This is a genomic window from Paractinoplanes ovalisporus, from assembly GCF_016834655.1.
GTDB lineage: Bacteria > Actinomycetota > Actinomycetes > Mycobacteriales > Micromonosporaceae > Actinoplanes > Actinoplanes ovalisporus.
The window spans coordinates 731,321-788,991 of the sequence record NZ_JAENHP010000003.1 but is presented as its reverse complement, the minus strand read 5'-3'; the positions used below and the strand labels follow the sequence as shown (position 1 = coordinate 788,991).

Below are 57,671 nucleotides of genomic sequence, written 5' to 3'. Positions count from 1 at the left end.
AGGGCAGCCAGACCCAGTACACCTGGGTCGTCACGGCCACCCTGCTCAGCGCCACCGCGACCACCCCGATCTGGGGCAAGCTGGCCGACCTGTTCAGCAAGAAGCTGCTCGTGCAGATCGCCATCGTCATCTTCGTGCTCGGGTCGGTGATCGCCGGGTTCAGCCAGAGCGCCGGGCAGCTGATCGCGGCCCGCGCGTTCCAGGGCATCGGCGTCGGCGGTCTGCAGGCCCTGGTGCAGGTCGTGATCGCCGCGATGATCCCGCCCCGCGAGCGCGGCCGTTACAACGGCTACCTGGGCGGCGTGATGGCCCTGGCCACGGTCGGCGGTCCGCTGCTGGGCGGCCTGATCGTCGACACGTCGTGGCTGGGCTGGCGCTGGTGCTTCTTCGTCGGCGTGCCGTTCGCGGTCGTCGCGCTCATCCTGCTGCAGCTCACCCTGCACGTGCACACCGAGCGCCGGGAGAACGTGAAGATCGACTATCTGGGCGCCTCGCTGATCGCGGCCGGGGTGAGCGTGCTGCTCATCTGGGTCTCGTTCGTGGACGGCTCGTTCGCCTGGCTGTCCTGGCCGACGTACACGATGGTCGGCGGCGCCCTCGTCCTGCTCGCGCTGGCCGTCGTGGTCGAGAAGCGGGCGGCCGAGCCGGTGGTGCCGCTCGACATCGTGCGCGAACGCACGACCGCCCTGTCGATCGTCGCCAGCCTGGCGGTCGGCATGGCCATGTTCGGCGGCGCCGTCTTCCTCGGCCAGTACTTCCAGATCGGCCGCGGTTACAGCCCGACCGAGGCCGGCCTGCTGACCATTCCGCTCATGGTGGGCGTGCTGCTCTCGTCGATCATCGTCGGGCGTATCATCACCCGGACCGGCCAGATCAAGCCGTACATCATCGGTGGTCTGATCGTGCTGTTCGCCGGTTTCGCCCTGCTGGGCACGATCGACCACGAGACCTCGCTGGTCTTCGTGAGCGCGGGCATGCTGCTGGTCGGCCTGGGCGTCGGCGCCAGCATGCAGAACCTGGTGCTCGCCGTGCAGAACACCGTGCCGCTGCGCAACATCGGCGCCGCCTCGTCCACGGTGGCCTTCTTCCGCTCGATGGGCGGCGCGATCGGGGTCTCGGTGCTCGGCGCGGTGCTGGCCCGCCGGGTCACCGACCAGATCACCCACGACCTGGCCGCGGCCGGCGTCCCCGCGTCCGGCGGCGACGGTGGCGGCAGCCTCAACATCGCGGCCCTGCCCGAGGCGGTCCAGCACATCGTCCGGGCCGCCTACGGCGACGCGACCGGCCACATCTTCCTGATCAGCGCCGCCATCGCCGTGCTGGGCCTGGTCGCCGCGGTCTTCCTGCCGCGCGCCACCCTGCGCACCAGCCTCGACCTGCCCGAGAAGACCCGCGAGACCCCGGCCGACATCGAAGCCTGACGGCCATTTCCCCCGTACGGAATGACGGCCGCTTCCCGCGTACGGGTTGACGGCCGCTTCCCCCGTACGAAACGTCGGGCGCCCCCCATCTCCGAGGGGCGCCCGATTGCTGTGGTGAAGTCGGCTCATTATGGTGCCGCGTCATTTGCCCTATCGCACCCGCAGCACCACGTATGACCCGTTCTCGAGCTGGACCCTCTCACCCTCCTCGAACCCGCAACGCCGGAGCAACGCGATCGAAGCCAGGTTGCCCGAGTCGACCGTGGCCCGCAGCGGCCGTACCGTCTCGACCTCGAGATAGAGGCGCAGGGCGCGCGTCCCGATGCCCCGCCCCCAGAAGGCCGAGCCCAGCCAGTAGCCGACCTCGCGCTCCCCGTCCTGCCACCACGACACGACGTTGCCGGCCACCGTGCCGTCCACCTCGACCGTTCGCACGCCCACCTCCGGGTCGCCCACGATCCGCTGCGTCCAGTGCAGAACGAACTCCGCGTGCGGGCGGGCCGCGAAGTTGGCCCGGCGCTGCGCCTCGGTCTCCTGCTCGTGCCGGAAGAAGACCTCGATGTCGTCCGGCATCACCGGCCGGAGCCGGACCTCAGGCGTCATCGACCCGCACCGCGTTCATCGCCCCGCACCGCGCTCGACCTGCGCCGCGCCGAAGACCCAGGGTGCGGTCTCGTTGATGAAGTCGTGCGGGAAGCCCAGCGAGAACTCCGTGACCGCCTCGAGCCGCGCACACTCGGAAGGCGTCAGCGTGACCTCGAGCGCCCCCAGGTTGTCCTTGAGCTGCACCGCCGAGCGGGCCCCGAGGATCGGCAGCACCGCCGACGACCGGGCCCGCGTCCACGCGAGCGCCACCTGAGCCGGCGTCACCCCACGATCGGCCGCCACCGTCTGCACTTCCCGGGCGACCCGATGTGACCGCTCGTCGACCGACGTCGGGTCGAGCCGGCTCCCCGAGACCGGCGCGCTGTACTTGCCCGACAGCACCCCGCCCGCGAGCGGACTCCACGCCGTGACGGCCAGGCCCAGCGAGACCGCCATCGGCAGCAGTTCCCGCTCGATGTCGCGCTGCAACAGGTTGTAAGGGACCTGCAGCCCCACGAACGGGCTCCAACCTCGCCACTCGGCCAGGGTGTTGGCCCGCGCCACCACCCACGCCGGCGCGTCCGAGATGCCGACGTAGAGAACCTTCCCGGCCCGTACGGCGTCGTCGAGCGCCCGCATCGTCTCCTCGATCGGGGTGGCGCTGTCCCACATGTGCACCCAGTAGATGTCGAGGTAGTCGGTGCGCAGCCGCCGCAGGCTGGTCTCCAGGGACGCCCGCAGGTTCTTGCGCGCGTTGCCGGCCGCGTTGGGGTCGGACGGCGAACGGGTCACCGTGTATTTGCTGCCCAGCACGAACGACTCCCGCCGCCCGTCGAGGAGTTCGCCCAGGATCTCCTCGCTGGCCCCGCCCCGATAGTTGATCGCTGTGTCGATCGCGTTGCCACCAGCCTCGGCGTACACGTCGAGGACCCGCCGGCACTCCTCGATCGGTGCCCCCACCCCGCCTTGCTCGCCGAAGGTCATCGCCCCGAGGATCGCCTCGGAGACGCGCAGCCCGCTTGTGCCGAAGGTCCGGTATCGCATCGGCCCAATCTATGGTCACGCGGCCGGGCTGTGGGGGCGGCCTTTCCAGGTGTCCAGCACGGACGTCGCCCACCAGCTGTCGACGGCCAGAGCGCAGCGCGCGCCGAACAGCACGTCGCCGGCCAGTCCGGGCTCGGCGCGGGCGAACGAGCCGCAGAGGTCGTGCGCCGCGATCTGTTCGTGCACCGCGTCCGCCTCGACGTGCTCGTCGTAGAAGGCGGTGGCCTCCGCGTCACCGCCGAGGCGGCGCAACCCGTTGGCGTACGCGCGGTTGGGCAGGGACGACGTCATCTCGTACGCGGCCAGGTGCCCGAGGACCGCACCCCGGCGCGCACGGTGCAGGCCGAACAGCGACATCAGGTTGTTCACGGCGAGCGTCGGCGCACCCACCGAGTCCACGTAGGCCCCGTAGGTGGTGTCGAGCCCGAACCACCGCATGGTCTGCTTGAACAGTTCCTGGTGCATCCGCGGCTCGTGCCCGCCGCCGTACTCGTCGGTCTGGATCTCGACCAGGGCCGCCTTGGCCCGCCCGGCCAGCCGGGGGATCGCCCACGTGTGCGGATCGGCCTCGCGCAGGTGGTACACCGAGCGGTGCATGACGAATTCCCGGAACTGCTCGTGGGTGGCCCGTCCCCGCAGATAACCGGACATGGCCGGGCCGTCGTCGGCCGCGACGATCTCGGTGAGCCGCTGCGGGACCGTCGCCGGGTCGACACCGGTCTCCGGCGGCCCGGCCAGCGCGTGCAGGAACTCCAGGAACCGTTTCTCGGCGGCGGCCCGGAGGCGGAGCATGCCGGGGTCCCACTCCCACCGGTCGTCCACGCCGTCCCAGCCTCGGTAGGCGAGCTCGTAGCAGACGAACAGGGTCAGATGCAGATCGTCGTCGCTGTCGAAACGCGCGAACGCCGGAAGTTTGCCGGCCCGGCCGCCGAGCACGTCGATCAGCGCGGCCGACACCCGTCCACGGGCCTCAGGTAGTTGCATGACCGCAAACTTCCCTGCGTAAGCGGGCGTAAACGACGGCTCAGCGGGCAATCGGGCGGCCATGACCTCCACCATCGTGCCCTACCCGGACGGCCCCCTCATCGTGCGTGGCGACTTCGAGATGCGGACGCCGGACGGCGAGCCGATCGATCCTGGACGCGGAACCATCGCTCTCTGCCGGTGCGGCAAGTCGGCCACCAAGCCGTTCTGCGACGGCACCCACAAGGTGGTGCGCTTCCACGCCGAGGCGGGCCGGGAGACTCCGCCGCCACGTTGATCAAGTCGCATGTTTGGCCCCGTCGCGAATGGGTAGGCCGCCGCGTCCTACTTGAGGGAGCTGAACTGGTGACGACGTACGAGACCGTGTCCGCGACGCAGGGTGATCTGCCCGCGGAACAGGCCTTCTGCGCCGAGAGTCTGAGCCGCACGTTGCTCGACGGCGTCTCGGGGGCGCCGGGCGACTGGGCCGGGCGGGTTCCGCTGCTGGGCCGGCACGGCCAGATGCCGTCCGAGCGCCGCAACTTCGAGCTCGCTCAGGAGGCGTACGCGGAGGCCGTGCCGCACGAGGCGGCGGCCGGTCTCGACGTGGAAGCCATCGCCGAGTGGATCGTCGGGCACTATCCGGCCTCCCTCTACCCGTCGGTGCTGCTCGGCTCGCCGCACGGCGCCGCCGCCCACCTGGCCGTGGCGCTGGGCGCGGCCTGGCTGCCGACCAGCATCCCGGTCACCATCACCTGGCCCGGCGGGTCGGCCGGGAACTGGCCCGGCGCGCTGGCCTTCGGCGCCGGCCTGGCCGCCTCGATCAACGACCGGAACCCGGACGTCACCGTGCGGCAGGTGCACGACCCGATGGCCGACGGCCCGCTCTGTGGCGCCACCGTGAAGCTGCACCTGCGCTGGCACAAGCTTCCCGCCGCGTACGAGAAATTCCTGCGCACCCGCATCGCGCCCGGCGGCGGCACCCTGCTGCTGCGCGACCTTCGGGCCTGGCCGGTGGTGTCGGTGACCCGCCGGTACGCGTTCCAGGTCGGCAGCCCGGTGTCGGGCGTGAAGCCGGAGGCCTACCGGGCCGACAACTGGGAGTTCCGGCACATGCTGGACGAGCTGGGCGCGCTGACCTGGGTGGCGCCCGACCCGGCGACCCCGCCGCGCTACGCCGAGCGCTCCGGCGAACCGGCCCTGGGCGTCGAGCTGAACCGGCTGGGCCGTACGTCGCACCGGGTGCTCTACTCGCGGCCCGACATGCTGAGCGCCTGCGTCGCCGACCTGCTGCGTCAGTGGCGTCCCCGCGACGGCAACCGGTGCGTCGTCGAGTGCGGCCGGCTGCTCGACCCGTGGCAGGCCCGGGCCGGTGGGCTGATCCCGTACTGGTGCGAGTCGGCGTCCAGCGCCGCGGTCGAGGCGGCCGAGTGGTGGCTGGCCGGCTGCGCTCCCTTCGACCGGGTCACCGTGCTGCCCGGCCCGCCCGGTTACGACGGCGACCGGGTCGCGTCGCTCGGGCAGTGGCGGTCGCTGGCCTCCTGCGGCCGGGAGCGGGTGCCGGTCGACCGGGTCGCGGCCAGCCGCTATCCCACGCTGCCGATGGCCACCCGCCACGCGACCCGCGTGCTGGCCGAGGCGGGGGAGCGCCCCGAGCCTCCGACGATGACGATGCCGTACGCCCTGAGCCGTCTCCAGCTTTCCGGCAGCCCCCTGGGCCTCCTGGTCAGCTAGCGTCAGTTACACGGCGGAGGCGGGACTGCGGCGAAGCGGAGCTAGCGGATCTGCTTGCCGGTGATCGCGCGCGAGATCACCAGGCGCTGGATCTCCGACGTCCCCTCGAAAATGGTGTAGATCTTGGCGTCGCGGAACATCCGCTCGACCGGGTGCTCGCGCAGGTAGCCGGCGCCGCCCAGGATCTGCACCGCCTTCTCGGTGACGGCCACCGCCACCTCGCCCGCCTTGAGCTTCGACATCGAGCCCTCACCGGCGGTGAACGGGCGGTCGTTGCGTCCCATCCAGGCCGCCCGCCACACCAGCAGCCGGGCCGCGTCGATCTCCATGCGCATGTCGGCCAGGGCGAACGCGATCGCCTGGTTCTCCACGATCGGGCGGCCGAACTGCACCCGGTTCTGCGCGTATTCGAGCGCGTATTCGTAAGCCGCCCGCGCGATGCCGAGCGCCTGCGCCCCGACCGCGGGCCGGGACAGCTCGAACGTCCGCATGGACGCCTGCTTCGACGAGCGCTGCCCGGCCCGCGCCCGGGCCAGCCGCTCCTCGAGGGCCTCCTTGCCGCCGAGCAGGCAGCTCCCGGGCACCCGCACGTCGTCCAGGAAGACGTCGGCGGTGTGGGAGGCGCGCAACCCGAGCTTCTTGAGCTTCTTCGTGCCCACGAGCCCGGGCGTGCCGGGCGGCACCACGAAGGCGGCCTGCCCGCGCGAGCCCAGCGCCGGGTCGACCGACGCGGTCACCACATGCACGTTCGCGATGCCGCCGTTGGTCGCGTACGCCTTCTGTCCGTTGAGGACCCACTCGTCCTTGGCCTCGTCGTAGACCGCCCGGGTGCGCATCGCGGCCACGTCGGAGCCGGCCTCGGGCTCGGTCGAGCAGAACGCGCCCACCTTCGGGTCGGCCTCGTCGCCGAAGCACTGCGGCACCCACTCGACGAGCTGGTCGGGTGTGCCCGAGCCATAGATCGCGGCCACCGCCAGGGCCGTGCCCGAGAGCGCCATGCCGATGCCGCCGTCGCCCCAGAACAGTTCCTCGTTGGCCACCGGCAGCGAAAGCCCGGTGCTGTCGGACCACGTGTTGATCAGGAACTCGAACCCGTAGAGGCCGATCTTGGCCGCCTCCTGGAGGACCGGCCAGGGCGTCTCCTCGCGCTCGTCCCACTCGGCCGCGGCGGGCCGGATCACGCTCTCGGCGAAGCCGTGCACCCAGTCGCGGAGCTCGGTCTGCTCCTCGTTGAGGTCGAGCCAGAACTCCATGCCGGTAACCCTCCGCGCCAAGTTAACTGGGCGGTAACGTTACGCAGGCGTAACTTGCCCCGCAAGATGCGGTCGTTTCCCGAAGATCTCGAACTGCCCATTGCCGTACGCGAAATTCACCGTCGCCGGAAGCACGATCGGCTGCTTGAACTGGACGTCCACCGTGTACGCCGCGGGCAGCCGCCCTTCCAGCGCCGCCAGACAGCGGGCCTTGCTCCACATGCCGTGCGCGATCGTGCGCGGGAAGCCGAACAGCCGCGCGCCGACGCGGGAGGTGTGGATCGGGTTGCGGTCGCCCGAGACCGCGGCGTAGTCGGTTCCGACCCGGGCCGGAACGCGCCACACGGCCGTCGCGGCGGGCGCTTCCCATTCCGTACGGTCGTGGCGGCCCCCGGCCTGCGCCGAGCGCGACAGATAGGTCGAGGTGCTGGCCCATACCTCCGCGCCGTCCACCCGCGCGCTCACGTGCAGGTCGAACTGCGTGCCCCGGGCGTGCGGACGCAGGTCCCGCGTGCCGAGCGAGAAGTCGAGGACCGCGCCGGCGTCGACCGGCCCGCGGACGGTGATCGAGTTGGCGATGTGCACCAGCCCGATCACCGGGAACGGGAACTGCGGCAAGGTCATGAACCGCATGGCCAGCGGGAACGCCAGCACGTGGGGATAGGTCGGCGGCAGCTCGTCGCGGAGACGGAAACCACAGACCTTCCCGTACGCGGCCAGGTGCTCGCGGTCGACCCGCACTCCCGCCTGCTCGAACCCCAGGGCGGGCAGTTGGGCCGGACGCTTGCGCGGGATCAGCCCGAGGACCGCACGCAGCGTGTTGCCCGAGGTGTCCCCAGGCCCCAGCTCCATGATCGGCACGGCGTCAGGCCCCCAGCAGACTCTGGCCGCACACCCGCACGACGTTGCCGGTGATCGTGCCCGACCCCGGCGACGCGAACCAGGCGATCGTCTCGGCCACGTCGACCGGCAGCCCGCCCTGGGCCATGCTGTTCATCCGCCGCCCGGCCTCGCGCAGCCCGACCGGCATCTTCGCGGTCATGGCGGTCTCGATGAACCCCGGCGCCACCGCGTTGATCGTGATGTCGCGGTCGAGCAGGCCGGGCGCGCTCGACTGCACCAGTCCGATCACACCCGCCTTGCTGGTCGCATAGTTGGTCTGGCCCCGGTTGCCCGCGATGCCGGCGATCGAGGCCACCCCGACGATCCGCCCACCGGCCCGGATCAAGTCCTTCGCCAGCAGCGCCTCGTTGACCCGCTGAGGCGCGACCAGGTTGACCGCCAGCACCGACTCCCAACCGGCCGGGTCCATCTTGGCGATCGTGCGGTCGCGGGTGATGCCGGCATTGTGCACGATCACGTCGAGCGGACCGCTCAGATAGGACGCCAGCCGCTCACCGGCCTCGGCCGCGGTCAGGTCGAGCTGCAGCGCCCGCCCGCGGACGTCGTTGGCCACGCCGGCCAGGGCGTCCCCGGCCTGCGGCACGTCGAGCGCGATCACGTCGGCGCCGTCGCGGGCGAGCACCCGGGCGATGGCGGCCCCGATCCCGCGCGCCGCCCCGGTGACCAGCGCGGTCTTGCCGGCCAGGGGCAGCTGCCAGTCGGCGGGTGCGGGCGGGTTCCCGGCGCCGATCCGCACGACCTGACCCGACACGTACGCGGACCGGCCGCTGAGCAGGAAGCGCAGTGTCGACTCGAGGGCGCCCTCACCGCCGCGCTCCACATAGACCAGTTGAGAGGTGGTGCCGCGGCCGAACTCCTTGCCAATGCTGCGGGTCAGGCCTTCGAGCGCGCGCTGGGCGGTGGCTTCGTGCGGGCTCGCGGCCGACTCGGGCGGCGTCCCGAGAACGATCACCCGGCCCGACCTGACCAGCGACCGCGCGCAGGGGTGGAAGAACGCATACAGCTCGTTCAGCGCGGTGGCATCGGTGATGCCGGTCGCGTCGAAGATCAGCGCGCCGTGCTTCGCGCCCTCCGCCGCTTCGTCCACGGCCTCGACACCCACGCTGCTCAGCAGCTTGCGGACGGGGTCTTCGAGGCGCCCGCCCGGGGCCGCGCCGACCAGCACCGGGCCCTCGGTCAGCGGGTCGCCCGGCCGGTAGCGCCGCAGCCGGGGCGGGTCGGGCAGACCCAGCCGCTTGACCAGGGACCGCCCCGGACCGGAGTTCGCGAAGCTCGCGTACCTGTCGCCCATGCGCCGCAGCCTACTCGGCTAGGCTACTGAGCGGTAATGAATGTCCGACCCCTGTGGGAGGCTGCCGTGCGCCGCGTCGCTGTGCTGGGTGGAAACCGGATCCCGTTCGCCCGCTCGAACGGCCGCTATGCGAGCGCGTCGAATCAGGACATGCTGACCGCCGCGCTCGACGGGCTGGTCGCGCGCTACGGGCTGGCCGGCCGCCGCCTCGGCGAGGTCGTCGCGGGCGCCGTCCTCAAACACTCCCGCGACTTCAACCTCACCCGCGAGACCGTGCTCGGTTCCCGCCTCGACCCGCGCACTCCCGCGTACGACGTGCAGCAGGCCTGTGGCACCGGTCTCGAGACCGCGATCGGAGTCGGCAACAAGATCGCCCTGGGCCAGATCGACGTCGGCGTGGCCGGCGGCGTGGACACCACGTCCGACGCCCCGCTGCAGCTCAACGACGACATGCGGAGGGCGCTGCTCGAGCTCAACCGCGCCCGTACGCTGCCCGCCCGTCTGCGCGCCGCGGCCAAGCTCAACCCGCTGCTCGCCTTCAAGCCCGACATCCCGCGCAACGCCGAACCGCGGACGGGGCTGTCGATGGGGGAGCACGCCGCGATCACCGCACTGCGCTGGAACGTCGGCCGCGACGCGCAGGACGAGCTGGCGCTGACCTCGCATCAGCGCTTGGCCGCGGCGTACGACCGGGGGTTCTTCGACGACCTGATCACGCCGTACCTGGGCCTGTCGGTCGACCAGAACCTGCGCGCCGACACCAGCCTGGAGAAGCTGGCCCGGCTCAAGCCGGTCTTCGGCCGCACCGACGCCACCATGACGGCCGGCAACTCGTCGCCGCTGACCGACGGCGCCTCCACCGTGCTGCTCTCGTCGGAGGAATGGGCGTCCGAGAACGGTCTGACCCCGCAGGCGTTCCTGGTCGACAGCGAGACCGCCGCCGTCGACTACGTGCACGGCGACGAGGGGCTGCTGATGGCGCCCGCGTACGCCGTGCCCCGCCTGCTGGCCCGCAACGGCCTGACGTTGCAGGACTTCGACTTCTACGAGATCCACGAGGCGTTCGCGTCGCAGGTGCTCTCGACCCTGGCCGCGTGGGAGTCGCCCGAGTTCGGTAAGGAGAAGCTCGGCCTGGAGGCACCGCTCGGCACCATCGACCGGGCCAAGCTCAACGTCAACGGCTCGTCCCTGGCCGCCGGCCACCCGTTCGCGGCGACCGGCGGGCGGATCGTCGCCACCCTGGCCAAGCTCCTCGCCGAGAAGGGCTCAGGCCGGGGCCTGATCTCCATCTGCGCCGCGGGCGGCCAGGGCGTGGTCGCGATCCTCGAGCGCTAGGCGGCCTGCTTCACGGCCCGGCGCAGCTTCGCGCCGAACTCGTCAGCCGGCGCCGGCTTGCCGAACAGGTAGCCCTGGGCGGACGGGCAGTCCAGCTCGCGCAGCGCCTCCCAGTCGGCCGGGTCCTCGACGCCCTCGGCCACCACCGACATGCCCAGCGAGCGGGCCAGCCAGAGCACGGCCTGGATGATCGAGGCCTTGCGCGGGTCGGCCGACAGCCCGGCCACGAACGAGCGGTCGAGCTTGACCACGTCCGCGGGCACCGACTGCAGCCAGGTCAGCGAGCTGTACCCGGTGCCGAAGTCGTCGAGCGCGATCCGTACGCCCAACGCCTTGATCATCTCGAGGCGCTCGCGGACGTCGACCGAGAAGCCGAGCAGAGCGGTCTCGGTGATCTCGACGACCAGGCGGGACGGGTCCAGCTCGGGGTGGGCCGCGAGCAGGTTGGCCAGCATCGGCACGAAGTCGACCTCGGCGAGCTGCCGCGGGCTGACGTTGACCGACACGTAGCCGAGCTGGTCACCCCACTCGAGGAGCCGGTGGACGGCCCGGCGCAGCACGTGCTCGCCGAGCGGCACGATCAGGCCGGTCTCCTCGGCGGCCGGGATGAATTGCCCCGGGCCCAGGATCTCGCCCGAGGGCGCGCGCATGCGCACCAGCGCCTCGGCCCCGGTGATCTCTCCGGTCGCGGCCGACACGATCGGCTGGAACCAGACGGGCAGGCTCTCGACCGGGTCGCCGGCCAGGGCCTCGCGCAGGCGGGCCTCGGCGTCGAGGCGCTCGAGCACCTTGACCCGCATGTCGTCGCTGAAGATGTGCAGGCGGTTGCCGCCGGCGCGCTTGGCCGCGTACATCGCGGTGTCCGCGGCCAGCACAGTGTCGTCGGCCTGCCCGGCGTTGCCCTGACTGGTGGCCAGGCCGACGCTGAGCGAGACCTGCAGGTGGCCGTCGTTGATCAGCAGCGGCTCGGAGAAGGCGGCCAGCATGCCGTAGCCGACGTGGGCGCCGGTCGTGGCCGAACCGGCCAGGGCGACCACGAACTCGTCGCCACCGAGGCGGGCCACGAGCGAGTCGCCCGGCACCGAGTCGCGCAGGCGGACGGCCAGCGCGCGCAGCAGCTCGTCGCCGACCGCGTGCCCGGAGCCGTCGTTGATCGACTTGAAGCGGTCGACGTCGAGGTAGAGGACGTTGACCGGCTCGCCGGTGTCGAGCAGCTGGGCCAGGTCGTGCTCGAAGGCCGACCGGGACAGCAGGCCGGTGAGGGCGTCGTGGCGTACCTGGTTCTGCAGCTCCTCCTGGTGGCGGCGGGCCTCGGTGACGTCGAGGCAGTGCACGAAGATCAGGCGCAGCTCGCCCTTGGTGTCGTACAGGTTGGTGCCGTGGACCTCGACCCAGATGGTCTCGCCGTCGTCCGTGCGGCGGTAGCTGCGCACGTGGATCGAGGAACCCTGCTCGCCCTTGAGGGTTTCCAGCATGCGCTCGGTCGAGTCCTCGAGGGGCTCCAGCGGCAGGTCGGACACGGCGAAGCCGGCGGGCAGTTCGTCGGGCAGGCGCAGCCAGGTGCGGTAGGCCGAGTTGGTACGCAGGATCCGGCCGTCCGGCGACAGCATGGCCATCGGCACCGGGGTCTCGTCGAACGCGACGGTCAGCTGGGCCCGGCTCTCGTCCAGGTTCTCCTGCGCGCGCTTCTCCTCGGCCTCGCTCAGGCGCCACGCGATCAGCTGGAAGGCGGCCGCGAAGAGCACGGCGACGCCGTGGAGGAGGGCCCAGAACAGCGGGTGGCTGTGGCCGGCCTCGTGGCCGTAGGTCAGGTCGGGGTCGACGAGCCCGAACACGGCGTGGTGCGCGGTCGTGGCGACCAGGAAGACGCCGAACGGTGCCCAGTCCCGATAGAGGGCGAGCGCGCCGACCACGATGAAGAAGGTGAAGTGGGCCTCGGTCTTGCCGTGGCACATGGCCACGAACGCCGTGCACGCCGAGACGAACCCGAACGACACGAAGATCGAGGGCAGGCGGCGGCCGCCGAGGCGGGCCGCGGCCACGATGCACGGGATGATCACCAGGACCATCCAGGTGGCCACGCCGCTGCCCAGCTCGTCGCGCCAGCCGCCGAAGACGACCAGCGCCGCCATGGTGGCGGCGAGCAGCCGGGTGAGCAGCCGGTGCCGCCCCGCCCAGTCCTCGTCGCGCAGCCCGCCGCCGGTCGGCAGCCAGCGTGACAGCCCGTTCGTCCCAGTCACCATGCGCTCAACTTCGGTTCGCCGTGTTGCGGGCTGGAGGGCGCGCCGGGTGCAGCCCGGTTGCGGCGTGCAGTGACCGCCGACACATTCCGATACGGATCCGTTCCGTTTCGCTTTCCGGGGGTCTAGCTTGTTCTTCGGATACGGAACAGTTCCGTTTCGAAATATGGGGGAAACGCCAGATGGACGCACAGACAACGACCGCGCCGGCCGGTCACCCCCGGCGGTGGGTCATCCTCGGCGTGCTGGTGATCAGCCTGCTGGTGGTCGTGCTCGACAACACGATCCTCAACGTGGCGCTGCGCACGATCGCCGACCCGGAGCGCGGCCTCGGAGCCACCCAGAGCGAGCTGGAGTGGGCGATCAACTCGTACACCCTGGTCTTCGCCGGTCTGCTCTTCACCGCCGGCATCCTGGCCGACCGCCTCGGCCGCCGCATCACCCTGGTCACCGGCCTCGCGATCTTCGCGATCGCCTCGCTCGTCTCCAGCTATGCCGACACCGCCAACCAGCTGATCGCGGCCCGCGCGCTGATGGGTCTCGGCGCCGCCGCCGTCATGCCGGCCACTCTCTCGATCATCGCGAACGTCTTCACGCCGCAGGAGCGGCCGCGCGCCATCGGCATCTGGGCCGGCGCCGTCGGCCTCGGGGTGGCCATCGGCCCGATCGTCGGTGGTCTGCTCCTCGAGCACTTCTGGTGGGGCTCGGTCTTCCTGATCAACGTCCCGATCGCCGCCGCCGGTGTGTTCCTCGTTCTCTTCCTGGTGCCCGAGTCCCGCGATCCGCGCCCCAACCGGATCGACATCCCGGGTGTCCTGCTCTCCATCGTCGGTCTCACCCTGCTCACGTACGGCGTGATCGAGGGTGGCGAGGCCGGGTTCGGCGACCCGCAGTCGTGGGGCACGCTGGCCGGCGCCGTGGTCGTCCTGGCCGCGTTCGTCTGGTGGGAGATGCGCACCGAGTTCCCGTCGCTCGACGTCCGGCTGTTCCGCAACCGCACGTTCTCGGCCTCGACCGGCGTCATCGGGCTGGTCTTCTTCGCCGCGATGGGCGCGATGTTCTTCGGCGCGTTCTATCTGCAGCTGGTCCGCGACTACGGACCGCTCGCGTCCGGTGCGCTGTTCGTCCCGTTCGCGGTCGCCCAGATGGTCTTCGCCCCGCGCAGCGCCGCGATGGTCAAGCGCTTCGGCCCCAAGGTCGTCAGCACGGTCGGCCTGCTGCTGGTCTCGGCCGGCCTGACGATCTGGATCTTCATCGGCCAGGACACCCCGATCTGGATCGTCGGCGCGGCGTTCTTCGTCATGGGTGTCGGCATGGCCAACGTGATGCCGCCCGCCACCGAGTCGATCATGGCGGCGCTGCCCCGCGAGAAGGCCGGCGTCGGCTCGGCCGTCAGCAACACGATCCGCCAGCTCGGTGGCGCCCTCGGCGTCGCGGTCCTGGGGGCCGTGCTCTCCTCGGTCTACCGCAGCAACCTGGGCGACGCGACCGACGGGCTGCCCGCCCCGGCCGCCGACGCCGCCCGCGAGTCGATCTCCGGGGCGTACGGGGTGGCCGAGCAGGCCGGGGCCGCCGCGCCCGCCCTGATCAGCCAGGCCAACTCGGCCTTCCTCGACGCTATGCACTACGCGTCGATCGGCTCGGCCGTCTTCGCCCTGCTCGGCGCCATGGTGGCGCTCCTCTGGCTGCCCGGCAAGCGCCCCGCCTCCGCTCCCGCGCCGACCAGCAACGAGGGTCTGGCCGAGGAGCAGGGCGTGGAACTGGTCGAGGCGTGACGCGTCGGTAACAATGAACGCCATGACCACTGCCTCGTTGACCGGCCAGGAGCGCAAGGCTCCTGGCCGGCCCCGCAACGCCCAGGCTGACGAGGCGATCCTGCGGGCCGTCCTCGATCTGCTCAGTGAGGGCCAGACCGTCGCCGCCATCTCGATCGAGGCGGTCGCCGCCCGGGCCGGGGTCGGCAAGGCCACCATCTATCGCCGCTGGCCCAACAAGGAGGCCCTGGTCATCGACGCCGTCGCGGCGATGAAGGGCCCGGTGCCCGACCCGGCCGGCGAGTCGGTCCGCGACGACCTGGTGACCCTGATCAAGGCCAACCGCAGCGGTCACGCCCGCGGCTACAGCAAGGTCACCGCCTGCCTGCTGCCCGAGCTGCTGCGCGACGAGTCGATCCTGGAGATGTACAAGGCGGTCGTCGAGCCCCGGCGTGACGTCATGCGGTCGGTGCTGCGGCGCGGCATCGAGACCGGGGAGCTGCGGGCCGACCTCGACGTCGAGCTCACCCTGCTGATGCTCAGCGGCCCGTCGATGATGCACGGGCTGTTCAAGTGGGAGCCCCGGGTGCCCGACGAGGGCTTCGTCGAGAAGCTGGTCGACGGCGTGCTGCGCGGCGCGGCGGCGCATCCGGCGTGAGGCTTGTTGCGCGGCGCTCCGACGCAACCGGCCTGGGCCGTGTTGCTCCGCGCGGCGGCGTGGCCCGTGTTGCTCCGCGCGGCGGCGTGGCCCGTGTTGCGCGGCGCGGCGGCGTGGGCCGTGTTGCGCGGCGCGGCGGCGTGGGCCGTGTTGCGCGGCGCGGCGGCGTGGGCCGTGTTGCGCGGCGCGGCGGAGCATCCGCCGTGAGGCCGGTTGCTCCGCGCGGCGGCGCAACCGGCGGGAAAAGAGAACCGGGCGTGGGCCTCGAAGGCAGCCACGCCCGGCACTCGCCGTCCAGAACCGTGTCGCTCACGCCCCCGTGCGGGAACGACCCCCCGTTATCGGATCCGTCCGGCACACCCCACTCTGCCGCCCGTGCCGCCCCCGTATGCGGAATCCGAACGAATCCGGATGTCCGCCGGGCGACACTTCGCGCGGCGCCGAGGCATTAACGTCATTCGTCCGACGTCCCGACCCCCCGCGGGAGCCGCCGTGTCGCAGTTCGCCGTGCTGCCCGATCCCGGCCAGGCCCAGACCCTGGACGAGGTCGCGGGCTGCCTGCGCATGCTCAAGACGTGGGCCGGCAACCCGTCGTACGAGACGATCGCGGCCCGGGTCAACGCGGTGCGGCCGGTGGGGGAGCAGGTCGGCAAGACCACGGTCGTCGACTGCTTCCGGGCCGGGCGCCGCCGCCTCGACCCCGACCTGGTGGTCGCGGTGGTCGAAGCCTTGCACAACGACGTCGGCTACACCACCCAGTGGCGCCAGGCGCTGCGCGTGGTCAGCGGCGAGACCCGGGCCGACGCCCAGGTGCGGGTGCAGAACAGCCTGCCGCCCGTCCCCGCCGGCCACCTCACCCGCCCGGTCGCCGGCCCCGGGCCGGTCACCGTGCTGGCGGGCATGGCCGGCGCCGGCAAGACTCAGCTGGCCCTTCAGCTGGCGGCCGCGCAGCCGGTCGACCGGGTGCTCGTGGTCAACCTGCGCGGCTCCCACCCCGACCAGCCACCGGTCGAACCGGGCGCGGTGCTCGACGGTTTCCTGCGGCTGCTCGGCATGGCCGGTCAGCACCTGCCGCACGGCGTGGAGGCCCGGTCCACGGCGTTCCGGCTGCGCCTGACCGGCTCGCGCACCCTGATCCTGCTCGACGACGCGGCCGACGAGGCCCAGGTGCGCCCCCTGCTGCCCGGCACCCCCGGCAGCCTCACCCTGATCACCAGCCGCCGGAGCCTCGACGGCCTGACCGACGCGCGGCACGTCCCGGTCGACGTGTTCACCCCCGCCCAGGCCCGCGACTACCTGCTGGCCGCGGTGCCCGAGATCCCGGCCGGTTCCGACCCCGAGGCCGTCGACCGCATCGCCGCGACCTGCGGTTACCTTCCTTTGGCGCTCTCGCTGGTGGCCGGGCACATGCGCAAGCGCCCCGGCTGGACGCTCACCGACCACGCCGACTGGCTGGCCGAACGCCGCCGCACCGGCCGCCTCGACCCCGGCGTACAGGCCGCGCTCGACGTGTCGTACCGCAACCTGCAGCCCTCGTCCCGCGACCTGCTCCGGCTGCTGGCCCAGCACCCCGGTCCCGCCCTCAGCCGCGCGTCCGCCGCCGCGATGGCCGACCACCCGAGCGACGACGACCTGAGCGACCTGGCCCGGAACCACCTGCTGCAGCCCGCCGGCCCCGGCCGCTGGACCATGCACGACCTGATCCGCGTCTACGCCGCGGGCCGCGCAGCCGACGAGGACCGGCGAGCCGACCGCCGGGCGGCCCTGACCCGGCTCCTGGACCACCTGGTCACCGCCGACGAGGAGCCCGCCGTGTTGTCCGCAGCGGCCGCTTACGCCGCCGCCGAGGGCTGGCCGGAACAGGCCGTACGGCTGAAGGAACGGCTCTCCACCACCGACGACTCCTGACCTGACCGCGGACGTCTCCTCCCGGCGGGCGTCTCTTGACCGCGGGTGTTTCCTGCCGGCGGGTGTTTCCTGCCGGCGGGTGTTTCCTGCCGGCGGGTGTTTCCTGCCGGCGGGTGTTTCCTGCCGGCGGGTGTTTCCTGGCGGCGGGCGTCTGCTGACCGCGGACGTCTGCTGACCGCGGACGGCTCCCAACCGCGGACGGCTCCCAACCGCGGACGGCTCCCAACCGCGGACGGCTCCCAACCGCGGACGGCTTCCGACCGCAGACGTCGACTCGTCTCGACCAGCCCGCTGGAACCGGGCCCCGATGTGTGAAAGCATCGAGCAAGTTCAATGTGGACGGTCCGGAGAGGTGGGTTCACCATGATCAGGAAGTTCATCGCCCGGTTCCTAGCAGTCGTCACCATCGTGGCGACGTCAATTTTCGTGCTCGGCTCGCCGGCGTGGGCGTTCCGCCGCTGGACGACATGCTTCAACCAGGAACTAGGCGACGGTCAGAAGATCAGGTTCTACGCCGACAACGGCGACATCCTCACCACCGTCGACTGGTACTGGCGGTTCGCCGGCCAGGGCAACGCCAAATACATGATCGACATCTCCGACTTCCGCGACGACGGCGCCGACACCTCAGTCCGCGTCGACGCGGGCTCCGGCGTGTTCGAATACACCGCCGACAAGGTCATCGGTTACAACGTCGTGAAGTACCGGGTCGTGTGGAACGGCTACGCCACCGCGTGGCTAACCCCCGGCGGTTGCTTCCTGCTGCCCATCGATCCCAGCTGAACCCCCGTAACGGGGCTCAGCCGCGTTGCGACCGGTCGTGACAGACCTCAGTCGCGTTGCGGCGCGCTGCAGCGGCGTTGCGGCCGACCCCAGTTGTGTTTGTGGCGGGCCGCAGCCGCGTCACGGACGGTCTCAGTCGCGTCCCTGCCAGGTGCTGACGCAGGCCTCGTTGCCCTCGGGGTCGGCCAGCACCCAGAACGAGGGCGCGCGGGCGTCGGACACCAGGCGCCCGCCCGCCTTCAGCGCCGCCTCCACCCGCGCCACCGCCTCGTCGTGAGCGACCGAGACATCGAGGTGGATACGGTTGCGCTGCGGCCGCGGCGCCTCCATCTGCTGAAACCAGATCGACGGCCCCCGCCCCGCCGGATCGGTGAGCTCGTCATCGCCGGCATAACCCAGGACGGCCCGCCAGAACGGCCGGACCGCCCCGATGTCGACCGCATCGACGGCGATCTCGAGCATCTGCAGCCCAGCCGGCCCGGTCGGCAGCCCCGACGAGCTGATCCGCTGAGCCAGCTCGACATCGACCGCGGTCACGGTGGCCCGTCCGCGGGTCTGCAGCGTCAGCACCACACGGTCGGCCCGTAGGTCGACCGACAGGTGCTCGTCGGCTTCGTCGCCGCAGACCGCAACCGCCTGAGCAGCCACCGACGCCCCCTGAAACAGCGACCCGACCGGAACCGCCGCCCGCAGCGTGCCCAGCATGTATCGCCACCCGAGGCCGGCCACCGCATCGGAGGCCCCCTGCCGCGTCACCTGTTCGCTCATGCCCGGGATCCTGCCACTCCCGTACGACAGTTCGAGCGCTGTCCACAATTCGCGGTTGTCCACAGGCAGCCCCGCGAAGATCGCCCAAATCTGCCACGATCGGACTTGGGTGGAGGCCCCCTGGCAGGGCGGGTAATGAGCTTGGTGAGTGTTGTGTGATGGTGATCTGCCGTCCGTCCAACCGGTCCAGCTGATCTGCCGTCCGTCCAACCGGTCCAGCTGATCTGCCGTCCGTCCAACCGGTCCAGCTGATCTGCCGTCCGTCCAACCGGTCCAGCTGATCTGCCGTCCGTCCAACCGGACCAGCTGATCTGCCCTTCGTCCAACCGAACCAGCGCCCGCGGCCGAGGAAGCCGGTCTGGAAGTGCCGCGGGACCGCGTTCTGTGTGCGAGTGCTGCGCGATCCACGACCCCAGGGTTTGATCAGGGGATCCACCGATGTCTTCTCGGCAGGCGCAATGTCGAGGATGGACGGCATGGTGAGCCGCCGCAGCATCGTCGCGTCCCTGACCGCCCTCGTCACCGGGCTTGCGCTCGCGGCCACCCCGCCCAGCCACGCCACCCCACGGCCGGAGACACCGCAGGTCACCTGGACGGTCTGCGCCAAGAACGCGGCCGTGCAGTGCGGCACCCTGCGATTACCGGTCGACTGGTCGCAACCGCGCGGCGCCACCTTCGAGCTCGCCGTCGCGAAACGACCCGCCCGCAATCCGGCCGGGAAAGTGGGCACCCTGGTCTTCGGTCCGGGCGGGCCCGGTGACTCCGGAGTCGACCGCATCCTGGCCGGCAACCGGTTCAGCGCCGAGATCCTCGACCGGTTCGACACGGTCAGCTTCGACCCGCGCGGTGTCGCCCGCAGCGGCGGCCCGAAATGCGATCTGTCGCTGGGCGGGCCGGGCCTGCTCACCAGCCAGGCCGACTTCGAGACGGTCACCACCGCCAACCAGGAGAAGTGGGCGGCGTGCCGGGTGACCAGCCCGGTCTGGGACCACGCCGACACCGCGAGCATGGTCCGCGACCTCGACGCGCTGCGGGCGGCGCTGGGTCTGCGGCGGCTGACCTTCCACGGCAGTTCGTACGGGACCCTGCTCGGCCAGCAGTACGCCGAGCGCTACCCGGGCCGGGTCCGGGCGATCGTGCTCGAGAGCGTCTTCGACCACAGCCTCGACGTGCGTACCTTCGTCCGTACGCAGGCCCGGGCCGAGCAGGACGCGTTCGACGAGTTCGTGGCGTGGTGCGCGCGGGAGACCGCCTGCGTGCTGCACGGGCGGGATGTGCGGGCGCTGTGGAACGACGTGCTGGACCGGGCCGGTCCGGAGCGGGCGTTCGAGATCGCCATGCTGCCGATCGCGCGCCTGGCCTCGCCCGATCGGGCCGCCCTCGCCGCCGACATCAAGAGCCTGGTCGATGGCGCCGCGCCCGAGATCCAGCTGCCTCCGCTGGTGTCGTCGGTCTTCTGCGCCGACTGGCCGGCCGACGTGCGTGATTACCGCGAATACCTTTCCCTCGTACGGGCGGCGCGGTCCGCGGCCCCGGATGTGCGCTACGGCGGCGGGCTGCTGGCGGTCCGGGCCTGCCTGGGCTGGCCGCAACCGGTGGCCAACCCGCCGCACCGGCTCGACGTGCACACCGTGCGCCCGCTGCTGCTGCTCAATTCCCGGCACGACGTCCGTACGGGCCACGACTGGGCCACCCACGTCGCGTCCCAGCTGGGGCGGCACGGCCGGCTGGTCACGTACGAGGGTTCGGGCCACGGCGCGTACGGGAACACGCCCTGCACGACCGCAGCGGTCGACCGTTACCTGATCGATCTGGTCGTCCCGCCGGAGGGAACCAGCTGCCCGGCCGGGTGAGTATCGTCGAACCATGTCGATGGGTTCGCGGGGGCGGCGCGGGTTCGTGTCCTTCGCGGTCGTTCTCGAGGTCGTGCTGGTCATCGCGGTCGGGGTAGCCGCGATGGCCCTGCGCGGCCCCGATCTCGGGCCCTATGCGATCGACATGGCCGACGCCGGGCCGGTCGCCGCCGAGCCCCCGGCCACGGCGGGGGCCTCCACCGGCACGTACGTCTGGAACTGCGGCCGCAACGAGGGCGGGCACCGCAACACCGCCAACATCGTGGTCACGCCGTTGCGGCCGGGGCCCGCGCACCACCTGCACGACTATGTCGGCAACCTCGGGGTCCGGGACGACTCGACCGTCGACAGCCTGGCCGGGCGGCCCACCACCTGCACCAACGGCGACGCCTCGAGCTACTACTGGCCGGTGCTGCGCTACGTGCTTGCGGGTCACGACCAGCACGGCGGGCCGGTGCAGGTGCCGGTGTCGCTCACGATGACGTTCCTCGGCAACCCGCGCGGGCCGGTGCTGGCCATGCCCCGGCTGCTGCGGGTTCAGGTCGGCGACGCGTACGGGCACACCAACGGCGGTCAGCACGCGCGGGCCTGGTGGACTTGCTCCGACACACTGGACCGGCAGACCATGAGGTATCCCGCGTGTGAGGACGGAGCCCAGGTGGTGCGGATCTTCGACTTCCCGAGCTGCTGGGACGGCCGTCAGCTGGACAGCCCTGGCCACCGCCAGCAGGTCGTCTTCCCGACGGCCGGCGGCGGCTGCCCGGTCGGCACGTTCGCGGTGCCCCGGCTGCGGATCACGATGAACTACGCCGTGCCGAGCGGCACCCGCTATCAGATCGACGCGTTCGACGGGCAGGACAACGACCCCGGCACCGACCACGGCTTCATGGTCAACCTCATGCCCGACACCCTCATGAAACGCGTCGTGACCTGCCTCAACCAGGGCAAGACGTGCGACGACACGGCGACCCGGCGGGCGGCCTCGTGACCACCTCCGAGACCGGCGGCCACGTCGACATCGCCGGCTACCTGATCGACGAGCTCACGCCCGAGCAGCGCGCCGGGGTGGAGGAACACCTGGCCGGCTGTGCCGAGTGCCGGTCCGAGGCCGAGTCGCTGCGGGAGTGGACCGAGGCGTTGCGGGCGGTTCCCGAAGAGATGCTGCTCGAAGGCCCGCCCGACGGCGGTGACCTGCTGCTGCAACGCACGCTGCGCGAGGTGCGCAAGCAATCGTCGGGGGAGCGGAGACGCCGTACGGTGCTCGTCTCGGCCGCAGCCGCGGTCGCGGTGCTCGCCGCGGTCGGCGGGGGCATCTTCGCGGGCCGTGAGACCGTGCCCCAGACGCCGGTCGCCCAGGCGCCCGCCCCGGTCGCGACATCCCCGACCGCCGTGCCTGGAACCCGCACCGGCACCGCCGTCGACGCCACCACCGGCGCCCGCATCACGGTCGCGGTTGCCCCGGCCGCGGGCTGGGTGCGGGTCAATGCCGCCGTGGCCGGCATCCCGGCCGGCGAGAAGTGCGTGCTCGAGGTCGTCGCCCGTGACGGGTTCACCGTGCAGGCGGGCAGCTGGGTGGTCTCGGCGGCGGGCGAGTCGGGCGGCACCACCCTCAACGGCAGCGCGCTGATCGACCCGGACGAGGTGAAATCCGTACGGGTGGTGAACACTGCGGGAAAGCAGTTCGCCAGCGTCGACGTGTGAAACGACGATGGGGAAGGGTCGCATCATGGACCTTCGCAACGGGTTGCGGCCGCTCGGGAGCACGCCGGCCGAGTTCGAACAGGATCTGCTGAGCAACCTGTACTACCGCCGGGGCACGACGGTCGAGTCGGCGAGCGCCCAGGACGCGTACGAGACGCTCGCCCTGACCGTGCGGGACCGGCTCGCCGCCCGGCGCGCGCGCACCGCCGCCGCGCACTACGAGAGCAACCCGCGCTGGGTCTACTACCTGTCCGCGGAATACCTGCTCGGCCCCCAGCTGGAGCAGAACCTGCTCTACAGCGGCACCACCGACCTGGCGCCGGCCGCGCTCAAGGCGCTCGGCTTCTCGCCCGAGGAGGTGGCCGCCCTCGACGTCGAGCCGGGCCTGGGCAACGGCGGCCTGGGCCGGCTGGCCGCCTGCCTGCTCGACGCGCTGGCCACCCTGGACATCCCCGCGGTGGGCTACGGCATCCGCTACGACCTGGGCATCTTCAAACAGGAGTTCCAGAACGGCGAGCAGGTCGAGCGGCCCGACGACTGGGCGTTCCAGGGCGACCCGTGGGAGTTCCCGGCGCCCGACGACTGGCAGACCGTCGGCTTCTACGGCTTCATCGGCCCCGAGGGCTGGGTGCCGGGTGAGGTCGTGCACGGCGAGCCGAGCCACCTGTTGGTCCCCGGCTACGGCACCGAGACGGTCAACATCGTGCGGCTGTGGCGGGCCCGGGCCGCGCAGGCCTCGTTCGACCTGCGGCGGTTCTCGGCCGGGCAGTACGCCGAGGCGGTGCAGGACGCCGTACGGGCCGAGAACATCAGCAAGGTCCTCTATCCCGACGACAGCACCGACATGGGCCGCGAGCTGCGCCTCAAGCAGCAGTACTTCCTCGTCTCGTGCTCGCTGCGCGACATCGTCCGCCGGTTCCGCTTCCGCAACTCCGACTGGGCCGACTTCCCGGCCAAGACGGTGATCCAGCTCAACGACACGCACCCCACGCTCGCGATTCCCGAGCTGATGCGGCTGCTGGTCGACGAGGAGCGGCTGGAGTGGGAGCAGGCCTGGTCCCTGGTCCGGTCGACGTTCGCCTACACGTGCCACACGCTGCTGCCCGAGGCCCTCGAGACCTGGCCGGTCGAGATGCTGGGCCGGCTCCTCCCACGGCATCTGGAGATCATCTACAAGATCAACGCCGAGTTGCTGGACGAGGTCCGGTCCCGTTTCCCCGGCGACGTTTCCCGCGTACGGCGGATGTCGCTGATCCAGGAGGAGCCGGAGCGCCGCGTACGCATGGCCAACCTGGCCGTCACCGGCACGTTCGCGGTCAACGGGGTGGCCGAGCTGCACTCGCAGCTGCTCACCTCGACCACGTTCACCGACTTCGCCGAGCTGTGGCCGGACCGCTTCACCAACGTCACCAACGGGGTGTCGCCGCGCCGGTTCGTGCGGCTGGCCAACCCCGGCCTGTCCACGCTGATCACCTCGGGTCTGGGCTCGGACGCCTGGCTGCGCGACCTGTCCCTGCTGTCCGGCCTGGCGCCGCTGGCCGACGACGCCACGTTCCGCTCGCAGTGGCGGGCCGAGAAACGGCGGGCCAAGGCCGCGCTGGGCCTGGGCGACCCGGGCGCGATGCTCGACGTGATGATCAAGCGGTTCCACGAGTACAAGCGCCAGCAGCTCAAGCTCCTGCACGTGATCACGCTCTACCACCGGCTGCGGTCGAATCCGGGCGCGTTCGGGGTGCCGCGCACGGTGCTGTTCGGCGGCAAGGCGGCCCCGGCCTACTACGCGGCCAAGTCGATCATCCGGCTGATCAACGCGGTGTCGGCCACGATCGCCGCCGACCCGGTGTCGTCCGGCCTGCTACGGGTGGTCTTCCCGGCCAACTACAACGTGACCCTGGCCGAGAAGATCATTCCGGCCGCCGACCTGAGCGAGCAGATCTCGATGGCCGGCAAGGAGGCTTCCGGTACGGGCAACATGAAGCTCGCCCTCAACGGCGCGATCACGATCGGCACCCTGGACGGCGCCAACGTCGAGATCCGGGACCGGGTCGGCGCGGACAACTTCTTCCTGTTCGGGCTGGACACTCCCGCCGCGGCGGCGTTGCGTGCGTCGGACTACCGGCCACGCTCCGTCTACGACGCCGACGACGAACTGCGGGCGGCCCTCGACGCCATCCTCGGCGGTGCGTTCGGCGGGGTGGGCCAGGACGTGGCGCAGTCGCTGCTCGACCGCGACGAATACCTGACGCTGGCCGACTACCGCTCGTACGTCGACAAGCAGGACGAGGTCTCGGCGGCCTGGCAGGACCAGGAGCAGTGGACCCGCATGTCGATCCTGAACACCGCGAACAGCGGTTTCTTCTCGGCCGACCGCACGGTGGCCGACTACCTGTCCCGCATCTGGCACGCCACCCCGGTGCGGCCGGCCTGACGGTCGGGGCCGCACCGGTTGCGGCCCGCCTGACGTTCGAGGCCGCGCCGGTCTGCGGCCCGGCTGACGTTCGAGGCCCGGCCCTTCGCGGGGCCGGGCGCCCGTTTCCGCGCGCCGGGACTTGGCATTCGCTTTCCGTACGCGTTTGATGTCGGTGAGATGCACAGACCCCGGCCCAGCCTCGGCACCCTGCTCCACCACATCCACGTGAGCGGGCCGCTGTCGCGTGCCACCCTGGCCGAGCGGATGGGCGTCAACCGCAGCACCATCCTCGGGCTCACGGCCGAGCTGGTCGCGGCCGGGCTGGTGACCGAGGAACACCCGGCCGGCACGACCGGGGCGGGCCGCCCGTCGCTGGTCGTGCGGCCCTCCCCGCACGTGTTCGTGCTGGCGTTCGACGTGGCGGTCGACCGGATCACCGCTGCGCGGGTCGGGCTGGGCGGGCCCGTTCTCGACCGCCGCTCGGCCGAGCGCACCCGCACCGGCGCCGACCTGGACACCGTCGTACGGAAGCTGGCCTGTCTCGGCCGGGAACTGCTGGCCGAGGCCCCGCCGGGCGCGGTGTGCGTGGGTGTCGGCGCCTCCTACTGCGGCATGATCCGCCCCGGCGACGGCATGGTCCGCTACGGCCCGGCGACGGGCTGGGTCGACCAGGCGTTCGGCGCCGAACTGGCCCGGGCCCTCGACATCGGCCGCCCGGTCGCGGTCGGTAACGAGGCCCACCTGGGCGCGATGGCCGAATACGAGCGGGGTGCCGGCGTGGGCGTCCCCGACCTGATCTACCTGCACGGCGACGTCGGCGTGGGCGGCGGCATCCTGGTCGGCGGCAAGCTCCTGGGCGGCGACGGCGGCTACGGCTGCGAGGTCGGCCACATGCTGGTCAACCCGGTCGACGGCCGCACCTGCCTGTGCGGCTCCCAGGGCTGCCTCGAGGCCGAGACCGGCGAATACGCGCTGCTGGCAGCGGCCGGCCGAGTCCCCGGCCCGATCGGCGCCGAAGCGGTGCGGGCGGTCGTCCGCGACGCCCGCTCGGGCGACCCCACCGCCGCCGCGGCCGTGGCCGAGATCGGCGATTGGCTCGGCATCGGCGTCGCCAACCTGATCAACCTGTTCAACCCCGGCGTGGTCATCTTCGGCGGCATGCTGCGAGACGTCTACACGGCCGCGGCCCCGCAGGTCGCGGCCCGCATCGACCGCCACGCCATGCCGGTCTCGCGCGAACGGGCCCGCCTGCGCGTCTCGGCCCTGGCCGAGGACGCCACCCTGATCGGCGCGGCCGACCTGGGGTTCGCCGCCCTGGTCGCCGACCCGTTGCTCCAGCTGACCTGACCGCCGACCCCCGCGCCGAGATCGTGTTCCGGCTTCTGTTCTTCACCGCCATCCTCTTACCGCCCTTGAGCCGCGCCGTAGTTCCACAGGCCGTCGTCAGCGGGTGGCCCGTGTTCTGGTCCGGGATGACGATCGGCCTGCTCGGGCTGCTGCTGCGATGGTGGTCGTTCGCAACCTTGGGCCGCTTCTTCACGGTCGTGGTGCGGGTCGGCCAGGACCAGCCGGTGGTGGACCGGGGCCCGTACCGATGGCTGCGCCACCCGAGCTACACCGGCCTGCTGCTCGTCTTCGCCGGCGCCGGTCCGGCCTTCGGCAACTGGCTCGGCGCGGCCGCCTCGGTCTCGCTGATCCTGCTCGCGCTGATCTACCGCATCCGCATCGAGGAGTCCGCACTCACCGCCGCCGTGGGTGACCGCTACACGGCGTTCGCCGCGACCCGGGCCCGGCTCATCCCGTACGTCTGGTGACCGTCGCTTCGAGGGTTTTCGAAGTGCTCAGTAGTTTCCAAGTTGGAAAGTAGGCCGTAGGCTGAGGGCATGTCGGGGGACGAGGAGATGAGCCCGGGCCGGGCCGCGGTCGCGCTGGCCGGGATCGATCAGGCGCGGGCGGCCGTCCGGGAACACTCCGGGTGGGCCGGGCGCGCGATGGCGGCGTACGGGATGGCCTCTCTGGTCTTCTTCCCGGCCGGCGGGCTGGTGCACGGCGTGTGGGCGGCCGTCATCGGGGTGTGCTGGGGCGTCTTCCTGCTCAGCGTCCTGCGCTACGCCCTGCCGAACCGGGTGGTGGGGCGGGGGTTCCGGCGGCTCTATCTGCGCGCCACCGCGGCCTGGACAGTCCTGTGGGTGACGGGGGCGCTGATCGGGCATCTGGTCTTCGCCGACCAGGTGGCCTTCTGGGTTCCGGCCGGCGTGGTCGTGGCCCTGCCGATGTTCGCGGCGGCGGTGCGGGCCCGATGAGCGAGCACCCGCGGCACCGGCTCGACCCGGTCATCCACTCGCCGATCCGGCTCTCCATCGTGGCCTGTCTCGCCGCGGCCGACAAAGCCGAGTTCGCTTTCGTACGCGACACGGTGGAAGTGAGCGACTCGGTGCTCTCGCGGCAGGTGACGCTGCTGGCCGAGGCCGGGTATGTGAACGCGCGTAAGGGCTACGTGGGGAAACGGCCGCGCACGTGGCTCTCGCTCACGGCGGCCGGGCGGGAGGCGTACGGCAAACATCTGGCCGCCCTGACCGCGATCGCGAAGATGCCCGTGACGGAGGAGGCCGATGTCTGAGAAGCCGCCGGGCAGCTACGGGATCGACGCGCCGCGGCTGCTGATCGTGCCGGCGCTGCTGATGGTGGCCGGGCTGGTGCAGGCCGTCCTGAGCCGCACGCTGTGGCCGGTGATCGGCACCGTGCTGATCGCGGCGTGTTGCGGGCTCGGTTTCTACGCGTCCCGTTACGGCAAGTTCGTGGTCTGGGGGCGGCTGCTCGACGGGCTGGGCCTGCGCGGCGACGAAGATGTGCTCGACCTGGGCTGCGGCCGGGGCGCCCTGCTCGTCTCGGCGGCGCTGCGGGTGCCGAGGGGCCGGGCGGTCGGCGTCGACCTGTGGCGGGCCGACCAGTCCGGCAACGGTCCCGAGGCGACGCTGCGCAACGCGTCCGCGGCCGGGGTCAAGGTCGAGGTCGAGACCGCGAACATCACCGCGCTGCCGTTCCCCGACGAGTCGTTCGACCTGGTCGTCTCGAACATCGTCGTGCACAACCTGAAGTCCTCCGACGACCGCGACCGCGCGATCGTCGAGGCCGTCCGGGTTCTGCGCCCCGGTGGCCGGCTGCTGCTCGCCGACCTGAACCACACCGTGCAATACCAGCGTCGCCTGCGGGAGCTGCCGGTGAGCGGCGTGTCGCGCCGGGGGCTGGGCTGGCGTCAGTGGTGGTCGGGCCCGTGGCTGCCGACCCACCTGGTCAGCGCGGTCAAGCGATAGCCACCACGGGAAAGGCGCCCCAGCCGGCCTTGTCGAGAATGTCGCGTACGGACGTCTCGACCGTGGCCGGGTGGGTGCTGACCCGGAAGCGCCGGATGCGGTCGTGGTCGTCGCGCGAATGGTAGAGGTCGACGAAGTCGCGCAGCCGGGACCGCCACTCGTCGGTGGGTTCACGCTCGGTCACGCGGGCCTTGAGCACGTCGACCGGGGCGGTCAGCTCGCAGATGAGGAGCCGGGCGCCGGGCACGGCTTCGCGCAGCAGCTCGACCTCGCCCTCGTCGGCCAGGACGGTGGGGATGATCAGCTTGAGGCCGGGCGCCGCCGCCAGGTAGTTCGGCCAGACGGCCCGCAGGTTGTCGCGCGGGAACTGCCGCCCGGGGTTGGGGTGGACGATGCTCAGGTCGTCGAGGTCGACCACCCCGTGCGCCACATCAGCCGCCCCCAGTGTCTCGGACAACGCGCGCGCGAGCGTGCTCTTGCCGGCCCCTGGAGACCCGTACAGCACAAGGACGTCGACCACGCCGCCATTGAACACGTCGCACCCGCCGCGGGCGATCGATTTTCCCTGACCCCCGGAACGGCGTCAGACGCGCGTCCAGACCGCTGTGTCCGGGGGCAGCATGAGCAGGCCGCCGACCGGGCCGCCCAGGTCGGGAGCGGAAGCCATCAGCAGCCGGTGCACCGGCACCGTGACCGTCTCCGTGCCCATGTTGATCCAACAGGTGATCGGCTCGGGGTCGCCGTGGTGGGCCGCCAGGTCGACGCGGACCACGCCGCCCTCGCGGGTCACCGTCGCCTGGCCTGAGCCGAGCGCCGGGTAGAGGTCGCGCAGCAGGATCGCCTGCTGATACATCGTCAGCGTCGACGACGGGTCGTCCAGCTGGCGGTCGACGGCGTAACCCGACCAGTCGGCGGGCAGCGGCAGCCACGGCTCGGCGCTGCCGGCCGCCGAGAATCCGGCCGCGGGGGCATCGGCCGTCCACGGCATCGGGATGCGGCAGCCGTCGCGGCCGGCCCGCTTGCCGCCGGAGCGGAAGAAGATCGGGTCGCGGCGGGCGGCGTCGGGCACCGTGGCCTCGGGCAGGCCGAGTTCCTCCCCGGCGTAGAGGTAGGCCGAGCCGGGCAGGGCCAGCATCAGCAGCGCGGCGGCGCGGGCGCGGCGCTCGCTGCCATAACGGGTGGCCTGACGGGCCTTGTCGTGGTTGCCGAGCACCCACGGCGCGGGCGCGCCGACCGCCGAGAACGCGTCGAGCGCCTCGGTGATCGTCTCGGCGAACGCCTCGGCGTCCCAGTCGCTCTTGAGCAGCCGGAACTGGAACGCGTGGTGCAGCTCGCCGGGCCGGGCATAGAGGCCGACCTGCTCCAGGTCGGCCAGCGACACCTCGCCGACCAGCATCTTCTCGTCGAAGTACTCGTTGCAGACGGCCCGCCAGCGGCGCCAGATCTGGTGCACGCGGGGCTGGTTGGTGGTCATCGCCTGCTCGGGGCCGTGCCCGAACAGGGTGGGGGAGTAGATGCCGGGATTGTCGCGGTAGGCGGGATCCTTGAACAGCCCGTACGCGACGTCGACCCGGAACCCGTCGACACCCAGGTCGAACCAGAACCGCAACGTACGGTCGAAGTCGTCCGCCACCTCCGGGTTGTCCCAGTTCAGGTCGGGTTGCTGCGGGGTGAACAGGTGCAGGTACCAGCGGCCGTCCGGCGTACGGGACCAGGCCGGCCCGCCGAACATCGACTGCCAGTTGTTGGGCGGCTCCTCCGAGGCCGGCATGAAGTGGTAGCGCGCCGCCTCGGGCGAGTCCGGGTCCGCCAGCGCACGCCGGAACCACTCGTGCTGGTCGCTGGTGTGGTTGGGGACGATGTCGAGCAGGATCCGCAGGCCCAGCGCGTGGGCGTCCTCGACCAGGGCCCGCACGTCCTCGACGGTCCCGTAGTCCGGGTCGACCGCCGTGTAGTCGATCACGTCGTAACCGCCGTCGGCGCCGCCCGACACGTAGTGCGGGGTCACCCAGACCGCGTTCACGCCCAGTTCGGCCAGGTAGGGCAGCCGCGCCCGCAACCCGGCGAAGTCGCCGACACCGTCGCCGTTCCCGTCCGCGAACGAGCGCAGGTAGACCTGGTAGACCACCGCGTCACGCCACCACGCGTCGCGGCGGACGTGCTCGGACCGGCACCTGTCTTCGATCGGCTCTGCTGACATGCCCGCACCGATCGGCCGCCCGGCCGCCGCGTCGCAGGGGTGCACCGAACGGCAACCGGTGTACGCCCGTGTCACTCTGGGAGGAGCCCACCCTGGAGGAAGCCATGTCGGATACGCGGCCACGAGGCGAGACCTTCGAGTACGCCGGCGCCACGGTCGAGCTCATCGACGCCGCCACGCTGCTCGCCGCGGCCCGGGTCAACCCGGTCGACCTGCTGCGCACCGCGACCTGGCCCGAGCCCGTGCAGCGCGTCGACCTCACCGTCTCCAGCGCCGACCGGCCGGGCGGGCCGGTGCACACGTTCGCGGCGTCGATCAGCACCGCCGAGGAGCCCCTGTCGAAGGAGCGCATCCGCAAGCTGGTGCTCGGCAACGACCCGGTCGGGCTGCTCCTGGCCAAACGCATCGAGGCGGGTGATCCGATCGCCACCCGGATCGTCGACGGGGTCGGGGCCGCGGCCGCCGCGGCGTACAAGAAACTCGGTCTTGACCGTCAGACCCAGCCGGTGACCAACCGGGAGCCGGGAACGCTGGCCGACGCGGTGGTGGGATTGCAGGCCGAGTTGACCTACGACGAGACCGGCACGGTCGTGCGGCTGCACGCCGAGGTGCCGCGCGACGAGGTCACCACCGCGCACCTGCAGGCGTTCGTCGGGTTGACCCTGCAGGCCGTGATCGAGCTGGCCGGCCCCGACGCGCTGACCGGCCGGCGGTTCGTGATCAGCCGCGAGAACCTGTCGAAGGAGGCGCCGACCACCCAGACGGTGACGCTCGACATGGTGGGCGGGCTGGCCGACGTGGTGTCCGAGCTGCGGCAGATCGCGGTGTCGTTCCGGCACCCCGAGGCGATGGCCCGGTGGGGCGCGCGCCGGCCCCAGGGCATTCTCATGTACGGGCCGCCCGGCACCGGCAAGACGATGCTGTCGCGGGCCCTGGCCAACGAGATCGGCGCCGACTTCCGCGAGATCCGTACGCCGGAGATCCTCGACAAGTGGCTCGGCGGCTCGGAACGCAACATCAAGCAGATCTTCCGCGACGCCCGCCGCTACCGGGTGCCCACGCTGATCCTGTTCGACGAGTTCGACTCGATCATCAGCTATGCCGGGGCCGGCGGGGACGCGGCCAGCCAGGCCATCAACGCGGTGGCCGGCATCTTCAAGCAGGAGATGAACGACCTGATCGAGGCCAACCCGAACGTGATCGTGGTAGCCACGACCAACTTCCCCCACCGGGTCGACGACTCCCTGATCCGCTCGGGCCGCTTCGACGTCAAGATCAGTGTGCCGAAGCCCGACGAGCCGTCGCGGGCCGAGATCTTCCGCAAGATGGTCCGCGGCCTGATCGCGGCCCACGAGGCCCCCGGTTTCCAGATGTTCGCCGACGACCTCGACCTGGCCGCCCTGGCCGCGGCGAGCCACGGCATGACCGGCGCCGACATCAAGGAGATCCTGCGCCGGGTGCAGCTCTCCAAGGCCATGCAGGACGCCCGTACGGGCGGACAGGTCTCCCCGATCACCACAGACGAGCTGCTGGCGAGCGTCAGAGAACTCCTCGGCCCGCGCTGACCCGGCCCTTTGTGACTGACTTGTGCCGACTCAGCCGGCGGCGACCTGTTCCTTGGTGGCCGGATCGCCGCCGGTCTGGTTGCCGCCGCCCCGGTTCTTCACCTGGTAGGTGACGGTTCCGGTGCCGGCGACGGCCACGACGAACGCGAGGGCCGCCGTAACCCACTGCCCGTCGGTGATGGAGCCGAACCCGCTGTGCTCACCCTGAAGCGCGGTGAGCAGCGACGACAGAAACGCGATGAGGCCGCTGGCCGCGGCCGAGAAGATTGCTTTCATAGCCATTGTTCCGACCCTCCTTCGGTGTCCGTTCAAGAGGAGGGCCGGGCCACCGTCTCAGATACTCCGGATTCCGTTCTCGTACGCGAAGATGACAATCTGCACCCGATCACGCAGCTGAAGCTTGGCCAGCAGCCGCCCGACGTGCGCCTTGACGGTGGCCTCACTGAGCGTCAACTCGCCGGCGATCTCGGTGTTGCTGAGACCACGAGCGACCAGCTCGAGCACCTCACGCTCCCGCGCGGTGAGCAGTTCCCGCAGCCGCTCGCCCTGATCCGCGACCGGCCCCGCCGGAAGCATCGGCGCGAACTTCTCCAGCAGCCGCCGAGTGACCGCCGGCGCAACCACCGCGTGCCCGCCCGCCACCGCCCGGACAGCCGACAACAGATCGGCCGGCGGCACATCCTTGAGCAGAAACCCGCTCGCCCCCGCCCGCAGAGCCGCGTACACATACTCGTCCAGGTCGAACGTGGTCAGCACGAGCACCTTGGCCGACCGCCCACCCTCGACTATGGCCCGGGTGGCGGCGATCCCGTCCATGACCGGCATGCGCACGTCCATGAGCACCACATCGGGTTCCAGCGCCCGCGTCATGCCGACGGCCTGCGCACCATCCCCCGCCTCACCGACCACCGTGAAGTCAGGCTGAGCCTCCAGCACAAGCCGAAACCCCAGTGACAGCAACGGCTGGTCATCCACCAGAAGCACCGAGATAGTCACGCCGTCACCGACTCCTCGTTCCCCGCCCGTGCGGGAGTCGCCAGCCGCTCATCATCCGTCTCGTTTCCCGTTGGTGCGGGTGGCAGCTCGTCGAACTCGAGCCGCACATGCACCCGCCAGCCCGCCCCGGGGCGCGGACCAGCCTCGACACGACCCCCGTACGCAGCGGCCCGCTCCGCCATCCCCACCAGACCGTGGCGGTTCGCGGGTTCCGGTTCGCGGGCCACCGCTCCGCCGCCGTCGTCCACCACCGAGATCTCCGCGCTGCCCGGCCCGAACACCAGCCGGACCTCCACACCGACCCGCGTCCCCACGTGCTTGAGCGTGTTCGTCAACGCCTCCTGCACAATGCGATAGACCGTGAGCCCGGCCGCCGGCCCCCAAGCCCCCGCGGCCCCTTCACGCACGAGCGTGACCCGCGGCCCCGCCCGCCGAACCCGATCGACCAGCGCATCCAGATCACCCAGCCCCGGCTGCGGCCCACGATCCGCCCCCGCCCCGATCCCGCCCAGCCCGCCGTTGCCGTTCTCGGCCGGCCTGTTCCCGCCGCTCCCCGACGGTCCACTGGGTCGGGACAGCCCGGTCGGCAGCTCGCTCACCGCGCTGCCGTTGCTCACTGCGCCACCGTTGCTCACCACGCCGTCTTCGTGCACCGCGTCGTCCTCGTGCAGCTCGCCGCTGTTGCTCACCGCGCTGTTTTCGCTCACCGCGCCGCCCTCGCCCGCCGCGCCGCTTTCGCTCAGCACGCCGCCCTCACGCAGCAGCCCGACGATCCGGCGCATCTCGGTCAGCGCCTGACGCCCGGTCGCCGAGACCTGGGTCATCACGGTCGCGGCCCGCCCCGGCGCCGCCGGAACGCTGGCCGCCGCCCCTTCGGAAAGAGCAACCATGACCGTCAGATGATGGGCCACCACGTCGTGCATCTCCCGGGCGATCCGGGCCCTCTCGTCGGCGACCGCGAGCCGGGCCCGCTGATCCCGTTCGATCTCGAGCCGCAGCGCGTGCTCCTCCAGCGCGGACAGATAGGCCTGCCGCGTCCGCTGGTTGATCCCGATGAGAGCGACCGCAACCGTCACGACCGACACCGCCGCGAACCCCGTCCAGGCCGTCGAATCCTCGGGCCGCCCGAGCAACCCGGCCAGGACGGTGAACCCCACAGCCGACCACGTGTGCACAGCCGACCGATTCCGGGCCACCGCGAACAGGGCCACCAACGGCACGAGGAAGATCGCCGGAGTGCGCGCCCCGAGCAGCCCGCCCAGCCCGATCAATGCGCACACCCCCCAGAACACCGCCACCGGCCACCGGCTGCGCCACAGCAGCGGCACGCAGGGCACAACCGCGGCCAGCCAGTCGAGCCAGGACGTGCCGGGCGAGGTCGCCCCGGTGCGTCCCGTCTGAATGACCAGACAGGCCACCGCGGTCAACACGGCAACCAGCGCGTCCATCGCCGCCCGGCGTCCGTCGCCGATCCTCATCAGTGGCCTCCTCCCGATGGCGGTTGCGCTCCCGACAGCTCTCGTGCTGAACTCTCCCGTGCCGAGCCCCGCCCGGCAACGAGGATCTTCCAGGCCTGTGGACAAACCAGCGCCTGTGGATAACTCGATTCGGCGGGTGGCCGACGTTTTAGGGTGGGGGACCCCCGGTCGGGTGGGTTGGGGTAGTTGCCCCTACCGACAGGACCAAGATCGACCCACCCGGTGATCACGCAACAGAGCTAGCGAGATCGACGCGGCCGACGATCACGTGACAACCCGAGCGAGCGGTACCAGCCGGGTGAGCGGAACGGCCCGGGCGACCGGAACGAGCCGAGCGACCGGGAACGCGCCGAGCGACCAGAGCAAGCTGGGCGAGCGGAACGGGCCGGGCGACCAGACCAAGCCGAGCGACCGGAACGAGCCGAGCGACCGGAACAGGCCGAGCGATCAGACCAAGCCGACCGATCACGGATCCCGGCGCCACATCATCACCGCGCCCGCGGCCAGCACCACCCCGACCCAAACCACCAAAGCCACCGCCGCCGGCCGCGCCGCCAACATCTGCGTCGGATCACCGGAAGACGTGTCCGTATAAAGGGCCTGCGCCAACGCCACCGGCGTATACCGCACCACCTTCTCACCCAGATCGTTCGGCAACGCCGCCCCCAACAGGGCCGGCAACACCAGGATCGCCAACACATAGCCGGTGATCGCCGCCGCCGTGTGCCGGATCAACGCGCCCAGCCCCAACCCCAGCAGAGCCAGCATCACGGGCGCCACCGCCGCCCCGACCAGGTGGTCACCGACGCCGGGCAGCGGCCCCCACACGGCCCGGAACACCACGGCCGACAACAAAACGACCACGGCCATCACCGGCAGCGCGAACCCGGCCAGCACGATCCCTTTGGCCCACAGCACCGGCAACCGGGCCGGCACGGCGGCGAACGTCGCCCGGACCAGGCCCGAACCGTACTCGCCGGTGATCATCACGATGCCGGCCACGCCCAGGACCAGGGAGATCACGTCGATACCCAGGTAGGGGGTGGACGACGACGGGTCGGTCGCCCGGGCCGCGATCGCTGCCGACAGGCCGACCGTGGCCGCCGCCGACAGGGCGAACAGGAGCCATGTGGAGCGCAGCGCCAGGAACTTCGTCCACTCCGAGAACATCACGCGCGGGAACGTCACTCTCATGCCGTCAGCTCCATGTACGCCTGTTCCAACGTGGCCCGCCGCGGCGTCAGCTCGTGCAGCACGACCCCCTCGGCCGCGGCTGTCACGCCGATTTCCGGTGCGGGCAGGCCGGCCACGGACAGCAGCCCGGTCTCCGGCGACGAGACGGTCGCGCCTCGGGCGGCTAGAGCCGATTGCAGCCGTACGGCGTCAGGGGAGCGCACCGTCACCGAGGCCGGCGCCACCCGGGCGATCAGTTCGTCCACGGTCGTGTCGGCCAGCAAGCGTCCGCCGCCGATGATCACGAGGTGGTCCGCGGTCACGGCCATCTCGCTCATCAGGTGGCTGGAGACCAGCACCGTACGGCCGTCGGCCGCGAGCTCGCGGATGAGCGTGCGGACCCACAGCACCCCGTCGGGGTCGAGCCCGTTGACCGGCTCGTCCAGGATCACCACGGCCGGGTCGCCGAGCAGGGCGGCCGCGATGCCGAGCCGCTGACCCATGCCGAGCGAGAACGTCCCGGCCCGCCGCTTCGCCACCGCGGCGATCCCGGCCTGTTCGAGCACCTCGCCGACGCGGCCGCCGGGGATGCCGTGGGTGCGGGCGAGGGCGAGCAGGTGCGTACGGGCGCTGCGTCCTCGATGGATCGAACGGGCCTCGAGCAGGGCGCCGACCTCACGCAGGGGTGCCCGGTGGTCGCGGTACCGCTTGCCGTTGACCAGCGCCTGCCCGGAGGTGGGCCGGTCCAGCCCGACGATGGCGCGCATGGTGGTGGACTTGCCGGCGCCGTTGGGGCCGAGGAAGCCGGTCACCCGGCCGGGCTCGACCGTGAACGACAACCCGTCCACCGCGGTCGTCGATCCGTAGCGTTTGACCAGGTCATGTACTTCAATCATGGATCCGACGCTACGAATCGGGCCGCCCGCTGGGAACCACCCACGGTCGCGATCGCCGGCCCCGCCGCGTACGACTCAGGTATCGCCGAGCGTCTTCGCCAGACTGGCCCGGCACTTCGCCGTGGAGGGGTGGCCGCGGCCGAGCGTCTGCTCGAACCCTCGCAGGGTCTCCCGCAGCATCGCGGCCGACTCCTCGAGCTGACCGTTCTCCCGGTAGCAGACCCCGAGGTTGTGACCGGACTGCAGGGTGTCGGGATGTTCCGGGCCGAGCACCCGCTGCCGCCGACGCAGGTTCTGCTCGTGCAAGGCGACCGCCTCGGCCGGGTCGCTGCTGCTCGCGGCCAGGTTGTTGCGGATGGTCAGGGTGGACGGGTGATCCTGGCCGAGGCTGTTCTCGGCGAGGCGGAGGGCCTCCTGATTCATGCGGAGGGCCTCGGCGCGCCGCCCGGCTGCCAGATGGGCCGCGGCGTGGTTGACCAACGAGGGGAGAGTGTCGGGCCGCGCCTCCAGAGCGCCCTCGGCGTCGCCCAGCTCCAATGCGATCATGGCGAGGTTGTTCCTCGCCGCGAGGGTGTCGGGGTGGTCGGGGCCGAGCACCCGGGCCGAGGCCTGGAACGCCTGGGTCTGCCGGTCGAACGCCTCCCGGTGGCGGCCCAGGGACCACAGGGAGATCGCGACGTGACTGGCCCGGGCGAGGGTGTCGATGTGATCCGGGCCGAGCAGGCGCTCCGAGTCGGCGAGGACGGCCAGCTGGATCCGCAGGGCGTAGTCGTAACTGCCCTGGTGGTAGAGGCGGAGCGCGTAGTCACTGCGTTCGAACAGACCCTGCTCGCTCATCCGCCGACGATAACGGAGCCGCCGGTTTCGCGATGTCCCGCCAGGGCAGCAGGACCGAGCTGGCCAGCACGCCCAGTCCACACACCAGCAGCGCGGTCCGCAGGCTGGTCACCGCGGCCAGCGCGCCGCCGAGGGCGATACAGATCGGTTGCACCGTACGGGAGGTGATCTGCCAGCCGGCGAGGACGCGGGACAGGTAGCCGTCGGCGGTCTCGGTCATGCGGTAGACGGCGAAGGCCGGGTTGAACACGCCCGAGCCGAACAGCGCCAGGAACTCGATCACGATGATGAGCACCAGCCCGGTCACGCCCGCGGGCAGGAACGCCAGTGCCCACAGCCACAGTGCGCGGCCCACACCCGAGACGAGCAGCACCCGGCGGCGGCCGAAACGGGCCGTGAGGGGACGCAGGGCGAGGGCACCGAGCACGCCGCCCAGGCAGGGGATGCCCCAGGCGATGCCGTACTGCCAGGGTGCGAAGCCGAGGTCGCGCAGCATCAGCACGGTGAGCAGGGGCGAGGCGGCCATCATGGCGCCGCCGAACAGCTGCGAGTTGACGAACAACGCCCGCAGGCCGCGGTGGCCCAGGATGTAGCGCCAGCCGGCGGTGATCTCGGACAACCGACGGCGCGATGCGTCCGGCACCGAAGGGCGAGGTTCCGGCGTACGGAGGGAACGCACCCCGACCGCCGAGAGCAGGAAGCTCACCGCGTCGGCCGTGATGGTCCACGCGACCCCGAAGAGCGAGGTGAGCGCGCCGCCGATGGCCGGGCCCGAGCTGTACGCGGTCCAGAAGGTCGCCTCGAAACGGCCGGTCGCCGCCTCCCGGTCCTCCGGTGGGACCAGGGCTTTGAGGTGGGCGCCGCCGGCCGCGGTGAAGGCGATGGCCGCCACCGACTGCACGACCGCCACCACGCAGAGCTGGGCGTAGGACAACACGCCGGAGAGCATCGCCACCGGGACGCTGACGACGGCCAGGAAGCGGACGAGGTCGGCGCCGATCATCACCGGGCGTTTGCGCCGGTACTCGATCCAGGGACCCATGGGCAGGGCCAGCAGCGCCGCCGCGATGCCGCCGAACGCCGCCAGCAGCGACACCTGGAGTTCGGAGACGTCGAGCACGAGCACCGCGACCAGCGGCAACGCGCCGAACCCGATGCCCGTTCCGAATTCACTGATCGCGTACGCCGACCACAGCCGGCGGAAATCGGAGCCCAGCGCCACCGGGGCACCCTACCGGGCCGCGACCTCCGGACCGTGGAAGGCGGGCTCCGCCACGGGCCGCCCGAAGTGGTAACCCTGGGCGTAGCGGTAGCCCAGCTCGAACAGCGACGCCGCCTGCTCGGCGGTCTCGACTCCCTCGGCCACCGCGCTCAGGCCGAGACCGTCGCTGACCTGGATCAGCGCGGTGGCGATGACCGCGTGCCGGCCGGCCTCGGTGATGTTGTCGACGAACGACTTGTCGACCTTGAGTACGTCGACCGGCACGGTCTGCAGCAGCGTCAGCGAGGAGTGGCCGGTGCCGAAGTCGTCCAACGCGATCTTCACGCCGAGCTCGTGCAGTTCCTCGACGGCCCGTACGGCCACCCCGCCGCCGAACACCGCGGTCTCGGTGACCTCGACGATCAGGCAGTCCGGGGCCATCCGGTTGCCGGCCAGGGCGTCCGCGACGACCGCGGCGAAGCCGGGCTCGGCCAGCTGCCGGGCCGACACGTTCACGCTGATCCTGGTCGGGGCGGCGGCGCCGTGGGTGGCCTGCCACCGCACGAACTGGGCGCAGGCGGTCCGCAGGATCCACTCGCCGAGCTCGACGATCAGGCCGTTGCGCTCGGCCACCGGCACGAACTCGCCCGGGCTGACGAAGCCGCGCACCGGGTGCGTCCAGCGGACCAGCGACTCCACGTAGCGGGTCTCACCGCCCGGCAGCGACACGATCGGCTGGTAGACCAGGTGGAACTGGCCGGTGTCGAGGGCGGCCCGCATCTCGGCGCCCAGACGGGCCTCCTCGTCGGCCCGGTCGTCGAGCTCGACCGCGTAGCGGCGGAAGCGGGCCTGGGAGGTCTTGGCCGCGTACATCGCGACGTCGGCGCGGCGCAGCAGGTCGAGCGGGTCGCCGCCGTCGGCGATGCCGATCGCGGCGCCCACCAGCAGCTCGTGCCCGTCGACCTCGAACGGCTGCCGCAGCGCGCCGGCCAGCCGGTCCACGACGGCGCCACCCTCCTCGACGGTGGCGTCGGACAGCAGCAGCGCGAACTCGTCGCCGCCCATCCGGGCCAGCACGCCCTCGCCGTTCAGTTCGGCGCTGAGCCGGGCCGCGACAGCGATCAGCAGGTGGTCGCCGACGGCGTGCCCGAGCCGGTCGTTGACCTGTTTGAAGCCGTTGAGGTCGAGCAGGCACACCTGGGGTGTGCCGGTGGCGGCCGCGGTCCGGAGTTGCAGCTCGAGCAGGCGGCGGTTGGCCAGGCCGGTCAGGTCGTCGCGCATGGCGAGCTCTTCGAGCCGGGCCGACTGGCGCTGGGTCTGGCCGACGAACCCGCCGAGCCGGGTGACCACGAGCAGGAACAGGACGACCGCGCCGATGCCGATCGCCACCCAGTTGATCGTCTCGCCGCGGACGCCCTGGACGAACAGGACCGTCGGCACCATCATCGTGACGCCGCCGAGCAGCACCAGGCGGCCGCGCCCGAAGTGCGCCTGGCCGGTCCGCCGGCCGATGTCACGCATCGACGGGTGCACCGCCGCGCCCGCCCACAGCACGTACGCCAGCATGAAGCCGACGTTGATGATGCTGCCCGAGTAGTTCGTGAACGCCTCGGTCAGGCTCCAGCCCACGTCGCAGGTGAAGTTGAGGGCGCAGCCGAGCGCGAGCAGCCACAGGCTCGTCTGCCGGGCCCCGGAGCGGCTCAGCAATCGGGTCACCACGGCGCACATGAGCACGTCGAACGTGGGGTAGCCGACCGTGACCAGCCGTTCGAGCAGAGGAGTGCCCGCGTCGCCGAGGGTCGGCTGGATGACGAAGATCCAGAAGATCAGGCCGACGCCGGTGGCGATGATCGCGGCGTCGATCACCCCGGCGCTCTCCCGGCGCCCGGAGCCGCGCGAGATCATCAGCAGGCCCGCGAAGAGCAGCGGATACGCGGAGAAGTAGATGACGTCGTCCCAGTACGGGAACGGGTGGTGGCCGAGGAAGAAGCCGGTCACCTCGTAGACGATGTCCGCGGTGACGTAGCAGATCGTCCCGGCCGCGAAGATCCACCAGCCGCGCCGGGCGGCCGGTCGGTTACGACGGATGCCGGCCACGATGACCGCGAACGACAGCACGCCGAGCCCGTTGTAGACCGCGGCGGCCGAGACGTCGCCGTCCGGGAGCAGCAGGTAACCGGCGCAGACCAGCACGCCCGCCGCCATCCAGCTCCACCACAGTCGCATCAATCGTCGGATCGACCGATTCGTGAAGAGCCTGAAGATTCGTGGGTTGCTACGCCGGTGCGGCCCGTTCCACCAGGGTTGCCGTGTCGGCTCCGGAGCCGAGGGTGCCGAACGTGGTGCCCCAGTCGCCGCCCAGCCGGCTCGCGCAGAAGGCGTCGGCGACCGCGGGCGGGGCGAACCGGACGAGCAGGGACGCCTGGAGCACGAGGGCCATCAGCTCGACAACTCTCCTCGCGTCTGATTCATCCGGTTTGAGGGACTTCAACGCGAGAACAGCCGCGTCCAGATGGCGGTCGGCGCCGGTGACCAGCTCATCGTGAAAGGCGTCCAAGCTGTCCGGCGACCGCTGCAACGTCCGGAGAACATCGAGAGCCTGGACGTTCCCGGAGCCCTCCCAGATCGAGTTGAGCGGCGCGTCCCGATAGAGGCGGGGCAGCCCCGAATCCTCGACGTAGCCGTTGCCGCCCAGGCATTCCAGGGCCTCACCGACCACGGCCGGCTGCCGCTTGCACACCCAGTATTTACCCACGGCGATCGCGAGGCGCTTGAACGCCTGTTCGTCGCGGTCGACCGCCCCGGCCAGCCGCATCGCCAGCACGGTGGCGGCCTCCGACTCGAGGGCCAGGTCGGCCAGCACGTTGCGCATGACCGGCTTGTCGATCAGGGGCCCGCCGAACGCGCTGCGGTGCCGGGTGTGGTGGACGGCCTGGGTCAGCGCGGCCCGCATGCCCGAGGCCGAGCCGGTCACGCAGTCGAGCCGGGTCATCGCGACCATCTCGATGATCGTGCGGACGCCCTGGCCCTCGCCGCCGACCAGCCACGCGACCGTGTCGTCGAACTCGGGCTCGCTGCTGGCGTTGCTGCGGTTGCCCAGCTTGTCCTTGAGGCGCTGGATGCGGAATGTGTTGCGGGTGCCGTCGGGCAGCACACGCGGCACGAGAAAGCAGGAGAGACCCTTGGGCGCCTGCGCGAGCACCAGGAACAGGTCGCACATGGGGGCGCTGGTGAACCACTTGTGCCCGCGCAGCCGCCACGTGCCACCGCCGGCCGGGGTGGCCACCGTCGTGTTGGCGCGCACGTCCGAACCGCCCTGCTTCTCGGTCATGCCCATGCCGGCGAGCAGGCCCGCCTTGGCCGAAGGGGTGCGCAGACCCGGGTCGTACGTGCGGGAGGTGAGCCGTGGCTCGTAGAGGCCGGACAGGTCGGCGGCGTGACGCAGCGCCGGGACGACGGCGTAGGTCATCGAGATCGGGCAGGAGTGGCCGGCCTCGACCTGCGACCACACGTAGAGCCCGGCGGCGCGTGCGACGTGCGAGCCCGGGCGGGTGTCGGCCCACGGCGCTGCGGCCAGGCCCTCGCCGACCGCGACCTCCATCAGCCGGTGCCACGACGGGTGGAAGTCGACCTCGTCGATCCGGTGGCCGTAGCGGTCGTGGGTCATCAGGCGCGGCTCGTGACGGTTCGCCTCGTCGGCCCACCGCTGCGCCTCGGCCGTGCCCGCCAGCTTGCCCAGCCGGTGCAGGTCGTCGGCGGCCCAGGACGCTCCCTCGCGGGCGACGGCCGCAAGCAGGGCCGTGTCGGCCGCAACGTCATAGCCGACCAGCGGGGGCGCCTGGTTGAACACCTCGTGCGTCACCTTCGCAGCCTACCGCCGAGTAACCAGGCGCTGGAAGGCTCCGCACGCGCGGCCGTCGGGGGTGCCGTCCCGGGCCGCCGCGTGCGGAGCGCGCACAACATCGCATATCCGCCGGCTATCCGGAGTGTCGGAAATCCGTCCGCTGATGGCAGGGTGGTGGGCGCTATGGTCGGGCGTTGCGAAGCGGAGGGGGAACGGTTGACCACGACGGCGGCCGACATGCTCGCCCGGCTGGCCGAGGCCCGGTCGATCGCCGCCGCCGCGGGGCGCGACGACCTCGTGGAAAGGCTCGATCACGCGTCGAGCGCCCTCGGGGCGGGCGCCGAGACCGCCGTGGCCGTGGTCGGCGAGTTCAAGCAGGGCAAGAGCACCCTGGTCAACGCGCTGCTGCGCACCGACCTGTGCCCGGTCGACGCCGACATCGTCACCGCGCTGCCGACGATCCTGCGGTTCGGCCGTCCGCCGTCGGCCGCGCTCACCGGCGAGAACGACGACCGTACGCCGATCGAGCTCGGTGAGGTCCAGAAGCACATCACCGGCGAAGCCGGCCAGGAGGCGCGGGCGGTCGAGATCCGGATCGACCGGAGGCTGCTCGGGGCCGGTCTCGCCATCGTCGACACGCCCGGGGTGGGCGGCCTCGACTCCGCCCAGGGCAACCTCACCCTGGCCACGCTCACCATGGCGGGCGCGGCCCTGTTCGTCACCGACGCCGCCCAGGAACTCACCGCACCGGAGGTCGACTTCCTGCGCCGTACGGTGGAACGCTGTCCCCGCACGGTCGTCGTGCTGACCAAGACCGATCTGCACGTCGAGTGGCGCCGCATCGTGGAGATCGACCAGGGCCACCTGCGCCGGGCCGGGCTCGACCTGCCCGTCGTGCCGGTCTCGTCGTTCCTGCGGATGCGCGCCCAGGCCCGCGACGACACCGACCTGAACGCCGAGTCGGGTTTCCCGCGGCTGGTCGAGCTCCTGCGTACGGAAATCGCCGGAAGCGCCGCCGAGGCCCGGGTCACCGCCGCCCGCGCCGAGCTCACCTTCGTCGCCGCCCAGCTCCGCGAACGTCTCGACGCCGAGGAGGCCGCGGCCGGCGACCCGGGGCTGCACGCCCGCTACGCCGAACGCGCCCGCCGCAGTGAGTCCCTGGCCGGCGGCACGTGGCAGGTCGTGCTGCAGGACGGCATCCAGGACCTCGCGGCCGACGTCGACCACGACCTGCGTGAACGGCTGCGCCTGCTGATCCGCCAGGGCGAGGAGATCCTGGCCTCCTCCGACCCCCGCGAGACCTTGCAGGACTTCCAGGCGTGGGCCGCGCGTGAGGCCGCCCGGGCCGCCGCCGACAACCTGATGCTGCTGGTCACCCGGGCCGAGCAGCTGGCCGGCGAGGTCGCCGAGCGGTTCGGCATGGAGGCGCGCGACATCAGCGCCACCCTGCCGGTGCTGCGCACCAACACCGACAAGGCCCGGCAGATCACCCTCACGTTCGACAAGTCCGGCATGCGGCAGTTCCTCGGCGCCTTCACCGCGGCCCGCGTCGCGTACGGCGGTTTCTACCTGCTCGGCGCGGTCGGTGCGCTGTTCAGTGTGGCCTGGGCGGCGCCGCTCGGACTGCTGGCCGGGGTCACGCTCGGGCGCCGCCTGGTCAAGGCCGAGAAGGAACGTCAGGTGCAGCAGCGCCGGGCCCAGGCCGGTCAGGAACTTCGCCGGTACGTCGACGAGGTCGGCTTCCACGTCGGACGGGACAGCCGGGAGGCCGTACGCCGCACCCAGCGCCTGCTGCGCGACGAGTTCGCCACCCGGGCCCGCGAACTCAGCCGCTCCGCCCACGCCGCCGAGGCCGTGGTCCGCGAGGTGGCCGCCCTCGCCGAGCCGCAGCGCCGCCACCGGGCCACGTCGCTGCGGGAACAGCGCCTGCGGCTCGATCGGCTGGCGTCGTGAACCTCCTCGCCCAGACCCGCGACCTGCTCGACCGGGCCGTCGCCGCCACCGGCGACCCGCGGCTGGTGCGGGCCCGGCGCCGCCTCGACGAGCCGCTGCGGGTGGCCATCGCCGGCAAGCTCAAGGCCGGCAAGTCGACGCTGCTCAACGCGCTGATCGGCGAGGAGCTGGCCGCCACCGACGCGGGCGAGTGCACCCGGGTCGTCACCTGGTACGCCGACGGTCCCGCGTACGCCGTCACGTCGTACCTGCGCGACGGCACCGCCGAGGCGAGACCGTTCACCCGGCGCGACGGCGCGGTCCGCATCGACCTGGGCCGCCCGGCCGCCGACGTCGACCGCCTCGAGGTCCGCGTCCCCAGTGCCCGCCTGCGCCGCCACACCCTGATCGACACGCCCGGCATCGAATCCCTGTCGGCCGACGTGTCGGCCCGCACCCACACGTTCCTCAACCGCGACGGCCGGGCCGACGCCGTCATCTACCTGCTGCGCCACCTGCACGGCGGCGACGTGCGCTTCCTGGAGGCCTTCCACGGCGGCGGCGAGGGCGGCACCTCGGTCAACGCCATCGGCGTGCTGTCCCGGGCCGACGAGATCGGCGGCTGCCGCCTCGACGCCATGACCGCCGCCGACCGGGTCGCCGACCGCTACACCGCCGACCTGCGGTTGCGCCGGCTCTGCCCGGTCGTCGTGCCGGTCGCGGGCCTGCTCGGCGCGGCCGGGGCCACCCTGCGCGAGGAGGAGTTCCGCACGCTGGCCCAGGTCGCGGCGCTGCCCATGGACCACATCGTCGAGCTGCTGCTGACCGCCGACCGGTTCGCGGCCGGCAGCGAGCAACGTCGCCACGTGCTCACCCGGGTCGGCCTGTTCGGCGTACGGCTGAGCACCCGCCTGATCCACGAGGGCGTGGTCACCGACTCGGCCGGGCTGGCCGCGGCCCTGACCGAGCACAGCGGCATCACCCGCCTGCGCGACCTGCTGCGCACCCACCTCGAGGGCCGGGCCGGGGTGCTCAAGGCCCGCAGCGCCCTGGCCGCCCTCGACGCCTGCCTCGCGCCCGGCTCACCCCTGGTCGCCGACGCCGAACGGATCCGGGCCGGCGCCCACGAGTTCGTCGAGCTGCGCCTGCTGCACCAGCTGCGCTCGGGCCGGCTCACCCTGGCCGACGACCGGCGGGCCGAGATGGACCGTCTGCTCGGCGGTTCCGGCGGCGGGGTCTCCGAGCGGCTCGGCCTCACCGGGGCAGACGACGCCGGTGCGGCGGCCCGTGAGGCCCAGGCCCGGTGGCAGCGCCTGGCCGAGCACCCGCTGTCCAACCGCGACCTGCGCACGGCCGCCCGCGCGGTGGCCCGCACCTGCGAGGGGATCGTGGCCGGTCAGAACCAGCAGGGGTGACCCTCACGGGCGCCGGGCGCGGTCAGCACGGTCTCTCCGGTGCCGTCCGGTTTCATGATCACGATCTGCGGTTTGTCGTACGAGCCGCGCGTGAACGCGAACCACTTGCCGTCCGGTGACCAGGTCGGGTCCATCTCGCGTTCCGGGCTCGTGGTCAGCCGCCGCGGCGCGGTCTTGGCCAGCTTGTCGATGATCCAGATGTCGGAGTTGCCGTCGGGGCTCTCGCGGGTGAACAGGATGAAGCTGTCGTCGGGGGAGAGCGCCGGGTCGACCGCCGGCCCGTGCTTGGGCTCGGTGATGCGCCGCCCGGGCTCCTCCAGCTTGACGGCGTTGATCACGTAGATCAGCTTCTGCTTGGCCCGCCACACCCAGTAGACGATGGCCTTGCTGTCGATGGTCCAGAACGGGTCGTCCTTGTCGGCCTCCGAGAACGTGATCTGCTCGGGTTCGCCCCCCTCGACCGCGATCCGGAAGATCTGGTTGTACTTGCCGACCTTCTTCATGTACGCGATCCGCGTGTCGTCGCCCGACCACGTGGCCCGGCTGTTGGCGACCCCGGTGACCAGCGTGCGGCGGTCGCTGCCGTCCTTGTTCACGATGACGATGTCGTTGGTGTTGTCGGCGTTGGCATGCGTGATCGCGATCCGGTCCCGCCGGTGCGACCAGCGGGGCAGCAGGTCACCCGGTTCGGTCCCGGCCAGTTCCGTCCGTTCGGTGCCGGTGCCCGGCGTGAACGAGACCACCTTCGACACCCGGTTGGCGCTGTCGGCGGCGCCGGTGTCGACCCGCACGAGAATCGCGGCGTCGGTCGGGTAAGGCGGCGGCGGGCTCGCGGAGGTCGGCGGGACGCTGGGGCCGCTCGCGGTCTGCCCGCCACCCTTCTCGCGGTTGTTGTAGGCCACCACACCCACGACACCCCCGACGACCAGCACCACCGCCAGCCCCGAGGCGAGCGCGAGGCGGCGGCCGGTCCGGCGGGGGCGGGGCGGCTCGAGGTCGGTCGGTTTCCCTTTCCCGTACGGCTCCCGGCCGCCCCAGACTGCCGGAGTCCGCGGCTCCACCCCGTACGGCCCCGGCGGCACTCCCGGACCCGACCCGTAGGGCGGCCTGCCCGCGTCGCCACCGTTGGGCGGCGGCGCCTGGTTTCCCCCGTACGGCGGCGCTCCCGCACCCCCGCTGTAGGGCAACGCCCCCGCATCGCCACCGCCGGGCGGCGTTCCCACACTCCCGCTGTAGGGCGGTGTCCCCGCATCGCCACCACTGGGCGGTGCTCCTACACTCCCGCTGTAGGGCGGTGCCCCCGCATCGCCGCCGTAGGCCGCTTCCGCACCACCGCCGTAGGGCGGCGCTCCGGCACTCCTGCTTGAGGGCGGTGCCCCCGCCAAGCCACCGCCGGGAGGCGCACCCGGGTTGTCGTAAACCGGCGGCACCTGGCCTCCGCCATAGGGAGTCGCGGCGTCGTGCGGCGCTACCGGGCTCGCGTCGAAGGCTGTGCGCGCGAGCGGCTCCGACGCCGGATCCGTGGGGAAGGCCGTCGTGTGCGCGAGCGGCTCCGATGACAGGTTCGCGCCGGGGATCGAGGCGGCGCCGCGCTGGAAGGCCACCGGCCCGTTGGCCCCCGCCCGCTGCGGCGGCGCCGGGAACGGTTGCGTCGGCATCACCCGCGTCGGGTTCAGCGGCGGCTGCCCAGCGTCGCCCGAGTCCGGTTGCTCGGCGTACGGCGTCGTCGGTTGCTCGCCATAGGGCGTCGACGGCTGCTGTCCGTACGGCGGAGTTGCCTGTTCCGCGGGCGACGGCGCGACCGGCGCGACCGGCGTGACCGGGAACGGCGACGTCGGGGCCGGCATCGGGAACAGGCCCCCGGTGGCGAGCGCCGCGCCCAGCGCGATGCTGTGCTCCGGATGCGGGTCGGCGATCACCGGGCGACCGAACTCCTCGCCCAGCAACTGCCCCACGATCGGGATCCGCGACGACCCGCCCGCCAGCAGCACCGCGCTGACCTGCCCGGCGTCGAGCCCGGCCGAGCGCAACGCCCGGCGGGTGGCGGTCACCGTGTCTTCCAGGGCGGGCGCGATCATCGATTCCAGTTCGGACCGGTTGAGCCGCACCCGCGTGTGCAGCCCGGGCAGCGCCACCGGAATCTCGGCCTCGGTGTCGAACGACAGCGCCTCCTTGGCCTCGACACAGTCGCGCCGCAGCCGGGCCAGCGCGGCCACGACCTCGGGATCGTCGGCGTCGAGTTCCAGCGCGGCGTCGCCGAGCGCGCCGACCACGTGGGCGAACACGGCCTCGTCGAAGTCGGCCCCGCCCAGCTGCTCGATGCCCTCGGGCTCGCCCAGCAGCGTGAACCCGTCGCCGTCACGCCGTAGCAGGGCCACGTCGAACGTCCCGCCGCCCAGGTCGTACACCATGACGGTCTCTCCGGACGCTATTCGGCGGGCGGTCGCGTGGTGCAGGGCGGCGGCCTCGGGTTCCGTACGGAACGTCACGTTTTCGGCGTCGGCCAGCCGGACGGCCTGCTCGAACTGCTCGCGCTTGTAGGGACCCCAGTTCGCCGGGTGGGTCAGCGTGATCGACGACGGGGGCGCCTCGCGCTGCCGGGTGACCTCGTCGAGCACGTGGCGCAGCAGCCGGCCGGTGAGCGCGTGGGCCGAGAACGGGGTGCCGCCGACCAGGATCGGCACCGGGTCGCCGATGCGGCGCTTGAACTCGCGGGCCAGGCGGGACGGCTCGGCCAGCCCCCGGCGCTCGGCCGCGTCGCCGATCAGCAGCCCGCCGTCGGCCCGGACGAACACCAGCGACGGGATCTCGGCGCGACGGCCCCCCAGCCGTACGACGGAAGCTTGTCCGCCCTGGTCACACACGGCAGCCGCCGTCTGGGTCGTGCCGAGGTCGATGCCGAGGCCGTAGGTCCGCTCCACGCCGAGGATTTTCGCACCCGGGTGCGACATTCCGACGCTGCCCGAACGGGTAACTACGCCCAGGGAAGGGCCGGATGTACGACAAGATGGATCGAGAGGCAGCCATCCCTATCCAAGATCCACTTCTGACCTACGGAGTTCATCTTGCCGAAACCTCTGGCCGCGCGCCGCTGGGTAGTGTCCCGTCATTCTCGACAACGTTGACCCCTTCATCGGCACCGCGGCGACGGACCTGCCTCCCGCCCGCGGACTGGCCGCCACCTGGTGGTTCCCGAAACCTCAGGTCGGCAACACCCACCCGGGTGCCACCGCGCCGCTCGGCATGGTCTCGGCCTGCGCCTATTCGGGGGCCTACCCGACCGGTTACGGGCTCTACACGAAGAACACCGAGGGCGTCCCCGAGACGATGTTCGACCGGATCCAGGCGTCCGGGTTCACCCACTTCCAGCAGTCCGGCACCGGCGCGATCCGCAAGTACTACAACTACGTGCGCGTCACCCCGATGGTGCAGCCGCTGGACGACCTCGGGCAGTCCTGGGACCTGCACGACGAGACGGCCGAGGCCGGCTACTACGCGGCCACCCTCGACACCGGCATCCGCAGCGAGATCACGGTCGGCGACAAGGTCGCGGTGCACCGCTACACGTTCCCCGCCGCCAGCAGCGCCCGGGTGGTGCTCGACCTGTCCTGCGGCGGCCTGGCCACCGAGCTCGGCCGCACGATCCCGCTGCGCGCGCAGATCGAAAGCATGGGTCACGGCCGCGCCCAGGGCACGGTCGTCATGGAGGGCGTGCCGCTCTCGGTCTATGTCGAGGTCGACAGCCCCAACTGGCGGCAGATGCTCTGGTACGACCGGCGGCTGATCGACGGCGGCACCCGGCTCGACTTCGACAGCATCCGGCACACCAACCTGCGCCCCTTCGGCATGCTGTTCCGCGGCTCGGCCCGCGCCGGCCAGACGATCGAGGTCCGGATGGGCTTCTCGCTGCGCGGGTGCGACCAGGCCCGCGAGAACCTGCGGCGCGAGTGCGGCGACGACAGTCCGGCCTTCACCGCCGTACGGGCGAAAACGCGGGCCAAGTGGCGCGAGCACTTCGACAAGGTCCAGGTCGACGGTGGCACTTCCGCCCGCCGCACGGTGTTCGGCACCGCGCTCTATCACGCGCTGGTCAAGCCGTGTTTCGCCGACGACGAAAGCCCGTTCTGGCCCAATTCCGGCCCGTACGCCTTCGACGTCTGCACCATGTGGGACATCTACAAGACGCAGATCCCGCTGCTGTCCGCGCTCGTGCCCGACCGGGCCGCCGACCTGCTCGAATCGCTGATCCGGGTGTGCGAGGAGGAGGGCAACTTCCCGATCGGCTACCGCATGGCCCGCGGCGCCGACCGGTTCTTCCGCCAGGCCAGCGCCCTCGCCCACACCGCCCTGGCCGACGCCCACGCGCTCGGGCGGGCCCCGATCGACTGGGCCTGGGCGCTCGTGCACATGGTCGACGACCTGCGCCGCATGTACGGCGAGGACTTCTACGAGCACGGCGTGGTCCACCCGATCACCCACACCCTCGACCTCGCGTACGGGTACCACTGCACCGCCCGCGTGGCGCGCGCCCTGGGCGACCGCCGCCTGGCCGCCGATCTGGAGGAGCGCAGCCGGGGCTGGGTCAACGCGTTCGACCCGGTCACCGGCCTGCTGCGCGACTCAGAGTTCTACGAGGGCGGCAAGTGGAACTACTCGTTCCGGCTGCTGCACGACATGCGCGCCCGCATCGACCTGGCCGGCGGCGACAACGCGTTCATCGGCAAGCTCGACCGCTTCTTCGGCTACGGCGCCGAGCCGGTCAAGCAGCCCGGTCAACGCCCGCCCGCGGCCGAGATGCAGGCCGGTTACGCGCTCAAGCGGTTCGAGGGCCTGAACAACGAGCCCGACATGGAAGCGCCCTGGGCCTACCACTACGCCGGCCGCCCCGACCGCACCGCGCAGATCGTGCACTCCGCGCTGACCTGGCAGTTCGGCACCGGCCCGGGCGGCCTGCCCGGCAACGACGACTCGGGCGGCCTGTCCTCCTGGTACGTGTGGGCGTCGCTGGGCCTGTTCCCGGTCGCCGGTCAGCACCTGTTCCTGGTCAACGCGCCCGCCTTCGAACGGGCCGCGATCCAGATGCCCGAGGGCGAGTTCGTCGTCGAGACCAGCGGCCACCGCGAGACCCCGATCGGCGTCGACGGGATCGACCGCGAGCCGCCCGCCCTGTTCGTCCAGAGCGCCACCCTGAACGGCAGACCCCTGCACGCCACCCACCTGAGCGCCGCCGATGTGCACCGCGGCGGCCGGTTGCACCTGCGGCTGGGCCCGGAGCCGTCGAGCTGGGGGAACGGGAACCGCCCGCCCTCCTTGTCCGACCCACCCCCTTCGGAGGCCGCACGTTGAACAAGCCCGACCGTCGTCTCGTCATCGTGGTCCGCGCGGACCCGGTGATCTGCGGCCACTCCGGCGAGGCCCGCAACCTCGCCGAGGTCGCTCTCACCCGGGGTTTCACGGACGTACGCCTGCTCACCTGGCCCATTCCCGTGCTGCAGGCGGCCGGTCTGCCGCTCAAGCCGCTCGACCGGCTCCTGCCGTACAGCGAGGGCATCACCGTCGAACGCCCCGAGGCGGTCGGCGACTACCGCGTGCCCGACGGCCGCCACCTGGCCGGGCTGACCGGCCGGCTGGTCGAGCTGCTGGCCGAGCCGATCCCCACCGTCTGCCTGTCGATGTACACCGTCCCGCACACCACGGTGGTGGTCGACGCGGTCAACGCGGCCCGGGCCGCCGGCCTGCAACCCGACGTGCACACCATCGCCAAGGCGGTCGGCTCGGACGTCACCAACGTCATCCGCCAGTGCCTGCGCGAGGGCCGCTTCGGCGCCGCCACCGTCCTGTTCACCACCTTCCTGGCCAACGACGAGGTGGTGGCGGTCTCCGAGTTCACCAAGGACGAGATCATCGCCTCGGCCCTCGAGGTGGACGCCGCCTGCGGCACGTCGTTCGCCGAGCAGTGCCGTTCCCGGGTCACGGTCAGCTACCCGCCGATCGACGCCTCGGCCTACCTCGACCTGGACCCCGAGGCGGTGGCGGCGGCCCTGGCCCGGCGCGGCCTCACACCGGGCGGCTACATCCTGTTCCTGTCCCGGGTGGCCCGGGCCAAGGGCATCTACGACCTGGTCATCGCGTACGGCCAGATGCGCAGCCGCGACAAGGTCAAGCTGGTGGTCGCCGGCACCGGCCCCGCCTTGGAACACGTGCAGGCGATGGCCAAGGAGGACGACAACATCATCTTCCTGACCGACGTCGACGACGAGGAGAAGCCGTTGCTCATGCGCGGCTGCGCCGCCTACGCCCTGCCCACCAAACCCGAACCGGACTTCGTCGAAACCTTCGGCATAGCCTTGGCCGAGAAGATGCTGGCCGGCGGCGGCCCGGTGATCACCACCCTGACGGGTGGCACCGGAGAGGCCGTGGGTGACACGGCGGTGATCGTCGAGCCGGGGGACATCAACGCCCTGGCCGACGCCCTCGACCACGCCGTCCTCGACATGACGGAGGCCGAGAAGCACGAGATGGCGGCCCGGGCCCTCGAGAAGGCAATGACTTTCGACCGAGGCGCCGTCTTCGACTCCCTGCTGTCCTCCAAGGGCTGACCGTTCCGGCCGGGCCGGCCTGCGACCGGCCCGGCCCCCACGGCTCAGCACCGCACCGGAACGATTCGGGTTCGGCATGACACATCGGTGGTTCACCCGGCACCGCTACGGCCCGCCGTCCACCGTCGCGGCCTTTGCGGGCTTGTTCGTTGCGCTGTTCGTGTTCGCTGCGTTCACCTTGGTGGCCACCAGCAACCTGATGTCGAACGCCTGCACCGACAGCTCCGGCCAGGTGATGTGCCCGATCAGCGGTGCCGACTGGGCACGCCCGCTCCCGGCGGCGGCGACACTCGCCGGCCTGGCCGTAACCCTTACCGGCCTTCTGCTCGGCCGTCCGGCCCGCGCCCCCGCCGTGATCGCCGGTTTCGCCCTGGTCACTCTCGCCCTGATCGGCGGCCTCCTGATCGGATACTGACCGGCGCCCACAGCGTCACGGCACGCCCGTTCAGAGGTAGCCGCCCGGCGCCGGCGCCGGGGCGGGCTGGCCGGCTCCCCGCAGCAGCATGACTTCGCTGGTCTCGGTGGCCGCTGTGGCCAGCCAGAGTGTGCCGGTCGTGGGGCATCGGGCCAGCCGGGCGCCCGGCAACCAACCAACCGGTGTCGGGGATACCAGGTGGCGTTCCAGGTAGGCGGCCGCATAGCTCCCGGCCAGCGCGCTGGAGCGCCAGCAACGGCAGTCGCCCGCGTCGGTGAGGCGGTGGCGGTCGGCCTGCTGCCGGCGGTGGCGCTCGGAACGCCAGTTGTGACGACGGGCGACCGCCATGAGCGCTGCCGCCACCGCGGTCAACATTGCCATGATGATGGCGTAGGCGACGCCGCTGACCACGGCGTGCAGGGCCGTGCGGGCGATCGCGTCCGCGCGGCCGGTGACGGACCTGGCCAGAACACTGGCGACGGGCACGGCTCCGGTCAGGAGGATCGCCAGCAGGATCGCCCCGACGATGCGGTTCTCGGTGGTCAGGCCCCGCGCGGCCGGACCCTGCCGCAGACGGGCCACCGCCCGCAATGCGGCGTCCCCCTCGGGTCCGGCCGCGAGGCGATGCACCAGCAGGACCGGCACGGCTCCGGTCAGGACGAGCGGCGGCCAGTCGGTCCACACGGCGAGGGAGGCGGCCGGTGCGAGGAGCGGTATGTGCGTCAGGTCCAGGAGCTTCCGCCGTCGCGGGGCAGCGGGCAATCCACGTGCGTCCGGGAGGCGGTTCGAGGCGGTGTGCAGCAGCAACGCGGCGCCGGCCTGGTCACCGCGACGCCGCAGGTAGCCTGCGGCGGACCGGAACACCTGCGGATGCGTGTGTACGTCGGGATCGGCCGCGACGACCTGCTCCACCACATCGATCATGGCCTGCGCCACGGTCGCGGCGGACCGCTGGTCGCGCCGGGCCACAACGGCGCCGATGTGGCGGGCGAGCGTGAAGCCGGTGACGACACCGTGTGCCCGTACGAGCGATGTCCAGGCCTGGTCGGCCGTGCCGTAGTCGCCACACTGCTCGGCGGCCGCGCCGACCAGGTAGAGGAGCTGCCACGCGTCCGGCAAGGCGGCGACCGCGGACAGCAGCCATCGGTAGGCTCCCGGGTCACCGCTGGCCGCGCGGCACGCCGCCAGCAGCAGGTCGGGCCAGGAGGTCGCGGGCCCGGTTGGAAGATGCGTGATGTGCAGCCGGGACAGAAGGACCAGCGCTTCCTGGGGGCGTCCGGCGAGCAGGAGAAGCCTGACCCGCGCCAGGACGGCCCGTTCTCCGTCGTCGGCCGCGGGAAGGGCCAGCGCGACGTCGAAAGCATCCAATTCGTCGGCGGCCGCCAACCAGTGTGTCAACGAGTCCTCGACGAGCTTCACGGGCCCGACCATCGGCAGCGGCTGTCCGGTACCTGAGGCTTTCGACCTTGCAGAAGGGCCAAAGGTGCCCCGGAAAGTGGGCAGTTACTCTGCGTCATATGCGGTACATCGCCCACATCGGTCTGGTGGCCGGGGTTCTCGGGGGCGTTCTTGCGCTGGTCGGCGACGTCGGCAGCCCGTACGTCAACAGCATCAGCACGCCGCTGGCGATTCTGGTCGTTGCGATCGTGGTGGCCTGCGGGGCCGGCCTCGGCGTGGCGATCCGGATGCTCTCGGGAGGGGCCGGCTCGTTCGAGCAGGGGGTCCGCTGGTGCTGTGCGGGAACGGTGCTGCTGACGCCCGCAGCAATCGTGCTGACCCGCACCTACCTCGGTGACGGCGGGGACTTCAGCGACTGCGGCACGCTCCTCAGCCCGTACCGGCCCGCCGACGCGAACCTGGACGACTTCCGCGCGGCCTGCGATGCGGCGGCCGAGCGGCGGCTCCAGCGGGTCGTGATCTGGGCCGCCGTCGGGTGCGCCGCCGCGGCCGGATACGGCTTGTGGCTGCGCTTCCGCAAGAGGCCCGAGGAGCCGCCGGCTTCGGCGTGACGCGGGGTCCGGGGAGCCGCCGGCTTCGGCTTGACGCGGGGTCTGGGGAGCCGCCGGCTATGGCTTGACACGGGTGTCGACCGGGGAACCGAGTTCGACCGTGCGTGAGACGGTGCACAAGCGGTCGTGGGACATCTGGGCCGCGCGGGGCAGGGCCGCCCGGGCCGCGTCGCCGGCCTCGCCCTCGGGGAACGTCACGTGCAACTCGACCGTCAGGTTGGTCATGCGGTTGCCGCCGGCCCCGTCGCGGATCTTGTCGCCGCTGATCCGGACGACGAAACTGTCCGGCTCGGCGCGTTTGCTCGTGATGAAGTCGACGTCGGCGCCGGTGCAGCCGCCGATCGCGGCCAGCAGCAACTCCACCGGTGTGAACTCGGCGCCCTCGCCGACGCCGATGGTCATCGTGCCGCCGCGGGCGTTGCGTACCTCGTACCGGCCAAGGCTTGTGCGCTCCACGGTCACCGAGCGCAGGGAATCGTCTGCCATAGGGCGAACGTATAGCGTGCGAGGGGTGGTGATCGACTTTGACGACCCCGTGTTCATCCAGGATCCGTATCCGGGGCTGGCGGCTCTGCGGGAGCGGGGTGCGGTGACCTGGCACGAGCCGACCGGGCAGTTCCTGGCCGCGAGCCACGCGGCGGCCGATGCGGTTCTGCGGGACCGGCGGCTCGGGCGGATCTGGCGCGACCGGGAACCGGCCGAGGTGTACGAGCCGTTCAACCTGCTGCACCGCAACCAGATGATGGAGAACGAGCCGCCCGTGCACACGCGGCTGCGGTCGCTCGTGGCGCGGGCCTTCGCGCGGGGGCACGTGGAGCGGCTGCGCGAACCGGTTGCGGCCGAGGCGCGGCGGCTGGTGCGGGAGGCGGGGGCCCGGTTCGATCTGCTGGCCGATGTGGCCGAACCCCTCGCCGTCACGGTCATCGCGGAGCTGCTGGGGGTGCCGCGGGCCGACCGGCCCAACCTGCGGCCCTGGTCGGCGGCGATGGTGCGGATGTACGAGATCTCCCGTACGCAGGAAACGGAAGCCGCCGCCCTCGACGCGTGCCGGGAGTTCGCCGCCTACCTGCGTGATCTCGCCGCCCGTCGGGCCGCCGAACCGCGCGACGACCTGATCAGCCATCTCGTCGCGGTGCGGGAACTGTCGGCCGACGAGCTGGTCGCGTCGGCGATTCTGCTGCTCAACGCCGGGCACGAAGCGAGCGTCAACGCCCTCGGCGGGGGAGTGGTGGCCCTGCTGCGCCACCCGGACCAGCTCGCGCGGGTGCGGGCCGACCCGTCGCTGGTGCCGGTGACGGCCGAGGAGATGATCCGGTACGACTCCCCGCTGCACATGTTCGTGCGCACCGCCACGGCCGACGTCGAGATTTCCGGTGTACGCATCCCGGCCGGCGCCTCGATCGCCGCGCTGCTCGGGGCGGCCAACCGGGACCCGGCCGTGTTCGACTCGCCCGACTCCTTCGACGCCGGCCGCGATCCCAACCCGCACCTGGGTTTCGGCGCCGGCCTGCACTTCTGCCTCGGTGCGCCGCTGGCCCGCATCGAGTTGCAGGCGGGCCTGTCCGCCCTGCTGCCGCTGAACCTGGCACTGTCCGCCGAACCGGTCAACCGGCCCACGTTCGTGCTGCGCGCGTTCGAATCCGTCCCGCTGGTGGTGTCGTGACACGCGCCCGGGATCTGGGGATCGTCGTCGGGGAACGGCCGGCCGGGCCGCACAACGCGATCACCGACGTGGACGGGGTCCGGGTCGGGCACACCACACTGGTGGACGGGGACTCCATCCGTACGGGAATCACCGCCGTTGTCCCTCCCCGGCTGCCGTGCCCGGCGGGTCTGTTCGTCGGCAACGGCTACGGCAAGATGGTCGGCACCACGCAGGTGACCGAGCTGGGTGAGATCGAGACTCCGGTCCTGCTCACGGCCACGCTGTCGACGTTCCGGGTGGCCGACGCGCTGGTCACCTGGATGCTGCGCGACCCCGGCCGCACGTCGGTGAACCCGGTGGTGGCCGAGACCAACGACGGCTACCTGTCCGACATCCGGGCCCGGCCGATCACCGAGGAGCACGTGCTCGCGGCGCTCGACGGCGCGGCCGGCGGGGCGCCGCTCGAAGGGGCAGTCGGAGCCGGTACGGGCACCGGGGCGCTCGGCTTCAAGGGCGGCATCGGGACGGCGTCGCGCGTGGTGGGGCCGTACACGGTCGGGGTGATCGTGCAGTCCAACTTCTCCGGCGTGTTGCGGGTGCTGGGCGTGCCGGTGCCGCCGTCGTCGGTGGGTGTGCCGCCGCCACCGGCCCACCCCGGCAACTCGTGCGTGATCGTGGTCGCCACCGACGGGCCGTTCGACGCGCGGCAGCTCGGGCGGATCGCGCGGCGGGCAATCTTCGCCATGGACCGGGCCGGGTCCGACTTCGCGGGCGGCAGCGGCGACTACGCGCTGGCGTTCTCGACCAGTGAGGGGCGGGCGCCCGAGTCCGCGGTCGAGCCCGCCTTCGCCGGGGTGCTCGAGGCGGTGGAGGAGGCGCTGCTCAACTCGCTGATCGCCGCCCCCACCACGGTCGGATTCCAAGGCCACATCCGGTACGGGCTCCCGCACGACCGCCTGCTGCAGCGTCTACGGGACCACGGCGTCAGCCTGTTGTGACCGGCGCCGGCGGCCGCGCGAGCCTCACGCTGTAGTGACCGGCAGCTCCGAGAAGCCGCGCAGAACAAGACGGTCACGGCGTACGGGATCGCCGTTGAGGTTCAGCCGCGGCAGCAACGTCAGCAGGAGCGGGAACGCGACCTGGGCCTCCATGCGGGCCAGCGGCGCGCCCAGGCAGTAATGGGCGCCGCCGCCGAAGGACACCGGCTGGATGGCCGGGCGGTCGGGGTCGAAGCGATGCGGATCGTCGTAGCGGGCCGGGTCACGGTTGGCCGCGCCCAGCAGCATCGTCAGCGCGGCGCCGGGCGGAGCCGTGACGCCGTCGCCCAGATCGATCGGCTCGGTCGCGAACCTCGACGTGAGCTGGACGGGGGAGTCGTACCGCAGGATCTCCTCGACGAACGCCGGCGCCAGATCGTGGTCGGCGCGCAGGCGGCCGGCCTGGGCCGGGTTGGTGAGCAGCAGGTGCAGGCCGGTGCCGAGCAGGTTGGCGGTCGTCTCGAAACCGGCCACCAGCAGCAGAACCAGGTTGGCCAGCAGTTCCTCGCCG

At 71.8% G+C, this 57,671-nt stretch carries 49 protein-coding genes (2 of these 49 running past the window's edge); 26 read left to right on the top strand and 23 right to left on the bottom strand.

What is annotated here, in order from left to right:
• Window positions 1-1,421, top strand: partial view of an MDR family MFS transporter gene (locus tag JIG36_RS13870; RefSeq protein ID WP_203376575.1) — the 3' portion only. Its footprint begins 160 nt before the window's first position; the window shows 1,421 of its 1,581 coding nt (coding positions 161-1,581); its start codon lies beyond the left edge, outside the window; it ends in the stop codon at window positions 1,419-1,421.
• Window positions 1,422-1,571: 150 nt separating this feature from the next.
• Here JIG36_RS13870 and JIG36_RS13865 read toward each other — a convergent pair whose 3' ends face one another.
• From JIG36_RS13865 to JIG36_RS13855, 3 genes are read right to left on the bottom strand one after another with little or no spacing between them, the layout of a single operon-like run.
• Window positions 1,572-2,024, bottom strand: coding sequence for a GNAT family N-acetyltransferase (locus JIG36_RS13865; protein ID WP_203376573.1), 453 nt, complete (start codon window positions 2,022-2,024; stop codon window positions 1,572-1,574).
• A gap of 15 nt (window positions 2,025-2,039) precedes the next feature.
• Window positions 2,040-3,050: an aldo/keto reductase gene (locus tag JIG36_RS13860; protein WP_203376571.1), complete on the bottom strand. Its 1,011-nt coding sequence runs from the start codon at window positions 3,048-3,050 to the stop codon at window positions 2,040-2,042.
• Window positions 3,051-3,065: 15 nt separating this feature from the next.
• The gene (locus tag JIG36_RS13855; RefSeq protein ID WP_203376569.1) at window positions 3,066-4,034 is read right to left on the bottom strand and encodes an iron-containing redox enzyme family protein; all 969 of its coding nucleotides are present in this window, start codon (window positions 4,032-4,034) and stop codon (window positions 3,066-3,068) included.
• Window positions 4,035-4,095: 61 nt separating this feature from the next.
• Between JIG36_RS13855 and JIG36_RS13850 the strand changes: the two genes are divergently transcribed.
• Window positions 4,096-4,311 carry a CDGSH iron-sulfur domain-containing protein gene (locus JIG36_RS13850; RefSeq protein ID WP_203376567.1) on the top strand — a complete coding sequence of 72 codons (216 nt, stop codon included), beginning with the start codon at window positions 4,096-4,098 and terminating at the stop codon, window positions 4,309-4,311.
• Window positions 4,312-4,379: 68 nt separating this feature from the next.
• Window positions 4,380-5,747: an SRPBCC family protein gene (locus tag JIG36_RS13845; RefSeq protein WP_203376565.1), complete on the top strand. Its 1,368-nt coding sequence runs from the start codon at window positions 4,380-4,382 to the stop codon at window positions 5,745-5,747.
• A gap of 41 nt (window positions 5,748-5,788) precedes the next feature.
• On the opposite strand, the gene JIG36_RS13840 is transcribed toward JIG36_RS13845, so the two are convergent.
• Genes JIG36_RS13840 through JIG36_RS13830 form a run of 3 tightly spaced genes read right to left on the bottom strand, consistent with a single transcriptional unit; the run spans window position 5,789 to window position 9,194 of the window.
• Window positions 5,789-7,000 carry an acyl-CoA dehydrogenase family protein gene (locus tag JIG36_RS13840; RefSeq protein ID WP_203376563.1) on the bottom strand — a complete coding sequence of 404 codons (1,212 nt, stop codon included), beginning with the start codon at window positions 6,998-7,000 and terminating at the stop codon, window positions 5,789-5,791.
• A 39-nt stretch (window positions 7,001-7,039) separates the two neighbouring features.
• A complete protein-coding gene (locus tag JIG36_RS13835) occupies window positions 7,040-7,852 on the bottom strand; it encodes a MaoC/PaaZ C-terminal domain-containing protein (protein ID WP_203376561.1) in 813 nt (270 codons plus the stop codon).
• Window positions 7,853-7,865: 13 nt separating this feature from the next.
• Window positions 7,866-9,194: a 3-oxoacyl-ACP reductase gene (locus tag JIG36_RS13830; RefSeq protein ID WP_203376558.1), complete on the bottom strand. Its 1,329-nt coding sequence runs from the start codon at window positions 9,192-9,194 to the stop codon at window positions 7,866-7,868.
• Between the two features lie 36 nt (window positions 9,195-9,230).
• Here JIG36_RS13830 and JIG36_RS13825 point away from each other — a divergent pair, with 36 nt between their 5' ends.
• The gene (locus JIG36_RS13825) at window positions 9,231-10,529 is read left to right on the top strand and encodes an acetyl-CoA C-acetyltransferase (protein ID WP_203376556.1); all 1,299 of its coding nucleotides are present in this window, start codon (window positions 9,231-9,233) and stop codon (window positions 10,527-10,529) included.
• Here JIG36_RS13825 and JIG36_RS13820 read toward each other — a convergent pair.
• Window positions 10,526-12,772: a putative bifunctional diguanylate cyclase/phosphodiesterase gene (locus tag JIG36_RS13820; protein WP_203376554.1), complete on the bottom strand. Its 2,247-nt coding sequence runs from the start codon at window positions 12,770-12,772 to the stop codon at window positions 10,526-10,528. The genes JIG36_RS13825 and JIG36_RS13820 overlap by 4 nt on opposite strands.
• 179 nt (window positions 12,773-12,951) lie before the next feature.
• Here JIG36_RS13820 and JIG36_RS13815 point away from each other — a divergent pair, with 179 nt between their 5' ends.
• The 4 genes from JIG36_RS13815 to JIG36_RS13800 all read left to right on the top strand — a co-directional run bounded on the left by JIG36_RS13815 (window position 12,952) and on the right by JIG36_RS13800 (window position 17,872).
• Complete coding sequence (locus JIG36_RS13815) at window positions 12,952-14,544, top strand: MFS transporter (RefSeq protein WP_203376552.1); 1,593 nt, start codon at window positions 12,952-12,954, stop codon at window positions 14,542-14,544.
• Window positions 14,545-14,566: 22 nt separating this feature from the next.
• Window positions 14,567-15,181: a TetR/AcrR family transcriptional regulator gene (locus JIG36_RS13810; RefSeq protein WP_307872701.1), complete on the top strand. Its 615-nt coding sequence runs from the start codon at window positions 14,567-14,569 to the stop codon at window positions 15,179-15,181.
• A gap of 492 nt (window positions 15,182-15,673) precedes the next feature.
• Window positions 15,674-17,089: an NB-ARC domain-containing protein gene (locus JIG36_RS13805; RefSeq protein WP_203376548.1), complete on the top strand. Its 1,416-nt coding sequence runs from the start codon at window positions 15,674-15,676 to the stop codon at window positions 17,087-17,089.
• Window positions 17,090-17,452: 363 nt separating this feature from the next.
• Entirely contained in the window at window positions 17,453-17,872 is a 420-nt protein-coding gene (locus JIG36_RS13800) for a hypothetical protein (RefSeq protein ID WP_203376546.1), read from the top strand.
• A gap of 132 nt (window positions 17,873-18,004) precedes the next feature.
• Here the strand turns inward: JIG36_RS13800 and JIG36_RS13795 are convergent, their stop codons facing one another.
• Entirely contained in the window at window positions 18,005-18,640 is a 636-nt protein-coding gene (locus JIG36_RS13795) for a VOC family protein (protein WP_203376544.1), read from the bottom strand.
• Between the two features lie 458 nt (window positions 18,641-19,098).
• Here JIG36_RS13795 and JIG36_RS13790 point away from each other — a divergent pair, with 458 nt between their 5' ends.
• From JIG36_RS13790 to JIG36_RS13750, 9 genes are all read left to right on the top strand, one after another.
• The gene (locus JIG36_RS13790; protein WP_236046703.1) at window positions 19,099-20,493 is read left to right on the top strand and encodes an alpha/beta fold hydrolase; all 1,395 of its coding nucleotides are present in this window, start codon (window positions 19,099-19,101) and stop codon (window positions 20,491-20,493) included.
• Between the two features lie 13 nt (window positions 20,494-20,506).
• Complete coding sequence (locus tag JIG36_RS13785) at window positions 20,507-21,481, top strand: DUF1996 domain-containing protein (RefSeq protein WP_236046701.1); 975 nt, start codon at window positions 20,507-20,509, stop codon at window positions 21,479-21,481.
• Complete coding sequence (locus JIG36_RS13780) at window positions 21,478-22,194, top strand: zf-HC2 domain-containing protein (protein ID WP_203376541.1); 717 nt, start codon at window positions 21,478-21,480, stop codon at window positions 22,192-22,194. The genes JIG36_RS13785 and JIG36_RS13780 overlap by 4 nt, the downstream gene beginning before the upstream one ends.
• Window positions 22,195-22,219: 25 nt before the next feature.
• Entirely contained in the window at window positions 22,220-24,622 is a 2,403-nt protein-coding gene (locus tag JIG36_RS13775) for a glycogen/starch/alpha-glucan phosphorylase (protein ID WP_203376539.1), read from the top strand.
• 159 nt (window positions 24,623-24,781) lie between these two features.
• Window positions 24,782-25,951, top strand: a complete 1,170-nt coding sequence (locus JIG36_RS13770) for an ROK family transcriptional regulator (protein ID WP_203376538.1) — start codon at window positions 24,782-24,784, stop codon at window positions 25,949-25,951.
• A gap of 110 nt (window positions 25,952-26,061) precedes the next feature.
• Window positions 26,062-26,418 carry a methyltransferase family protein gene (locus tag JIG36_RS13765; RefSeq protein ID WP_203376536.1) on the top strand — a complete coding sequence of 119 codons (357 nt, stop codon included), beginning with the start codon at window positions 26,062-26,064 and terminating at the stop codon, window positions 26,416-26,418.
• Between the two features lie 69 nt (window positions 26,419-26,487).
• Window positions 26,488-26,907 carry a hypothetical protein gene (locus JIG36_RS13760; RefSeq protein WP_203376535.1) on the top strand — a complete coding sequence of 140 codons (420 nt, stop codon included), beginning with the start codon at window positions 26,488-26,490 and terminating at the stop codon, window positions 26,905-26,907.
• Window positions 26,904-27,224, top strand: coding sequence for a winged helix-turn-helix domain-containing protein (locus JIG36_RS13755; protein ID WP_203376533.1), 321 nt, complete (start codon window positions 26,904-26,906; stop codon window positions 27,222-27,224). The genes JIG36_RS13760 and JIG36_RS13755 overlap by 4 nt, the downstream gene beginning before the upstream one ends.
• Window positions 27,217-27,918, top strand: a complete 702-nt coding sequence (locus tag JIG36_RS13750; RefSeq protein ID WP_203376531.1) for a class I SAM-dependent methyltransferase — start codon at window positions 27,217-27,219, stop codon at window positions 27,916-27,918. Before JIG36_RS13755 ends, JIG36_RS13750 begins: the two co-directional genes overlap by 8 nt.
• On the opposite strand, the gene JIG36_RS13745 is transcribed toward JIG36_RS13750, so the two are convergent.
• Window positions 27,908-28,438, bottom strand: a complete 531-nt coding sequence (locus JIG36_RS13745; RefSeq protein WP_203376529.1) for an AAA family ATPase — start codon at window positions 28,436-28,438, stop codon at window positions 27,908-27,910. The genes JIG36_RS13750 and JIG36_RS13745 overlap by 11 nt on opposite strands.
• 63 nt (window positions 28,439-28,501) lie before the next feature.
• Window positions 28,502-30,118: a glycoside hydrolase family 13 protein gene (locus JIG36_RS13740; RefSeq protein ID WP_203376527.1), complete on the bottom strand. Its 1,617-nt coding sequence runs from the start codon at window positions 30,116-30,118 to the stop codon at window positions 28,502-28,504.
• Between the two features lie 68 nt (window positions 30,119-30,186).
• On the opposite strand from JIG36_RS13740, the gene JIG36_RS13735 reads away from it, so the two are divergent.
• Window positions 30,187-31,683 (top strand): ATP-binding protein, encoded by a 1,497-nt coding sequence (locus tag JIG36_RS13735; protein ID WP_307872700.1) that lies wholly within the window; start codon window positions 30,187-30,189, stop codon window positions 31,681-31,683.
• A gap of 30 nt (window positions 31,684-31,713) precedes the next feature.
• On the opposite strand, the gene JIG36_RS13730 is transcribed toward JIG36_RS13735, so the two are convergent.
• The 9 genes from JIG36_RS13730 to JIG36_RS13690 all read right to left on the bottom strand — a co-directional run bounded on the left by JIG36_RS13730 (window position 31,714) and on the right by JIG36_RS13690 (window position 42,126).
• On the bottom strand, window positions 31,714-31,965 hold the full coding sequence (locus JIG36_RS13730) for a hypothetical protein (protein WP_203376525.1): 252 nt from the start codon (window positions 31,963-31,965) through the stop codon (window positions 31,714-31,716).
• A 51-nt stretch (window positions 31,966-32,016) separates the two neighbouring features.
• Entirely contained in the window at window positions 32,017-32,679 is a 663-nt protein-coding gene (locus JIG36_RS13725; protein ID WP_203376524.1) for a response regulator, read from the bottom strand.
• Window positions 32,676-34,157 (bottom strand): sensor histidine kinase, encoded by a 1,482-nt coding sequence (locus JIG36_RS13720; protein ID WP_203376522.1) that lies wholly within the window; start codon window positions 34,155-34,157, stop codon window positions 32,676-32,678. The genes JIG36_RS13725 and JIG36_RS13720 overlap by 4 nt, the downstream gene beginning before the upstream one ends.
• A gap of 465 nt (window positions 34,158-34,622) precedes the next feature.
• A complete protein-coding gene (locus tag JIG36_RS13715) occupies window positions 34,623-35,351 on the bottom strand; it encodes a hypothetical protein (protein ID WP_203376520.1) in 729 nt (242 codons plus the stop codon).
• Window positions 35,348-36,226, bottom strand: a complete 879-nt coding sequence (locus JIG36_RS13710; protein ID WP_203376519.1) for an ABC transporter ATP-binding protein — start codon at window positions 36,224-36,226, stop codon at window positions 35,348-35,350. The genes JIG36_RS13715 and JIG36_RS13710 overlap by 4 nt, the downstream gene beginning before the upstream one ends.
• A 75-nt stretch (window positions 36,227-36,301) precedes the next feature.
• Window positions 36,302-37,063: a tetratricopeptide repeat protein gene (locus JIG36_RS13705; protein WP_203376517.1), complete on the bottom strand. Its 762-nt coding sequence runs from the start codon at window positions 37,061-37,063 to the stop codon at window positions 36,302-36,304.
• Entirely contained in the window at window positions 37,032-38,285 is a 1,254-nt protein-coding gene (locus tag JIG36_RS13700) for an MFS transporter (protein ID WP_307872699.1), read from the bottom strand. Before JIG36_RS13700 ends, JIG36_RS13705 begins: the two co-directional genes overlap by 32 nt.
• Before the next feature lie 9 nt (window positions 38,286-38,294).
• Window positions 38,295-40,490, bottom strand: a complete 2,196-nt coding sequence (locus tag JIG36_RS13695; RefSeq protein WP_236046699.1) for a putative bifunctional diguanylate cyclase/phosphodiesterase — start codon at window positions 40,488-40,490, stop codon at window positions 38,295-38,297.
• Between the two features lie 49 nt (window positions 40,491-40,539).
• Window positions 40,540-42,126, bottom strand: coding sequence for an acyl-CoA dehydrogenase family protein (locus JIG36_RS13690; protein ID WP_203376515.1), 1,587 nt, complete (start codon window positions 42,124-42,126; stop codon window positions 40,540-40,542).
• Between the two features lie 198 nt (window positions 42,127-42,324).
• Between JIG36_RS13690 and JIG36_RS13685 the strand changes: the two genes are divergently transcribed.
• Together JIG36_RS13685 and JIG36_RS13680 are read left to right on the top strand one after the other, a co-directional pair.
• On the top strand, window positions 42,325-44,061 hold the full coding sequence (locus JIG36_RS13685) for a dynamin family protein (RefSeq protein ID WP_203376513.1): 1,737 nt from the start codon (window positions 42,325-42,327) through the stop codon (window positions 44,059-44,061).
• Complete coding sequence (locus JIG36_RS13680; RefSeq protein ID WP_203376511.1) at window positions 44,058-45,455, top strand: dynamin family protein; 1,398 nt, start codon at window positions 44,058-44,060, stop codon at window positions 45,453-45,455. The genes JIG36_RS13685 and JIG36_RS13680 overlap by 4 nt, the downstream gene beginning before the upstream one ends.
• Here the strand turns inward: JIG36_RS13680 and JIG36_RS13675 are convergent.
• On the bottom strand, window positions 45,437-48,376 hold the full coding sequence (locus JIG36_RS13675; RefSeq protein ID WP_203376510.1) for an Hsp70 family protein: 2,940 nt from the start codon (window positions 48,374-48,376) through the stop codon (window positions 45,437-45,439). The genes JIG36_RS13680 and JIG36_RS13675 overlap by 19 nt on opposite strands.
• Before the next feature lie 187 nt (window positions 48,377-48,563).
• On the opposite strand from JIG36_RS13675, the gene JIG36_RS13670 reads away from it, so the two are divergent.
• The 3 genes from JIG36_RS13670 to JIG36_RS13660 all read left to right on the top strand — a co-directional run bounded on the left by JIG36_RS13670 (window position 48,564) and on the right by JIG36_RS13660 (window position 52,469).
• Window positions 48,564-50,801 carry a glycoside hydrolase domain-containing protein gene (locus JIG36_RS13670; RefSeq protein WP_203376712.1) on the top strand — a complete coding sequence of 746 codons (2,238 nt, stop codon included), beginning with the start codon at window positions 48,564-48,566 and terminating at the stop codon, window positions 50,799-50,801.
• Complete coding sequence (locus JIG36_RS13665) at window positions 50,798-52,054, top strand: glycosyltransferase (protein WP_203376508.1); 1,257 nt, start codon at window positions 50,798-50,800, stop codon at window positions 52,052-52,054. Before JIG36_RS13670 ends, JIG36_RS13665 begins: the two co-directional genes overlap by 4 nt.
• Window positions 52,055-52,130: 76 nt before the next feature.
• Window positions 52,131-52,469 (top strand): hypothetical protein, encoded by a 339-nt coding sequence (locus JIG36_RS13660; protein ID WP_203376506.1) that lies wholly within the window; start codon window positions 52,131-52,133, stop codon window positions 52,467-52,469.
• Window positions 52,470-52,499: 30 nt separating this feature from the next.
• On the opposite strand, the gene JIG36_RS13655 is transcribed toward JIG36_RS13660, so the two are convergent.
• On the bottom strand, window positions 52,500-53,888 hold the full coding sequence (locus tag JIG36_RS13655; RefSeq protein WP_203376505.1) for a hypothetical protein: 1,389 nt from the start codon (window positions 53,886-53,888) through the stop codon (window positions 52,500-52,502).
• Window positions 53,889-53,986: 98 nt separating this feature from the next.
• Here JIG36_RS13655 and JIG36_RS13650 point away from each other — a divergent pair, with 98 nt between their 5' ends.
• Window positions 53,987-54,478, top strand: a complete 492-nt coding sequence (locus JIG36_RS13650; RefSeq protein ID WP_203376504.1) for a hypothetical protein — start codon at window positions 53,987-53,989, stop codon at window positions 54,476-54,478.
• Window positions 54,479-54,535: 57 nt separating this feature from the next.
• Here JIG36_RS13650 and JIG36_RS13645 read toward each other — a convergent pair whose 3' ends face one another.
• Window positions 54,536-54,964 carry an OsmC family protein gene (locus JIG36_RS13645; protein WP_203376502.1) on the bottom strand — a complete coding sequence of 143 codons (429 nt, stop codon included), beginning with the start codon at window positions 54,962-54,964 and terminating at the stop codon, window positions 54,536-54,538.
• A 25-nt stretch (window positions 54,965-54,989) separates the two neighbouring features.
• On the opposite strand from JIG36_RS13645, the gene JIG36_RS13640 reads away from it, so the two are divergent.
• Window positions 54,990-56,141, top strand: coding sequence for a cytochrome P450 (locus JIG36_RS13640; protein WP_203376501.1), 1,152 nt, complete (start codon window positions 54,990-54,992; stop codon window positions 56,139-56,141).
• A complete protein-coding gene (locus JIG36_RS13635; protein ID WP_307872698.1) occupies window positions 56,138-57,121 on the top strand; it encodes a P1 family peptidase in 984 nt (327 codons plus the stop codon). Before JIG36_RS13640 ends, JIG36_RS13635 begins: the two co-directional genes overlap by 4 nt.
• A gap of 24 nt (window positions 57,122-57,145) precedes the next feature.
• On the opposite strand, the gene JIG36_RS13630 is transcribed toward JIG36_RS13635, so the two are convergent.
• Window positions 57,146-57,671, bottom strand: the end of a protein-coding gene (locus JIG36_RS13630) for a cytochrome P450 (protein WP_203376500.1). 668 nt of this gene lie beyond the right edge of the window; 526 of the gene's 1,194 nt are visible here — the last part of the coding sequence; its start codon lies off the right edge, out of view; its stop codon occupies window positions 57,146-57,148.

Coding starts and splice junctions, on each gene's coding strand:
- JIG36_RS13865 (WP_203376573.1), bottom strand. CDS start 2,024: ATGACGCCTGAGGTCCGGCTCCGGCCGGTGATGCCGGACGACATCGAG.
- JIG36_RS13860 (WP_203376571.1), bottom strand. CDS start 3,050: ATGCGATACCGGACCTTCGGCACAAGCGGGCTGCGCGTCTCCGAGGCG.
- JIG36_RS13855 (WP_203376569.1), bottom strand. CDS start 4,034: ATGCAACTACCTGAGGCCCGTGGACGGGTGTCGGCCGCGCTGATCGAC.
- JIG36_RS13850 (WP_203376567.1), top strand. CDS start 4,096: ATGACCTCCACCATCGTGCCCTACCCGGACGGCCCCCTCATCGTGCGT.
- JIG36_RS13840 (WP_203376563.1), bottom strand. CDS start 7,000: ATGGAGTTCTGGCTCGACCTCAACGAGGAGCAGACCGAGCTCCGCGAC.
- JIG36_RS13835 (WP_203376561.1), bottom strand. CDS start 7,852: ATGGAGCTGGGGCCTGGGGACACCTCGGGCAACACGCTGCGTGCGGTC.
- JIG36_RS13830 (WP_203376558.1), bottom strand. CDS start 9,194: ATGGGCGACAGGTACGCGAGCTTCGCGAACTCCGGTCCGGGGCGGTCC.
- JIG36_RS13825 (WP_203376556.1), top strand. CDS start 9,231: ATGAATGTCCGACCCCTGTGGGAGGCTGCCGTGCGCCGCGTCGCTGTG.
- JIG36_RS13820 (WP_203376554.1), bottom strand. CDS start 12,772: ATGGTGACTGGGACGAACGGGCTGTCACGCTGGCTGCCGACCGGCGGC.
- JIG36_RS13815 (WP_203376552.1), top strand. CDS start 12,952: ATGGACGCACAGACAACGACCGCGCCGGCCGGTCACCCCCGGCGGTGG.
- JIG36_RS13810 (WP_307872701.1), top strand. CDS start 14,567: ATGACCACTGCCTCGTTGACCGGCCAGGAGCGCAAGGCTCCTGGCCGG.
- JIG36_RS13800 (WP_203376546.1), top strand. CDS start 17,453: ATGATCAGGAAGTTCATCGCCCGGTTCCTAGCAGTCGTCACCATCGTG.
- JIG36_RS13795 (WP_203376544.1), bottom strand. CDS start 18,640: ATGAGCGAACAGGTGACGCGGCAGGGGGCCTCCGATGCGGTGGCCGGC.
- JIG36_RS13790 (WP_236046703.1), top strand. CDS start 19,099: ATGTCGAGGATGGACGGCATGGTGAGCCGCCGCAGCATCGTCGCGTCC.
- JIG36_RS13785 (WP_236046701.1), top strand. CDS start 20,507: ATGTCGATGGGTTCGCGGGGGCGGCGCGGGTTCGTGTCCTTCGCGGTC.
- JIG36_RS13775 (WP_203376539.1), top strand. CDS start 22,220: ATGGACCTTCGCAACGGGTTGCGGCCGCTCGGGAGCACGCCGGCCGAG.
- JIG36_RS13770 (WP_203376538.1), top strand. CDS start 24,782: ATGCACAGACCCCGGCCCAGCCTCGGCACCCTGCTCCACCACATCCAC.
- JIG36_RS13760 (WP_203376535.1), top strand. CDS start 26,488: ATGTCGGGGGACGAGGAGATGAGCCCGGGCCGGGCCGCGGTCGCGCTG.
- JIG36_RS13755 (WP_203376533.1), top strand. CDS start 26,904: ATGAGCGAGCACCCGCGGCACCGGCTCGACCCGGTCATCCACTCGCCG.
- JIG36_RS13750 (WP_203376531.1), top strand. CDS start 27,217: ATGTCTGAGAAGCCGCCGGGCAGCTACGGGATCGACGCGCCGCGGCTG.
- JIG36_RS13740 (WP_203376527.1), bottom strand. CDS start 30,118: ATGTCAGCAGAGCCGATCGAAGACAGGTGCCGGTCCGAGCACGTCCGC.
- JIG36_RS13730 (WP_203376525.1), bottom strand. CDS start 31,965: ATGGCTATGAAAGCAATCTTCTCGGCCGCGGCCAGCGGCCTCATCGCG.
- JIG36_RS13720 (WP_203376522.1), bottom strand. CDS start 34,157: ATGAGGATCGGCGACGGACGCCGGGCGGCGATGGACGCGCTGGTTGCC.
- JIG36_RS13715 (WP_203376520.1), bottom strand. CDS start 35,351: ATGAGAGTGACGTTCCCGCGCGTGATGTTCTCGGAGTGGACGAAGTTC.
- JIG36_RS13710 (WP_203376519.1), bottom strand. CDS start 36,226: ATGATTGAAGTACATGACCTGGTCAAACGCTACGGATCGACGACCGCG.
- JIG36_RS13705 (WP_203376517.1), bottom strand. CDS start 37,063: ATGAGCGAGCAGGGTCTGTTCGAACGCAGTGACTACGCGCTCCGCCTC.
- JIG36_RS13695 (WP_236046699.1), bottom strand. CDS start 40,490: ATGCGACTGTGGTGGAGCTGGATGGCGGCGGGCGTGCTGGTCTGCGCC.
- JIG36_RS13660 (WP_203376506.1), top strand. CDS start 52,131: ATGACACATCGGTGGTTCACCCGGCACCGCTACGGCCCGCCGTCCACC.
- JIG36_RS13650 (WP_203376504.1), top strand. CDS start 53,987: ATGCGGTACATCGCCCACATCGGTCTGGTGGCCGGGGTTCTCGGGGGC.
- JIG36_RS13645 (WP_203376502.1), bottom strand. CDS start 54,964: ATGGCAGACGATTCCCTGCGCTCGGTGACCGTGGAGCGCACAAGCCTT.